General features: G+C 66.7%; 53 protein-coding genes (1 of these 53 cut by a window edge). 22 read left to right on the forward strand and 31 right to left on the reverse strand.

Annotation, left to right across the window (positions count from 1 at the left end):
- Positions 1-437: 437 nt before the first annotated feature.
- The 6 genes from rodA (A7X97_RS07975) to A7X97_RS08000 form a co-directional block, all read right to left on the reverse strand.
- Positions 438-1,532 (reverse strand): rod shape-determining protein RodA, encoded by a 1,095-nt coding sequence (gene rodA, locus A7X97_RS07975; protein WP_111007804.1) that lies wholly within the window; start codon positions 1,530-1,532, stop codon positions 438-440.
- Positions 1,533-1,662: 130 nt separating this feature from the next.
- Positions 1,663-2,775: a rod shape-determining protein RodA gene (gene rodA, locus A7X97_RS07980; protein ID WP_005419392.1), complete on the reverse strand. Its 1,113-nt coding sequence runs from the start codon at positions 2,773-2,775 to the stop codon at positions 1,663-1,665.
- Complete coding sequence (mrdA, locus tag A7X97_RS07985) at positions 2,772-4,844, reverse strand: penicillin-binding protein 2 (protein ID WP_111007805.1); 2,073 nt, start codon at positions 4,842-4,844, stop codon at positions 2,772-2,774. Before mrdA ends, rodA (A7X97_RS07980) begins: the two co-directional genes overlap by 4 nt.
- 3 nt (positions 4,845-4,847) lie before the next feature.
- Complete coding sequence (mreD, locus tag A7X97_RS07990; protein WP_005419400.1) at positions 4,848-5,333, reverse strand: rod shape-determining protein MreD; 486 nt, start codon at positions 5,331-5,333, stop codon at positions 4,848-4,850.
- Positions 5,330-6,376, reverse strand: coding sequence for a rod shape-determining protein MreC (gene mreC / locus A7X97_RS07995; protein WP_111007806.1), 1,047 nt, complete (start codon positions 6,374-6,376; stop codon positions 5,330-5,332). Before mreC ends, mreD begins: the two co-directional genes overlap by 4 nt.
- Positions 6,377-6,497: 121 nt before the next feature.
- Positions 6,498-7,544 carry a rod shape-determining protein gene (locus A7X97_RS08000; protein WP_005419402.1) on the reverse strand — a complete coding sequence of 349 codons (1,047 nt, stop codon included), beginning with the start codon at positions 7,542-7,544 and terminating at the stop codon, positions 6,498-6,500.
- A 283-nt stretch (positions 7,545-7,827) separates the two neighbouring features.
- Here A7X97_RS08000 and A7X97_RS08005 point away from each other — a divergent pair, with 283 nt between their 5' ends.
- On the forward strand, positions 7,828-8,766 hold the full coding sequence (locus A7X97_RS08005) for a carbohydrate kinase family protein (RefSeq protein ID WP_005419403.1): 939 nt from the start codon (positions 7,828-7,830) through the stop codon (positions 8,764-8,766).
- A gap of 216 nt (positions 8,767-8,982) precedes the next feature.
- On the opposite strand, the gene A7X97_RS08010 is transcribed toward A7X97_RS08005, so the two are convergent.
- The 4 genes from A7X97_RS08010 to ubiE all read right to left on the reverse strand — a co-directional run bounded on the left by A7X97_RS08010 (position 8,983) and on the right by ubiE (position 13,335).
- Entirely contained in the window at positions 8,983-9,615 is a 633-nt protein-coding gene (locus tag A7X97_RS08010) for an HAD family hydrolase (RefSeq protein ID WP_111007807.1), read from the reverse strand.
- Positions 9,603-10,334 carry a hypothetical protein gene (locus tag A7X97_RS08015; protein ID WP_072167194.1) on the reverse strand — a complete coding sequence of 244 codons (732 nt, stop codon included), beginning with the start codon at positions 10,332-10,334 and terminating at the stop codon, positions 9,603-9,605. The genes A7X97_RS08010 and A7X97_RS08015 overlap by 13 nt, the downstream gene beginning before the upstream one ends.
- Before the next feature lie 127 nt (positions 10,335-10,461).
- Entirely contained in the window at positions 10,462-12,390 is a 1,929-nt protein-coding gene (locus A7X97_RS08020; RefSeq protein ID WP_111007808.1) for a M1 family metallopeptidase, read from the reverse strand.
- Between the two features lie 183 nt (positions 12,391-12,573).
- Positions 12,574-13,335: a bifunctional demethylmenaquinone methyltransferase/2-methoxy-6-polyprenyl-1,4-benzoquinol methylase UbiE gene (gene ubiE / locus A7X97_RS08025; RefSeq protein WP_005419407.1), complete on the reverse strand. Its 762-nt coding sequence runs from the start codon at positions 13,333-13,335 to the stop codon at positions 12,574-12,576.
- Positions 13,336-13,416: 81 nt separating this feature from the next.
- Here ubiE and A7X97_RS08030 point away from each other — a divergent pair, with 81 nt between their 5' ends.
- The 4 genes from A7X97_RS08030 to A7X97_RS08045 all read left to right on the forward strand — a co-directional run bounded on the left by A7X97_RS08030 (position 13,417) and on the right by A7X97_RS08045 (position 15,232).
- Positions 13,417-13,869 (forward strand): nucleoside deaminase, encoded by a 453-nt coding sequence (locus A7X97_RS08030; protein ID WP_049399252.1) that lies wholly within the window; start codon positions 13,417-13,419, stop codon positions 13,867-13,869.
- 198 nt (positions 13,870-14,067) lie between these two features.
- A complete protein-coding gene (locus A7X97_RS08035; RefSeq protein ID WP_053497535.1) occupies positions 14,068-14,328 on the forward strand; it encodes a hypothetical protein in 261 nt (86 codons plus the stop codon).
- A gap of 75 nt (positions 14,329-14,403) precedes the next feature.
- Entirely contained in the window at positions 14,404-14,739 is a 336-nt protein-coding gene (locus A7X97_RS08040; protein ID WP_005411085.1) for a hypothetical protein, read from the forward strand.
- Between the two features lie 70 nt (positions 14,740-14,809).
- Positions 14,810-15,232 carry a low affinity iron permease family protein gene (locus A7X97_RS08045; RefSeq protein ID WP_065186225.1) on the forward strand — a complete coding sequence of 141 codons (423 nt, stop codon included), beginning with the start codon at positions 14,810-14,812 and terminating at the stop codon, positions 15,230-15,232.
- An 83-nt stretch (positions 15,233-15,315) separates the two neighbouring features.
- Here A7X97_RS08045 and smeF read toward each other — a convergent pair whose 3' ends face one another.
- From smeF to smeD, 3 genes are read right to left on the reverse strand one after another with little or no spacing between them, the layout of a single operon-like run.
- The gene (gene smeF / locus A7X97_RS08050; protein ID WP_143592510.1) at positions 15,316-16,716 is read right to left on the reverse strand and encodes a multidrug efflux RND transporter outer membrane subunit SmeF; all 1,401 of its coding nucleotides are present in this window, start codon (positions 16,714-16,716) and stop codon (positions 15,316-15,318) included.
- A 57-nt stretch (positions 16,717-16,773) separates the two neighbouring features.
- The gene (gene smeE, locus A7X97_RS08055) at positions 16,774-19,896 is read right to left on the reverse strand and encodes a multidrug efflux RND transporter permease subunit SmeE (RefSeq protein ID WP_072167197.1); all 3,123 of its coding nucleotides are present in this window, start codon (positions 19,894-19,896) and stop codon (positions 16,774-16,776) included.
- Positions 19,897-19,908: 12 nt separating this feature from the next.
- Positions 19,909-21,093, reverse strand: coding sequence for a multidrug efflux RND transporter periplasmic adaptor subunit SmeD (gene smeD / locus A7X97_RS08060; RefSeq protein ID WP_072167198.1), 1,185 nt, complete (start codon positions 21,091-21,093; stop codon positions 19,909-19,911).
- A gap of 207 nt (positions 21,094-21,300) precedes the next feature.
- On the opposite strand from smeD, the gene smeT reads away from it, so the two are divergent.
- Entirely contained in the window at positions 21,301-21,960 is a 660-nt protein-coding gene (gene smeT, locus A7X97_RS08065; protein ID WP_088496536.1) for an efflux transporter SmeDEF transcriptional repressor SmeT, read from the forward strand.
- A gap of 45 nt (positions 21,961-22,005) precedes the next feature.
- The gene (locus A7X97_RS08070; protein WP_072167200.1) at positions 22,006-22,998 is read left to right on the forward strand and encodes a Gfo/Idh/MocA family protein; all 993 of its coding nucleotides are present in this window, start codon (positions 22,006-22,008) and stop codon (positions 22,996-22,998) included.
- A gap of 96 nt (positions 22,999-23,094) precedes the next feature.
- On the opposite strand, the gene hslU is transcribed toward A7X97_RS08070, so the two are convergent.
- The 8 genes from hslU to A7X97_RS08110 form a co-directional block, all read right to left on the reverse strand.
- Complete coding sequence (hslU, locus tag A7X97_RS08075) at positions 23,095-24,468, reverse strand: ATP-dependent protease ATPase subunit HslU (RefSeq protein ID WP_088496537.1); 1,374 nt, start codon at positions 24,466-24,468, stop codon at positions 23,095-23,097.
- Between the two features lie 94 nt (positions 24,469-24,562).
- Positions 24,563-25,114: an ATP-dependent protease subunit HslV gene (hslV, locus tag A7X97_RS08080; protein ID WP_005411093.1), complete on the reverse strand. Its 552-nt coding sequence runs from the start codon at positions 25,112-25,114 to the stop codon at positions 24,563-24,565.
- Positions 25,115-25,199: 85 nt separating this feature from the next.
- Positions 25,200-26,096, reverse strand: a complete 897-nt coding sequence (gene xerC, locus A7X97_RS08085) for a tyrosine recombinase XerC (protein WP_072167202.1) — start codon at positions 26,094-26,096, stop codon at positions 25,200-25,202.
- A 16-nt stretch (positions 26,097-26,112) separates the two neighbouring features.
- On the reverse strand, positions 26,113-26,787 hold the full coding sequence (locus tag A7X97_RS08090) for a DUF484 family protein (RefSeq protein ID WP_005419445.1): 675 nt from the start codon (positions 26,785-26,787) through the stop codon (positions 26,113-26,115).
- Positions 26,784-27,635: a diaminopimelate epimerase gene (dapF, locus tag A7X97_RS08095; RefSeq protein ID WP_088496538.1), complete on the reverse strand. Its 852-nt coding sequence runs from the start codon at positions 27,633-27,635 to the stop codon at positions 26,784-26,786. Before dapF ends, A7X97_RS08090 begins: the two co-directional genes overlap by 4 nt.
- Entirely contained in the window at positions 27,628-27,900 is a 273-nt protein-coding gene (gene lptM, locus A7X97_RS08100; protein ID WP_072167204.1) for an LPS translocon maturation chaperone LptM, read from the reverse strand. The genes dapF and lptM overlap by 8 nt, the downstream gene beginning before the upstream one ends.
- An 82-nt stretch (positions 27,901-27,982) precedes the next feature.
- Entirely contained in the window at positions 27,983-28,408 is a 426-nt protein-coding gene (locus A7X97_RS08105; RefSeq protein WP_111007809.1) for a YbaN family protein, read from the reverse strand.
- 54 nt (positions 28,409-28,462) lie between these two features.
- On the reverse strand, positions 28,463-30,574 hold the full coding sequence (locus tag A7X97_RS08110) for a S9 family peptidase (protein WP_072167300.1): 2,112 nt from the start codon (positions 30,572-30,574) through the stop codon (positions 28,463-28,465).
- 143 nt (positions 30,575-30,717) lie between these two features.
- Here A7X97_RS08110 and A7X97_RS08115 point away from each other — a divergent pair, with 143 nt between their 5' ends.
- Positions 30,718-31,911 (forward strand): pyridoxal phosphate-dependent aminotransferase, encoded by a 1,194-nt coding sequence (locus A7X97_RS08115; protein ID WP_111007810.1) that lies wholly within the window; start codon positions 30,718-30,720, stop codon positions 31,909-31,911.
- A 119-nt stretch (positions 31,912-32,030) separates the two neighbouring features.
- Here the strand turns inward: A7X97_RS08115 and A7X97_RS08120 are convergent, their stop codons facing one another.
- Both A7X97_RS08120 and A7X97_RS08125 read right to left on the reverse strand, forming a co-directional pair.
- Entirely contained in the window at positions 32,031-34,127 is a 2,097-nt protein-coding gene (locus A7X97_RS08120; RefSeq protein WP_072167207.1) for a prolyl oligopeptidase family serine peptidase, read from the reverse strand.
- Positions 34,128-34,196: 69 nt separating this feature from the next.
- On the reverse strand, positions 34,197-34,496 hold the full coding sequence (locus A7X97_RS08125) for a hypothetical protein (RefSeq protein WP_072167208.1): 300 nt from the start codon (positions 34,494-34,496) through the stop codon (positions 34,197-34,199).
- A 128-nt stretch (positions 34,497-34,624) separates the two neighbouring features.
- Here A7X97_RS08125 and A7X97_RS08130 point away from each other — a divergent pair, with 128 nt between their 5' ends.
- Positions 34,625-35,224, forward strand: coding sequence for a lipocalin family protein (locus A7X97_RS08130; protein WP_049438993.1), 600 nt, complete (start codon positions 34,625-34,627; stop codon positions 35,222-35,224).
- A 93-nt stretch (positions 35,225-35,317) separates the two neighbouring features.
- Here the strand turns inward: A7X97_RS08130 and A7X97_RS08135 are convergent, their stop codons facing one another.
- From A7X97_RS08135 to A7X97_RS08145, 3 genes are all read right to left on the reverse strand, one after another.
- A complete protein-coding gene (locus A7X97_RS08135; RefSeq protein ID WP_065196496.1) occupies positions 35,318-36,007 on the reverse strand; it encodes a methionine ABC transporter permease in 690 nt (229 codons plus the stop codon).
- Entirely contained in the window at positions 36,004-37,011 is a 1,008-nt protein-coding gene (locus A7X97_RS08140) for a methionine ABC transporter ATP-binding protein (protein WP_072167209.1), read from the reverse strand. The genes A7X97_RS08135 and A7X97_RS08140 overlap by 4 nt, the downstream gene beginning before the upstream one ends.
- 179 nt (positions 37,012-37,190) lie before the next feature.
- On the reverse strand, positions 37,191-38,087 hold the full coding sequence (locus A7X97_RS08145) for a DMT family transporter (RefSeq protein ID WP_019660712.1): 897 nt from the start codon (positions 38,085-38,087) through the stop codon (positions 37,191-37,193).
- A gap of 151 nt (positions 38,088-38,238) precedes the next feature.
- On the opposite strand from A7X97_RS08145, the gene A7X97_RS08150 reads away from it, so the two are divergent.
- The 3 genes from A7X97_RS08150 to A7X97_RS08160 all read left to right on the forward strand — a co-directional run bounded on the left by A7X97_RS08150 (position 38,239) and on the right by A7X97_RS08160 (position 40,188).
- Positions 38,239-38,721, forward strand: a complete 483-nt coding sequence (locus A7X97_RS08150; protein WP_005419468.1) for a YajQ family cyclic di-GMP-binding protein — start codon at positions 38,239-38,241, stop codon at positions 38,719-38,721.
- 100 nt (positions 38,722-38,821) lie between these two features.
- Positions 38,822-39,388, forward strand: coding sequence for a DUF1415 domain-containing protein (locus A7X97_RS08155; RefSeq protein WP_111007811.1), 567 nt, complete (start codon positions 38,822-38,824; stop codon positions 39,386-39,388).
- Positions 39,385-40,188 carry an SDR family oxidoreductase gene (locus tag A7X97_RS08160; RefSeq protein WP_111007812.1) on the forward strand — a complete coding sequence of 268 codons (804 nt, stop codon included), beginning with the start codon at positions 39,385-39,387 and terminating at the stop codon, positions 40,186-40,188. The genes A7X97_RS08155 and A7X97_RS08160 overlap by 4 nt, the downstream gene beginning before the upstream one ends.
- Positions 40,189-40,291: 103 nt before the next feature.
- Here the strand turns inward: A7X97_RS08160 and A7X97_RS08165 are convergent, their stop codons facing one another.
- Positions 40,292-42,322 (reverse strand): M3 family metallopeptidase, encoded by a 2,031-nt coding sequence (locus A7X97_RS08165; RefSeq protein WP_072167211.1) that lies wholly within the window; start codon positions 42,320-42,322, stop codon positions 40,292-40,294.
- A 165-nt stretch (positions 42,323-42,487) separates the two neighbouring features.
- Between A7X97_RS08165 and A7X97_RS08170 the strand changes: the two genes are divergently transcribed.
- The gene (locus A7X97_RS08170; RefSeq protein WP_005419475.1) at positions 42,488-42,892 is read left to right on the forward strand and encodes a hypothetical protein; all 405 of its coding nucleotides are present in this window, start codon (positions 42,488-42,490) and stop codon (positions 42,890-42,892) included.
- A 47-nt stretch (positions 42,893-42,939) separates the two neighbouring features.
- Here A7X97_RS08170 and A7X97_RS08175 read toward each other — a convergent pair whose 3' ends face one another.
- Positions 42,940-44,052, reverse strand: a complete 1,113-nt coding sequence (locus tag A7X97_RS08175) for a PLP-dependent cysteine synthase family protein (protein WP_111007813.1) — start codon at positions 44,050-44,052, stop codon at positions 42,940-42,942.
- A 125-nt stretch (positions 44,053-44,177) separates the two neighbouring features.
- On the opposite strand from A7X97_RS08175, the gene gloA reads away from it, so the two are divergent.
- Positions 44,178-44,696: a lactoylglutathione lyase gene (gene gloA / locus A7X97_RS08180; protein ID WP_033834977.1), complete on the forward strand. Its 519-nt coding sequence runs from the start codon at positions 44,178-44,180 to the stop codon at positions 44,694-44,696.
- 95 nt (positions 44,697-44,791) lie between these two features.
- The gene (locus tag A7X97_RS08185; protein ID WP_019660719.1) at positions 44,792-45,220 is read left to right on the forward strand and encodes a VOC family protein; all 429 of its coding nucleotides are present in this window, start codon (positions 44,792-44,794) and stop codon (positions 45,218-45,220) included.
- 67 nt (positions 45,221-45,287) lie between these two features.
- Here the strand turns inward: A7X97_RS08185 and A7X97_RS08190 are convergent, their stop codons facing one another.
- Both A7X97_RS08190 and glmS read right to left on the reverse strand, forming a co-directional pair.
- Positions 45,288-45,719, reverse strand: a complete 432-nt coding sequence (locus tag A7X97_RS08190; protein WP_005411115.1) for a CBS domain-containing protein — start codon at positions 45,717-45,719, stop codon at positions 45,288-45,290.
- Between the two features lie 447 nt (positions 45,720-46,166).
- A complete protein-coding gene (gene glmS / locus A7X97_RS08195) occupies positions 46,167-48,005 on the reverse strand; it encodes a glutamine--fructose-6-phosphate transaminase (isomerizing) (RefSeq protein WP_111007814.1) in 1,839 nt (612 codons plus the stop codon).
- Positions 48,006-48,208: 203 nt separating this feature from the next.
- Between glmS and A7X97_RS08200 the strand changes: the two genes are divergently transcribed.
- The 7 genes from A7X97_RS08200 to A7X97_RS08230 all read left to right on the forward strand — a co-directional run bounded on the left by A7X97_RS08200 (position 48,209) and on the right by A7X97_RS08230 (position 55,991).
- The gene (locus A7X97_RS08200; RefSeq protein ID WP_072167215.1) at positions 48,209-49,486 is read left to right on the forward strand and encodes an efflux RND transporter periplasmic adaptor subunit; all 1,278 of its coding nucleotides are present in this window, start codon (positions 48,209-48,211) and stop codon (positions 49,484-49,486) included.
- Between the two features lie 28 nt (positions 49,487-49,514).
- A complete protein-coding gene (locus A7X97_RS08205; protein WP_005419487.1) occupies positions 49,515-50,237 on the forward strand; it encodes an ABC transporter ATP-binding protein in 723 nt (240 codons plus the stop codon).
- A 10-nt stretch (positions 50,238-50,247) separates the two neighbouring features.
- Positions 50,248-51,546: an ABC transporter permease gene (locus tag A7X97_RS08210; RefSeq protein ID WP_072167216.1), complete on the forward strand. Its 1,299-nt coding sequence runs from the start codon at positions 50,248-50,250 to the stop codon at positions 51,544-51,546.
- A gap of 20 nt (positions 51,547-51,566) precedes the next feature.
- Positions 51,567-52,784 (forward strand): ABC transporter permease, encoded by a 1,218-nt coding sequence (locus A7X97_RS08215; protein ID WP_072167217.1) that lies wholly within the window; start codon positions 51,567-51,569, stop codon positions 52,782-52,784.
- A 16-nt stretch (positions 52,785-52,800) separates the two neighbouring features.
- Entirely contained in the window at positions 52,801-53,172 is a 372-nt protein-coding gene (locus A7X97_RS08220; protein ID WP_172412113.1) for a PDZ domain-containing protein, read from the forward strand.
- Positions 53,173-53,295: 123 nt separating this feature from the next.
- Positions 53,296-54,642: a sigma-54-dependent transcriptional regulator gene (locus tag A7X97_RS08225; RefSeq protein WP_049411106.1), complete on the forward strand. Its 1,347-nt coding sequence runs from the start codon at positions 53,296-53,298 to the stop codon at positions 54,640-54,642.
- Positions 54,639-55,991: a sensor histidine kinase gene (locus A7X97_RS08230; protein ID WP_005419497.1), complete on the forward strand. Its 1,353-nt coding sequence runs from the start codon at positions 54,639-54,641 to the stop codon at positions 55,989-55,991. Before A7X97_RS08225 ends, A7X97_RS08230 begins: the two co-directional genes overlap by 4 nt.
- Before the next feature lie 56 nt (positions 55,992-56,047).
- On the opposite strand, the gene A7X97_RS08235 is transcribed toward A7X97_RS08230, so the two are convergent.
- Positions 56,048-56,362, reverse strand: partial view of a GNAT family N-acetyltransferase gene (locus tag A7X97_RS08235; RefSeq protein WP_088496543.1) — the 3' portion only. The gene runs 219 nt beyond the window's last position; the window shows 315 of its 534 coding nt (coding positions 220-534); the start codon falls outside the window, past its right edge; the stop codon is at positions 56,048-56,050.

A 56,362-nucleotide genomic window follows, 5' to 3' on the forward strand; every position in this document is an offset into this window, starting at 1 on the left:
GGTGTCAGCCGCATCCATGCGGCTGACACCCCCGCGAACCCACCCCGCCCGGCCTCTGACAATTTCCGTGTGCGTCCACCCACGGAAAGAAAAAAAGAAGAGCAAAAGCTGCTTGGCAGGGCGCTCTTTGTAGAGCCGAGCCCATGCTCGGCTGCTGTTCGCGATAGACCCAGCCGAGCACGGGCTCGGCTCTACATTTTTCTCCGACACCAGAAACCGCTTTTGCCTTTGCCATCTGCATCACCTCAGGTGCCTGTCGAGGCCGGGGCGGTGTGGGCTGGCAGGGGTGTCAGCCGCATGGATGCGGCTGCCAAGCCTCCAGGGATGGATTCACGGCGTCCCCCGCCAGCCCAACCCGCCCGGCCCACCCGCGGCTTCTGCTTTCCGCGACCACCCAGACACCACCCACGAGGGGGCTGCGCCGTTGGCTGGAAACGCTATCCCCCGTGCACGGGCCGATGCCCGCGTACCGCCATCACCAACCCGACGCCGGCCAGCAACGAGACAGCGGATGTCCCGCCATAACTGATCAGCGGCATCGGAATGCCCACCACCGGCAGCAGGCCGGAAATCATTCCGCCGTTCACCAGCACGTAGACGAAGAACGCCAGCCCCAGGCTACCGGCCAGCAATCGCGCGTGCGTGTCGCGCGCGTGCACCGCAATCCACAGGCAACGCCCCACCACGAACAGGTACAGCGCGAACAGCGTCGCCACGCCGATCCAGCCAAACTCTTCGGCCAGCACCGAGAACGCAAAGTCGGTGGTGTACTCGGGCAGGAAATCCAGCGTGGCCTGCGTGCCCTGCCCCCAGCCACGTCCTTGCCAGCCCCCGGAACCGATCGCGATGCGCGATTGCAGGATGTTCCAGCCGGTACCAAGCGGGTCGGCCGCCGGGTCGAGGAAGGTCAGCACACGATCCTTCTGGTATTGCCGCAGCAAGCCGAACCACGCCAGGGGTGCAGCCACTGCCAGCCCTGCCGCCCCGGTCGCCAACCAGCCCCAGTGCAAGCCCGCCAGCAACAACGCGAACACGCCACTGGCAGTGACCAACGTGGCGGTGCCGAGGTTGGGCTGCATGAGGATCAGTACCGCCGGCATGCCGATCAGCAGCGCGGCAGTCAATACCGTGCGCGGCGAGGGCGGCAGTGGTTGCCGATGCAGGTACCACGCCATCATCAGCGGCAGGCTGAGCTTGAGCAGCTCGGACGGCTGCAGGTAGAACACGCCGAGGTTCAGCCAGCGCTGCCCGTACTTGCCGGTGCCGATGACGTACACCGCCATCAGCGGCAGCATCGACAGCGCGTAGATCGCAGGGGTCCATGCACGCAATCGCAGCAGCGAAACACGCGACAGCAGCCACATCGCCAACAGCCCACCGGCAAAGCGTGCCGCCTGCCCGGCCACCGGGCCGGACACGCTGTGCAGCACCGCCAGGCCGGCGCCCATCAGGATCAACAACGCGCCCAGCAACGGCAGATCGATCGTGCGCAGCGCCTCACGGCAGCCGCCAAGCAGTCGTTTCCATTTCACGCGGGCACGGTAGCAACGGGTGCTTGCGTGAAGCTGTCATTGTGGTCCTGCGTTTGTAGAGTCGAGCCATGCTCGACTGCATTTCCGGCAGTCGAGCATGGCTCGACTCTACAGAAGCGCGCAGCCGATGTTACCCGTAACCCCCGTGCACCGGGTTGTGGCTGCGCACCGCCATTACCAGGCCGAAACCGGCCAGCAGCGACACCGCCGAAGTACCACCGTAGCTGATCAGCGGCATCGGCACGCCTACCACCGGCAGCAGGCCGGAAATCATCCCGCCATTCACCAGCACGTAGACGAAGAACGCCAGGCCGGTGGCACCCGCCAGCAGGCGCGAATAGGAATCGCGTGACTGGCTGGCGATCCACAGGCAGCGCCCGATCACCACCAGGTACAAAGCCAGCACGGTAGCCACGCCGATCCAGCCGAATTCCTCGCTCAACACCGAGAACGCGAAGTCGGTGGTCTGCTCGGGAATGAAGTTCAGGTGCGACTGCGAGCCTTCGCCCCAGCCCTTGCCATCGAAGCCGCCGGAACCGATCGCGATCTTCGACTGGATGATGTTCCAGCCGGCGCCCAGCGCGTCCATCTCCGGGTCCAGGAACATCATGATGCGGTCCTTCTGGTACGGCCGCAGCAACCAGAACCAGGCCACCGGCGCAACCGCTGCCACGCCGCCCACGCCCAGCCCAACCCACCACCACGGCAGGCCCGCCAGCAGCAGCACGAACACGCCGCTGGCGGCGATCAGCACGCCGGTACCGAAGTCCGGCTGCAGCATCACCAGGCCGGTGGGTACGCCGATGATGATCAAGGCCACGAGCACGGTATTGAAGCGCGGCGGCAGCGGCATCTTGTGCAGGTACCACGCCACCATCATCGGCAGGCTCACCTTCAGCAGTTCGGCCGGCTGCAGGTAGAAGAACTTCAGGTCCAGCCACTGCCGGCCATATTTACCGGTGCCCAGCACGAACACCGCCAGCAACGGGATCATCGAGATCGCGTAGATCATCGGCGTGGCCGAGCGGATGCGCAGGATCGGCACCCGCGAGATGCCCCACAGTGCGGCCATGCCCACCGCGAAACGCGCGCCCTGCGCCATCACCAGGCTGTCGCCACCAGCGCTCTTCAGGGTCGCCAGGCCAATCACCATCAGCGCGCCCAGGGCCAGGCACAGCACCCAGTCCAGCGTGCTGAAAAAGCGGCGCAGCATGTCGCCGGCCCAGCGCAGGAACACTCTCATCGTGCAGGCTCCGCAGGGGTCGGGCGGGGCGTGGCGGGCAGCGCGGCGGTCGGCGCACCCGGCTGCGGCGCAGGCGCCGGCTCCGGTGCGGGTGCACCGATCAGCACCGGATGCTCTCCCACCTGTGCAGCGGCGAGGTCACCGGCCTGACGTGCGCCCGCGTCTTCGTTGTCGAACGCGGTGGCGCCGATGGCGGTGGTGCCGCGCTCGCTGTCCAGCGGCTGCATGCCTTCGGGCATCTTGCCCAACAGGTAAGCGTCGAACACCTTGCGCGCGATCGGCGCCGCGGCCGAACCACCATAGCCACCACCTTCCACTGCCACCGCAATCGCGATGACCGGGCTCTCGACCGGCGCGAAGCCAACGAACAGCGCGCGGTGGCGCAGGTGCATCGGCAGGCTCTTCGGGTTCACTGCAGCAGTGCCCTTGCGGCTGATGACCTGTGCGGTACCGGTCTTGCCGGCCATCACGTACGGCGCACCGACCGCGACGCGCCAGCCGCTGCCGCCGGGCCGCATGGTCGCCATCATGCCCTCACGCACGGCCTGCACGTTGTTGGGGTTGGGGCTGATCGGCTTGCTTTCGCCGGCCGGCATTGCCGTCCAGTCGCTGTCGAAGCCGTCGCGCTGCTGGATCACCAGGTGCGGGGTGCGCAGCTGGCCGTCGGCCAGGCCGCTGACGCCGCGCGCCAGCTGCAGCGGGGTGACCTTCCAGTCACCCTGGCCGATGCTGATGTTGACCGTATCGCCGGGATACCAGGCTTCCTTGCGGGTCTTCCGTTTGTAGGCCGGCGAAGGCAGGATGCCGCCGATCTCGCCGGTGAGGTCGATGCCGGTCGGCTGGCCGAAGCCGTAGTACTCCATGTAATGGTCGAAGCGCTCGATGCCCAGGTCCAGCGCCAGCTTGTAGTAATAGGTGTTGACCGATTCGGCGATGGACTTGCGCAGATCCGTCCAGCCGTGGCCGCCACGGTGGGCGTCACCCCAGCCGCGCGAGGTGCCCGGCAGGTAGAACATGCCGGTGGACAGCACCTTGTCTTCCGGGCGGCGCACGCCGGAGTCCAGTCCCGCCAGGCCGATCAGCGGCTTCAGCGTGGAACCGGGAGCGACGCCACCGAGCACCAGGCGATTGAACTGTGGCCGCGACGGGTTTTCGTTCAAGGCCTTGAAGTCGGCATGGGAAATGCCGTTGACGAACAGGTTGGGATCGTAGGACGGCAGGCTGACCATCGCCAGCACTTCGCCAGTGCGCGGATCCATCGCCACCGCCGAACCTTCCTGGTCGCCGAACGCGGCCACCATCGCGCGCTGCAGGTCGGCGTCGATCGACAGCCGCAGGTCGGCGCCGGACTGCGCGGCGACGCGGCCGATGGTGCGGATCGCGCGGCCCTGCACGTTGGTCTCGACCTGCTCGTAGCCGACCTTGCCGCGCAGCTGCTGCTCGTAATAGCGCTCCAGGCCGGATTTGCCGATGTGGGTCAGCGCGGCATTGCCTTCGCCGAGGATCTCCAGATCCTTGTCATCAACGCGGCCGACGTAGCCGATGATGTGCGCGAACAGATCGCCGTACGGGTAGCGCCGGGTCAGGTAGGGTTCGAGCTCGACACCGGGGAAGCGCCAGCGGTCGACGGCGAAGCGCGCCATCTCCTCATCGCTCATGCGCAGCTTCAGCGTGACCGGCAGGAACTTGCGGCGCGCCTTGCGCGACCTGTTGAATGCTTCCAGCTCTTCCGGGCTGATGTTGATGATCTTCGCCAGCCCTTCCAGGGTGGCATCCATGTCCTTGACCTTGTCCGGGGTCACGTCCAGGCGGAAGGCCGGCACGTTTTCGGCCAGCAGGCGACCGTTGCGGTCGTAGATCATGCCGCGCCCCGGCACCACCGGTCGCGGCTTGATGCGGTTGGCCTCCGAGCGCGTGGCGTAGACGTCGTGGTCCAGCACCTGCAGCTTGAAGTACCAGCCGCCCAGGCCCAGCAGGCAGACCAGCACGCCCAGGAAACCCAGCGCCGCGCGGCGGCGGAACTGTTCGGCTTCGGCGTGCGGGTTCTTGACCTGGCGGCGCGGGATCATGGCTCAGCGCCCGCGCTTGCCGAAGCGCACCGCGTCCAGCAGCACGAACACCAGCGGCCACAGGCCCATGCCCAGCAGAGGCGCCCACCAGTACGACCAGGGCAGCGTTGGCTCATCCACCACGATGTGGACCAGCGCGCTGACGATGCGATCGTTGAACAGCAGGCCGCCGATGGCCAGCATCTGCTGGGACATCGGGAAGAAGCGGATGCGGGCACGGAAGCGCTGCAGGATGAAGGCCAGCATCACCAGCCGCAGTGCCTGTTCGCCCAGCACGCCGCCGTACAGCAGGTCGGCCACCACGCCGCTGGCGAAGGCGATGCCCAGGCCGACGCGTTCGGGAGCTTCGATCACCCAGTACGCCAGCACCAGCGCCAGCCAGTATGGGCGCAGCGGCTGCAGCAGCGCCGGCAGCGGCAGCAGGCCCAGCAGCAGCGCCACCACCAGGCTGGCCGGCAGCACCCACGGGTTGTCGCGCAGGCGGCTCATCGTGCGGGCTCCTGCGCGGCGGGTTGGATGGACTGGGCGGGTTGCGGTTGCCGGCCAACGGCCGGCACTACCGGGGACCCGGCGGGTGGAGAGCTCCCCTCTTGTTGAGGGGGGCGCGCCGAAGGCGGGGGGGTAAGGGAAGATGCGCGGGCCGGTTGCGCCGAAGGTGCAGTCGGCTGCGGTTCGCTGGCCGCAGGCAAGCGGATCGCCGCGCCCGGGCGCAGCAGCAGCACGTCGCGGCCGCGGTCGAGCTGGGCCGCCGGCTTCAGTTCGCCGACCAGGAAGGCGTGGGTGTCGTCCGGGCGCAGGCCGGTGATGGTGCCGACCGGGAAACCGGCCGGGAAGCGCCCGCCGAGGCCGGAGGTGACGATCTCATCGCCCACTTCCACGCCAGCGCTGAGCGGGATGTCGCGCAGTTCCAGCGTGTCGCCGCGGCCATAGACGATCAGGCGCACGCCGTTGCGGGCCACGGTGACCGGCACCGCGTGGTCGGGATCGGTCAGCAGCAGCACGGTGGAGGTGCCACCGGTGACGCTGATCACCTGCCCCATCAGGCCGCCGGCGTCGATCACCGCCTGGCCGACGTGCACGCCCTCGCGGCTGCCTGCGTCGAGCACCAGGCGCTGCTTCACCGGGTCCAGGTCGATGTCCAGGATCGGCGCCAGCTGCACGTCCAGGCCACTGCGCTCGGCCACGTTCAGCAGTTCGCGCAGCTGGGCGTTGTCCAGCGCGGCGGTCTGCAGGCGAGTCAGGCGCGCGTTGGCCAGCAGCAGCTGGTTGCGCAGTTCACGGTTTTCGGCGACCAGCTGGGTATGGCTGGCGGCGGAGTCCTTGACCTGGTTGCCGAGCTTGCCGGGCAGGCCAGCCAGTGCCCATACCGGCTGTACCAGGCTGTTGGCCTGCTCGCGCAGGCGTGCCAGCCAGCCGGCCTGGTCATCAAGCACGATCAGGGTGATGGCCAACGCGAGATAGGCCAGCAACCGCAGGGGGCTGGCGGCATCACCGGATCGGGAGGCGACGGGAGGACCGGCGTAGGGCGGCACGGCAACGATTCAACTGGCAGAAGGCGGAAGGGAAACACGCGGGCGCCCCGCCGGTGCCGGCCCGCCATCACGGCGGGCCGCACCCCGGAAGGGCGCGGCGGGCAGGAACGGCCGGGACGGCTTATTCCGGCGCAAAGAACTCGTTGCCGTGCATGTCCACCAGCTCCAGCGCACGGCCGCCACCGCGCGCCACGCAGGTCAGCGGATCGTCGGCCACCTGCACGTGCAGGCCGGTCTCCTCGGAGATCAGGCGGTCCAGGTCGCGCAGCAGGGCGCCACCACCGGTCAGCACGATGCCGCGCTCGGCGACGTCGGCGCACAGTTCCGGCGGGGTCTGCTCCAGCGCCAGCTTGACCGCGCTGACGATGCCCGACAGCGGCTCGTGCAGGGCCTCGAGCACCTCGTTGGAGCTGATCTTGATCATCTTCGGCACGCCCTCGGCGAGGTTGCGGCCGGAGATCTCCATCTCGATCACTTCCGCCTGCGGGTAGGCGCAGCCCAGCTCGACCTTGATGCGCTCGGCGGTGGCTTCACCGATCAGCATGCCGTGGTTGCGGCGCACGTAGTTGGTGATGGACTCGTCGAAGCGGTCGCCGCCGATGCGGACCGAGGCCGAATAGACGATGCCGTTGAGCGAGATGACCGCCACTTCGGTGGTGCCACCGCCGATGTCGATGACCATCGAGCCACGGGCTTCGGTGACCGGCATGCCGGCGCCGATCGCGGCGGCCATCGGTTCTTCGATCAGGAACACGTCACGGGCACCGGCTTCCTCGGCCGATTCCTTGATCGCGCGGCGCTCGACCTGGGTCGAGCCGGCCGGCACGCAGACCAGCACGCGCGGGCTCGGGCGCAGCACGCGCGACTTGTGCACCTTCTTGATGAAGTGCTTGAGCATCGCCTCGGTATAGGTGAAGTCGGCGATGACGCCATCCTTCATCGGGCGGATGGTGGTGATGTGGCCCGGGGTACGGCCCAGCATCTGCTTGGCTTCGGCGCCGACGGCTGCCACCGAGCGGGTGCCACCGATGGCACGGTCCTGGCGCACGGCCACGACCGACGGCTCGTTCAGCACGATCCCCTGCCCGCGCACGTAGATGAGGGTGTTGGCCGTGCCCAGGTCGATGGACAGGTCGTTGGAGAACATGCCACGGAGTTTCTTGAACATCTGAGGAAGGAGTCCTGAGGGGTGTCGTGCCCGCCGCGGGATGGCGAAAAAATGGGCAGAAATCGAGGCCGACAAGCCTAGCAACCCGCCTGCCGCCGAGCAAGGAAAAAACTAGCTGAACCCGCGTCTTCACAGGCTTTCGGCCTGATCGGGTCTCACCCGGTTCTGGCCCTGAGCGGCACCAGCGGGTAACCTTTGCGCCGTCGGGCGCCCAAGGGCGCCGTTTGCTTGCCCGATGAACCGGGCCGGCCCACCCCAAAATTCACCGCATAGGCTTACATCGATGTCCGCTCTGATCTGTGGTTCTCTTGCCTTCGACACCATCATGGTGTTCCCGGACCAGTTCAAGAATCACATCCTGCCGGACAAGGTGCACATCCTGAACGTGTCCTTCCTGGTGCCGCGCATGCGCCGCGAGTTCGGCGGCTGCGCAGGCAACATCGCCTACAACCTGCACCTGCTGGGCGGCCAGCCGATCCCGATGGGCACCGTGGGTTCGGACTTCGGCCCGTACCGCGAATACTTCGAAGGCCTGGGCATCGACCTGTCGCGCGTGCGCGTGATCGATGAGCTGTTCACCCCGCAGGCGTTCATCACCACCGACCACGACAACAACCAGATCACCGCCTTCCACCCGGGCGCGATGATGCGTTCCTACGAGAACCACGTGCGTGGGGTGCCGGGCGTGACCCTGGGCCTGGTCGGCCCGGATGGCCGCGAAGGCATGATCCAGAACGCGCAGGAATTCCACGAAGACGGCATCCCGTTCATCTTCGACCCGGGCCAGGCCATGCCGCTGTTCAACGGCCCGGAACTGCGCGCCTTCATCGAGCAGGCCGACTACGTGGTGGTCAACGACTACGAGTCGAACCTGCTGCAGGAGCGCACCGGCTGGGACGAAAAGGAGATCGTCAGCCGGGTCAAGGCCTACATCACCACCCGTGGCCCGAAAGGCGCGGTCATCCACACCCCGGAAAAGAGCTATGACATCCCGCCGGCGCACGAGCGCCGCGTGGTCGACCCGACCGGCTGTGGCGACGCCTTCCGCGCCGGCCTGATCTACGGCATCCAGAAAGGCTACGACTGGCTGACCATCGGCCGCATGGGCAACCTGATGGGCGCGCTGAAGGTCGAGCATCCGGGCACGCAGAACCAGCGTTTCACCTTCGATGAGTTCAACGAGCAGTTCAAGCAGCAATTTGGCTACGCGCTTGGCGCGTAACCAAATTGCTCGCGCATTCCACCTTATCCCCGCGCCTTCAGCGCGCCCCCTTGAACAACAAGGGGGCTTTCCACCCGATGCACTACTGGCAATGCTGTTGGTAGGTGTCGACCTTGGTCGACACTGCCGGCCAGCGGCCGGCACTACCGGAACTTCCGACCGACACGTTGCCTGCTCTCTGTAGAGCCGAGCCCATGCTCGGCTTGCGCGCGCCGGTCATGCGGCCTGCCAGGCAGCCAACAGCGCGCGGCAATCGGCGAAATGCCAGTCGGCGCGGCCCGGCCATGGGTTTTCCGGCAGGTTGACCAGTACGGTATGGGCGCCCGCGGCGCGGCCGCACTCCAGGTCGTAGGCGTGGTCACCCACCATCACCGCCTGCGCAGGCCCGATGCCCCATCGCCGCAGATGCTGCTGCAGGCCCTCCGGCGAGGGCTTGGGCACCGCTTCATCGCGACCAATGATGTCGGCATCGTCGAACAACGCCCCGACCCCGATCGCGTCCAACGTCAGCTTCGCCAGCGCATGATCATTGCGGGTCAGGATGCCCAGCCGGCAGCCAGCCGCCGCCAGCGCGCGCAGCAGCTTCACCGCACCCGGCGCCGGCAGCGCGTCCTCGGCCAGCGCGCGCTCGTGATCCAGCAACCACTCACGCTTGGCCTGCGCCGATGCATCCGGCAACGCCGCGATATGGTCGAGGATGTCTTCCTCCGCGGCGATCTGCAGCGTACGGCGGATCGCGGCGAAATCATGCACGGCGACGGTCAGCGTGCCATCCATGTCGAACACCCAGTGCCGGATCGCGGACAACGCGTGCACTGCGCTGCCCGCCGCCCCCGTCACTGCCACCACTGCGGCATGCGGCTGGCGTCTACACCACCCGTTTCGAACACCGCCGTGCGGGTGCCGCCGGCCTTGACCGGGAACTCGATGCTGATCGACTTGCCCTTGCGCGCCAGCTTCCACAGCGCCTTCTGGTCGGTGATGAACAGGGCGATGGCTTCATCGGTCTTCGGGCGCCACGCCGCCATCGACACCGGCTTGCCGTCGTCCACGGTCACTTTCACCGTGCACTGCGGGCAACGGAAATCGCCGGCCTGCAGCACCAGGTAGGCATGCCGCTTCCACTCCGGATGATCGCGGAACACCAGCTGCACCGTCTTCGCGCCGCTGCCATCCACGTCCACCCGTTCCTTGCTGTAGATCTGCGCCGACACCTGGTTGCCCTTGTTGCCCACCGGGATCTGGTTGTACTGCCACAGCGCCTGCATGCGGCGCAGGTCGCGCGCGGCATCGCCCTTGGCCTTGACCTCGTCGAAGCCTGCAGCGATGCGCTCGGCGGCGGCGGTGTCCTTGTACTGGTCCAGCAGCGAGGCGCCGTGCAGGCGCGCGCGCTCCCAGTCCTGCGCGGCCACGGCCATGTCGTACTGCTTGGCCAGGTCTTCGGCCTTGGCCTCCTTCTGCGCCTGCACGGCGGCCGCGGCGGCTTCCTGCGCCTTGCGTTCTTCCTCGGGGTTGCTGCAGGCGGCCAGCGCCAGGGTGCAGGCGGTGAGCAGGATCAGTCGTTTCATGGCGGAGGTCCTTTGCGAGTGCATCCCGATTCTATCGGCAGCGAAAAGCGGATACACCAACGGCGGGTTTCCCCGCCGTTGGTGGTGAAGCAGTGACCGGTTGCCGGTCAGCGACCGGCACTACCGCTTACTTGGCTTCAGCCTTGGCCAGCATGTCCTGGACCGAGGCGGTGGTGATCGGGTGGTAGCCCGGCTTGGCCTTTTCGAAGGCCTGCTTGGCCAGCTCCAGCCCCTTCGGGGTCTTCACCAGTTCGGCGTAGATCGGCATGATCAGCTTGCGACGGCCGACGCGCTCGATGAATGCAGCCGCGCCTTCATTGGCCTGCTCGTAGCCGCTGCGGATTGCCAGCGGGTACCAGCGCATGGCGATCTCGCCATTCGGGGTGCCGGTGAAGTGGAAGGCCTTGTCCAGCGTGGCCAGCTTGTCCAGCGGCTGGGTCGCGCCCAGGCCATCGATGAAGCGCACCCATTCCTGCGTGCTCCAGTCGGCGATGACCTGGCTGCTCGGCACAGTGCCGGCGCTGGCGAAGGCGATGCGCGCGGTATCGACGCTGCTGAAGTTGCGCGACTGCGCCTTGGCCGCGAACGCCGGAATGCCCGGCTCGTCCAGCCATGCCTTCAGTTCGGCCTCGGTCACTGCCGACGGATTCTTCGGCAGCAGGTTCTTCTTCATGTAGTCGACGAACTGGTCGGTGTTCGCGCTCTGGAAAGCATGGTCATCGAACCAGCCGCGCAGGAACGGATCGAAGGTCTCGCGGCCGAAGCGCTGCTCCAGGAATTCCAGGAACCACGCACCCTTGACGTAGGCCACCTGGCTGAGGGCTTCGTCGGGATCACGCTCGTTCAGCGGCGGCAGCGCCAGTGCCTGGTCGGCCGGGCTCATGTCCTTCACTTCGGCCAGCAGGTCGGTCTGGTCGATCTGCTTCTCCATCTCGGCCATTTCCTTGCCGTACAGGGCTTCGGTGATGCGGCCCTGGACGTAGGTGGTGAAGCCTTCATTGAGCCAGATGTCCTTCCAGCTGGCGTTGGTCACCAGGTTGCCCGACCAGCTGTGCGCCAGTTCGTGGGCGACCAGCGAGACCAGCGACTTGTCGCCGACGATCACGGTCGGGGTGGCGAAGGTCAGGCGCGGGTTCTCCATGCCACCGAACGGGAACGACGGCGGCAGCACCAGCATGTCGTAGCGGCCCCAGCGGTATTCGCCGTACAGCTTCTCGGCGGCACCGATCATCTTCTCGGTGTCTTCGAATTCCTTGGCGGCCTTGTTGACCATGGTCGGCTCGGCCCAGACGCCGGAGCGGCCGGAGATCGGCTCAAACACCAGGTCGCCGGCGGCGATGGCCAGCAGATAGGACGGAATCGGCTGCGGCATCTTGAAGGTGTAGTCACCATCACGCGCGGCCTTCGGATCGTTGTCGGCGCTCATCAGCACCATCACGTCCGGGCGCGAGACCACGTGCGCGCTGTAGGTGAAGCGCACGCTCGGGGTGTCCTGCAGCGGCACCCAGGAACGGGCATGGATGGCCTGCGACTGGCTGAACATGAAGGGCAGCTTCTTGCCCTCGGTCATCGACGGCGCCAGCCACTGCAGGCCCGAGGCGGTCGGTGCGGTGTGGTAGGTCACTTCCACCTTGGCCGGCTGTTCCGCAGCCTCGATGGTCAGCTTGCTGCCGAACACCTTGTCGGCCGGGGCCAGTTCGAACTTCAGCGGGCTGCGCGCGCCGTCGGCGGCAACGGCCTCGACCTTGGACACGGTCAGCTCGCGGGTGTCGAGCACCAGCTGCCTGGCGTCCTTCTGTTTCCATTCCAGGGTGTAGGTGGCGGTACCGCCGATCTGCTTCTGGTCGAAGTCCAGCTTCAGATCCAGCGCGATGTCCTTGATGACGACCTTGTCCGGCTCGGCGTACGAGCTCTCGTCGTGGCTGCGGTTCTCGGCGTTCACGGGGGCGGCAGGGGCCTTTGCGGCAGTCGGGGCGGCGGCGGGCGCGGCCGCCTCCTGGGAGCAGCCGGCGGCCAGGGCCACGGCCAGCGGAAGGAGCATCAGCGGATTACGCATGAATCGGGACCGTTACGGGGATCAAACCCCAATGGTACCTCCCTCCGGCCCGGCAGGCGTTACGCGGTGCGGGGTAATGGCAGGCACAGCGCCGGTAGTGCCGGCCGCTGGCCGGCAACCCCGTCGCCCGGTGGTTGCCCGCGCAGGTGCCGGCCAGCGGCCGGCACTACCGGAACACCGGGCTTACAGCTTGTAGCCGGAATGGATCGACACGATGCCGCCGGTCAGGTTCTTGTAGTGGCAGCGCTCGAAGCCGGCCTGCCCCATCATCGCCTTCAGTTCGTCCTGCGGCGGATGCTTGCGGATGCTCTCGGCCAGATACTGGTAGCTGTCCGAATCGTTGGCGAACAACTTGCCCAACCTGGGCAGGATCTTGAACGAGTGGAAGTCGTAGATCGGCTTGAACCAGTCCGCAGTGACCTCGGAGAACTCCAGCACGCGGGCCTGGCCGCCCACCTTCAGCACGCGGTACATCTCGCGCAGGCCGGCGTCCTTGTCGGTCACGTTGCGCAGGCCGAAGGCAATGGTGACCAGGTCGAAGCTGTTGTCCGGGAACGGCAGGGCTTCGGCGTTGCACTGCACGTAGTCCAGGCCAAGCACCAGGCCGCGGTTGGTCAGGCGGTCCCGGCCGACCGACAGCATGCCGGCGTTGATGTCGCCCAGCACCACCGAGCCCTCGGCGCCGACGCGTTCCTTCAGCAGGGCGGCGATGTCGCCGGTGCCGCCGGCCAGATCGAGCACGCGGTCGCCCGGCTTCACCTGCGCGGTCGCGACGTAGTAGCGCTTCCACGCCCGGTGCACGCCCAGGCTCATCAGGTCGTTCATCAGGTCGTAGTTGCGCGCGACCGAGGTGAACACCTGGCCGACCAGCTTCTGCTTGTCCTTGGCGGCGACGTCGCGGAACCCGAAATGGGTGGTACCGGCTTTGTAGGGGGATTCGCTCATGGCCCCGATTATCGCACCGCCGGGGGCGAGCGGCACCCCCTGCCCGTATGATGGCGGGCCACGACTGACCGGAGCCCCCGCATGATCACCACGCCCGACTACCAGGCCCTGCTGCAGACCGCCATCGCCGAAGCCCGCCAGGGCCTGGCCGAGGGCGGCGTGCCGATCGGCGCGGCGCTGTACCACAACGACGGCCGCCTGCTCGGCTGCGGCCACAACCGCCGCGTGCAGGAAGGCGACCCGTCGGTGCACGGCGAAACCGACGCCTTCCGCAAGGCCGGCCGCCAGCGCCGCTACCAGGACACCATCATGGTCACCACCCTGGCGCCGTGCTGGTACTGCTCGGGCCTGGTGCGCCAGTTCAACATCGGCACCGTGGTGGTGGGCGAATCGCGCACGTTCCAGGGCGGCATCGACTGGCTGCGCGAGAACGGCGTCAACGTGATCGACCTCGACAACCAGGAATGCGTTGACCTGCTGGGTGGCTTCATTGCGCAGCATCCGGAGATCTGGAACGAAGACATCGGTGAATAAGCACCGTGCAACGTGTCATTGAACCCGTTTAATGAACGCTTCAGCGCGGGCACGTTCTAGTGCCTGCAGCGTTTGCGGCCGATGCCGTGAACCCGTGCACAGTCAGCTGCGCTGCGTGCATACACTGCGGTAACACCCCATCCGGCCGAGGCGCCTAGGGTGGGGTTACCGGGGTCCCTTTCCCCGGCGGAGCCAGCCATGTGCGCGCACGCCGTACGTCCCCCGCCCGACCCGATCCTCGATGCCATCCGCGAGCGCCTGCAGCAGCAGTACGCGCTGCACCAGCGTGGCGCCAGGTTCTGGACCGCCTACCAGGGCCTGCAGCTGGAACTGGTGCGCGACCATCCGCTCGATCAGGAGCGCCTGTGCAATGCGATGGCCGACATGGCCGAGGACCTCGGTGCGGTCGAGCATGCGCAATTGATCGGCAATCGCCACGCCGGCTCCACATCCCGCTGACGCGGCATGCACCGCCACATACGCCACACTCCGATGAACCCCCACTCCCTTTCCACTCAACCGAACTGGATTGTCATGCACGCTGAAGTCCCCACCATTCCTCCGGTCATCAACGTAGACGCCGAGCTTGACCACTGGCGCCGCCAGCATGCCGAAGGCGCACTGCCGCACAACTCGTTCGGCTCGTACGTGCCGTGGATCAAGTTCGCCTGTGATTCGCTGATCACCCAGCCGCGCGCCAGCGAGGCCGAACGTGACGAGATGTTCCAGACCCAGTATGCCTTGCAGATCATGCCGCGGCTGAGCGAGGCCCAGGCCCGTGAGTTCGTCGACCGTTGCTGGCAACACGTCTACCAGAGCAGCCCGGTGCGCAGCCTGCAGGCGCCACGACTGCAGCGCATGCGCGCCTGACCGGCGCTGCACGGCGCCTGCACGGGTCACTGCCGATCATCCTCGTCACCTGAGTGGGCACACGACGACGATGAAAGCGCGCAACCTGTTCAATACGATCGCCAAGAAGGCCGCGACAGCCACCGGCTCACCGTGGACCTTCCTGGCTGCGGTGGCGATCGTGGTGATCTGGGGCATCACCGGCCCGGTGTTCGGTTTCAACGACACCTGGCAGCTGGTGATCAATACCGGCACCACCATCATCACCTTCCTGATGGTGTTCCTGATCCAGCACACGCAGAACGCCGACACTGCCGCGATGCAGATCAAGCTGGACGAGCTGATCCGGGCGACGGCCGAAGCCAACAACGAACTGCTGGATCTGGAAGAACTGGACGAAGCGCGCCTGGAAGAGATCCGGGCCGAGTACGAGCAGATGGCCCGCGAAGCAGGCGATGCGCTGGCGCGCGTCCGCGCCTGCCATGCGGCGCGACGCGACGATGAAGCGGTGTAGCAGGCCCCAGAATGACAATGCCGGCCAGCGGCCGGCACTGCCATCGATCATCCAGGTAGAGCCGGCCGCCGGCAGGCCTTCCCTCAGCCGCGCTCGTGCCAGCCGCCGCCCAGTACCTTGTACAGAGTGATGCGGTTGGCCTGCTGGGCCAACTGCGCCTGCAACTGGGTCTGCTGCGCGTTGTAGGCAGTACGTCGTGCGTCCAGCAGGGTCACGAAGCTGTCCAGGCCGGCGTCGTAACGTGCCTGCGACAGGCGGTTGGCCTGTTCGGCCGCTTCCACCAGGCGCTGCTGTGAACTCACCTGTTCATCCAGGCTGACATTCAACGCCAGCGCATCGGCGGTTTCGCGGAAGCCCACCTGGATCGACTTCTCGTACTGCGCCAGTGCGATATCACGATCAGCGTTGGCGACGGCCAGGTTGGCGCGCAGCTTGCCGCCCTGGAAGATCGGCAGGGTGATCTTCGGCAGGAAACTCCATACGCGAGTGCCGCTGTCGAACAGACTGGACAATTCGCTGGAGCCACTGCCAATGCTGCCGGTCAGCGAGATGCTCGGGAAGAACGCGGCACGTGCCGCGCCGATGTTGGCATTGGCGGCCAGCAGCTGGTGTTCGGCGGCCATGATGTCCGGGCGCTGCAGCAGCACATCGCTGGGCAGGCCGGCCGGCGGAGGCGCCAGTGCCAGCAACTGCGGTTCGATGCCGTCCGGCAGCAGCGCCGGATCCAACTGGCCACCGGCCAGCAGCGCCAGCGCGTTGCGGTCCTGGGCCAGCTGGCCACGCAGGCGCGCGGCATCAGTGCGCGCGGTCTCGACCAGCGTGCGGGTCTGGGTCAGTTCCAGTGCCGAACTGCCACCACGCTCGTGGCGGGCCTCGGCCAAGCGCAACGAATCCTCGTAGGTCTTCAGCGTGGCATCGGCGATCTTCAGACGCTGGGCATCGGCACCGTAGGTCAGCCACGCCGTCGCTGTCTCGGCCACCAGGCTCAGCTGCGCGTTGCGACGATTGGCAGCTACGGCAAAGTACTGCTGCAGTGCCGCTTCGCTGAGGTTGCGCACGCGGCCGAACAGGTCCAGCTCGAACTCGGCCACGCCGACACCGGCGGTGAACTGCTCGGTGACGCCAGCGTCGGTGCCCTGGCGCTGCATCTGGCCGGTGACGGCCACGCCGGGCACGCGGTCGGCACGCTGTACGCGGTACTGGCCGCGCGCGCGTTCAACGTTGAGCACGGCCACGCGCAGGTCGCGGTTGTTCTGCAGCGACTGCTCGATCACTTGCTGCAGGCGCGCATCGGTGAAGAAATCGCGCCAGCCGACGGCGGCGACATCAGCCACCTGGCCCTGTACAGCCTCGGCCGGCCACTGCGCCGGAATTGCCGGAGCGACGGCGGTGTTCTTCGGCACCAGAGTGGAGCAGCCGGCCAGCACGAGCGCGGCGGCAATGGAAAGGAACAGGGATGCACTTTTCATGGGAATGACTTCCATCGGTACTGCCGTATGGCAGGAGGCAGTGCCGGCCAGCGGCCGGCACTGCCGTTTCGATCACGTCGTGGATTTGCGCTTGAACACGCGCTGCACCACCACGAAGAACAGCGGTACGAAGAACACGCCGAGCACGGTGCCAACGATCATGCCGCCGAGCACGCCGGTGCCGATCGCCTGCTTGGCGCCGGAGCCGGCACCGGTGGAGATCGCCAGCGGTACCACGCCCATGCCGAAGGCCAGCGAGGTCATCACGATCGGGCGCAGGCGGTCGCGCACGGCGTGCATGATCGCGTCGACCAGGCTGGCGCCCTTCTCCAGGTTTTCCTTGGCGAACTCGACGATCAGGATCGCGTTCTTGCTGGTCAGGCCCACCGTGGTCAGCATCGCCACCTGGAAATAGATGTCGCGCTCCAGGCCCTTGAAGGTATTGGCCAGCACTGCGCCGAGGATACCCAGCGGGGCCGCCAGCAGCACCGCCGTCGGCACGCTCCAGCTTTCGTACATCGCGGCCAGGCACAGGAACACGATCATCAGCGACAGCGTGTACAGCAACGGCGTCTGCGAGCCCGCCTGGCGTTCCTGGTAGGACATCGCCGTCCACTCGATGCCGAAGCCCGCAGGCAGCTGCTTGGCCAGTTGCTCGATCTCGGCCATGGCATCGCCGGAGGCAACACCCGGGGCCGGTTCGCCCTGGATCTCCATCGCCGACACACCGTTGTAGCGCTCCAGGCGCGGCGAACCGTAATCCCAGTGCTTGGTGGCGAACGCGCTGAACGGCACCATCTCGCCCTTGTCGTTCTTCACGGACCAGAGGTCGAAGTCCTCCGGGACCATGCGGAACGGCTGGTCGGCCTGCACGAACACGCGCTTGACGCGGCCACGATCGACGAAGTCGTCGATGTACGAGCTGCCCCACGCAGCGGCCAGCGTGCCGTTGATCTGGTCGATCGACAGCCCCAGCGAGGTCGCCTTGGCCGCGTCGATGTCGATGCGGAACTGCGGCGTGTCCTCCTGGCCGTTCGGGCGCACGTTGGCCAGCTTCTTGCTGCCGGCGGCCAGGCCGAGCAGCTGGTTGCGTGCGGCCACCAGTGCCTCGTGGCCCTGGCCGCTGTTGTCCTTCAGGAAGAAGGTATAGCCCGAGGCGGTACCCAGTTCCGGAATGGCCGGCGGCGGGAAGGCGAAGATGAAGGCATCCTTGATCTGGCCCAGGGCTGCCATCGCACGACCGGTGATCGGCATCACGCCATTGTTGGCGTCACGCTCGCTCCAGTCCTTCAGCTTGACGAACGCCATGCCGGCGTTCTGGCCCATGCCGGCGAAGCTGAAGCCCTGCACGGAGAACACCGAATCCACCGCATCCTTCTCGTTCTGCAGGAAGTGGTTCTCCAATGCCGCGATCGATTCCAGCGTGCGCTCCTGGGTGGCGCCGACCGGGGCCTGCACCAGCGCCATCAGCACGCCCTGGTCTTCGTTGGGCAGGAACGAGCTGGGCAGGCGCACGAACAGCACGCCCATCAGCACGAACAGTGCCGCCACGATGCCCATGAAGCGCCACGGACGATGGATGATGCCGCGCACACCACGCTGGTAACTTTCGCTGGTGCGGTCGAAGCCGCGGTTGAAACCGTTGAAGAAGCGACCGGCCAGGCCGCGGTGGGCAACATGATGCTCGCCCTTCTTCAACGGCTTGAGCATGGTCGCGCACAGTGCCGGCGTCAGCACGATCGCCACCAGTACCGACAACGCCATTGCAGAGACAATCGTGGCCGAGAACTGCCGGTAGATCACGCCGGTGGATCCGCTCATGAAGGCCATCGGCACGAACACCGCCGACAGCACCAGGCCGATACCCACCAGCGCACCGGTGATCTGGCCCATCGACTTGCGGGTCGCTTCAAGCGGCGACAGTCCTTCCTCGGACATGATGCGCTCGACGTTCTCCACCACCACGATGGCGTCGTCCACCAGCAGGCCGATCGCCAGCACCATCGCGAACATGGTCAGCATGTTCACCGAAAAGCCCAGCATCGCCAGCACGCCGAAGGTACCCAGCAGCACCACCGGCACGGCGATGGTCGGGATCAGGGTGGCGCGGAAGTTCTGCAGGAACAGGTACATCACCACGAACACCAGCACGATCGCTTCGAGCAGGGTCTGCACCACGCCCTTGATCGACACGCGCACGAAGGGGGTGGTGTCGTACGGGATCTCGGCCTTCAATCCGGCCGGGAAGAAGCTCTTCATGTCGTCCAGCGCAGCATCCACGCCGGCAGCGGTATCCAGCGCATTGGCGCCGGTGGCCAGGGTGACCGCCAGGCCGCTGGCCGGCTGGCCGTTGTAGCGGGTGACGAAGTCGTAGGACTCGGCACCCAGTTCGACGCGGGCGACATCACCCAGGCGCAGCTCGGCACCGTCCTGCGCGCCGCGCACGATGATGTTGCGGAACTGTTCCGGGGTCTGCAGGCGCGACTGCGCGTTGATGGTGGCGTTGAGCTGCTGGCCCTTCACCGACGGCGCACCGCCGAGCTGGCCGATCGCCACCTGGGCATTCTGCGCCTTGATCGCCGCAGTCACTTCCGCGACGGACAGGCCATAGGTATGCAGCTTGTTCGGGTCCAGCCAGATGCGCATGGCGTACTTGCCACCGAATACCTGGATGTTGCCCACGCCCGGCACGCGGCTGAGGCGGTCGACGACATTGGAACCGACGTAGTCGGCGATGTCGTTGGCGTCCATGCTGCCGTTCTCGGACACGAACGCGATGACGTTCAGGAAGCCCGAGCTGGACTTGGCCACGTTGATGCCCTGCCGCTGCACTTCCTGCGGCAGCAGCGGCATGGCCAGCTGCAGCTTGTTCTGCACCTGCACCTGGGCGATGTCCGGGTTGGTGCCGCTCTCGAAGGTCAGGGTGATGGTGGCCTGGCCGTTGGACGAGCTGTTGGAGGAGAAGTAGATCAGGCCATCAAGGCCCTTCATGTTCTGCTCGATGATCTGCGTCACCGAGTCTTCGACCACCTTGGCCGATGCACCCGGGTAGGTGGCGCTGATTTCCACCGCCGGCGGCGCGACGTTGGGGTACATCGAGACCGGCAGCTTGAACAGGGCCAGGCCGCCGGCGAGCATGATGATGATGGCGATCACCCACGCGAAGATGGGTCGATCGATGAAAAAGCGTGCCATGGGGTTCTCCGCTTACTTCGCGTCGCCGGCCGGGGCGGCAGGCTGGGCGGCGGCCGCCGGCTTGGCCGGTACGTCGCCCTTTTCGGTGGCCTTGACCGGCATGCCGGGGCCGATCTTCTGCAGGCCTTCCACGATGACCTTGTCACCGGCCTTCAGGCCGTCCTCGACCAGCCACTTGTCGCCAACCGTGCGGCTGACCTTGACCGGGCGTACTTCGACCTTGTTGTCCTTGCCGACCACCATCGCCGTGGTATCACCCTTCGGATCGCGGGCGATGCCCTGCATCGGCACCAGCACGGCATCACTGCGCACGCCGCCGCCGATCACCGCACGCACGTACATGCCCGGCATCAGCAGGCCGTCCGGGTTGTCCACCTTCACGCGCAGGCCGAAGCTGCCGGTGGTCGGATCGACGCTGACTTCGGAGAACTCCAGCGTGCCCTTGTGCTCGAAGGTGCTGCCGTCTTCCATCAGGATGCTGACCGGCAGGGTCTGGTTGTCCTGCAGGCGGCCGGCGGCCAGTTCGCGGCGCAGCTGCAGCAGCTCGGCCGAGGACTGGGTCAGGTCGACATAGATCGGATCCAGCTGCTGCACCGTAGCCAGTGCATTGGCCTGGCCGGCGCTGACCAGCGCACCCTGGGTGACGCTGGACTTGCCGATGCGGCCGCTGATCGGCGCGGTGATGCGGGCGTAGCCCAGGGTGACGTTGGCTGCGTCCAGCGATGCCTTCGCGGCACCGACATCCGCCTCGGCCTGCTTCTGCGCGGCCACGGCATTTTCCAGGTCCTGCTGGCTGACCGCATCGACCTTGGCCAGCTCGGTGATGCGCTTGGCGCTCAGCCGGGCGGCGTTGGCGGTGGCCTCGGCGCGGGCCAGCTGGGCACGGGCACTGTTGGCCTGGGCGCGGTAGCTGGCGTCCTCGATCTGGTACAGCGCCTCGCCGGCCTTGACCATGCCACCTTCGGAGAACAGGCGCTTGGCGACGATGCCACTGACCTGCGGCCGCACTTCGGCGACCAGGAAGGCGTTGGTACGGCCCGGCAGTTCGCGGGTCAGGCCCACGGTCTCGGACTTCAGCGTGACCACAGTGACGTCACCCGGGCCCTGCTCGGGGGCCTGGGGTTGGCCGCCGCAGGCAGCCACGGTCGCGGCGATCGCCAGCGACAGCGCAAAGGGTCGGATTCGGCTCAGCAACATGACAGAAAGGCTCTTAGGGGAAGGAATCTCAAATCGCGCTGATACAGGCCGAAAGCGCCAGCAGGCAACGCTCACCAGCGGGGAGTGGAAGCCGGACCGGCCTGCCACGCACACGACGGGAATGATGGGAGCGAAATATACATACATGATTGTTTGTTTGTAAACCGGTACAATTCAGCCACGTTTCACCCGCACTCGTACCCATCCATGGCCCGCAAGACCAAAGAGGACACCCAGGCAACCCGGGAAGGCATCCTTGACGCCGCCGAAGCCTGCTTCCATGAACACGGCGTGGCCCGTACCACGCTGGAGATGATCGGTGCCCGCGCCGGCTATACCCGCGGTGCGGTCTACTGGCACTTCAAGAACAAGAGCGAGGTGCTGGCCGCGATCGTCGAGCGCGTGCATCTGCCTTTCATGCAGGAGCTGGAGCGCACCTCGACCGACCAGCGCGACACGCCGGTGCACGACCTGCGCGCGGTGATGATCCACTCGTTCATCGAACTGTCCGAGGACGAGCGCCTGCGCAAGACCATGGAGATCATGCTGCGCAGCGATGCGTCGGCTGATACCCGGGTGCTGACCGAACTGCAGCAGGCCGGTTTCCGCGATGGACTGGACCGGATGGAACGTGCCCTGCGCCGGGCAAAGGACCTGGGCCAGCTGCGCGAGGGTGCAGACCCGAAGATCGCCGCACGCATGCTGCATGCCACCGTGCTGGGCGTACTGCACGGTGCGATGGTCGAACCGGAACTGATGGACCTCAAGCGCGATGGCATGCTCGCACTGGACATGACCCTGGCCGCCTACGTGAAGGACGGCGTGTTCGTTCCCGGCACCGTGCCCGAGCCGCTGCCCGAGGCATGAGCGGGGTCGCTGCCGCCACCGCAGCCCCACTGTGAGGACAGACCCATGATCCTGGACAACGTGGTGTGGGGCTTCATCGGCTGCGGCAGCGTCACCGAGAAGAAGAGCGGCCCCGCCCTGGCCAGCACACCCGGCTCACGGGTGGCGGCGGTCATGCGCCGCAATGCCGCATTGGCCGAAGACTATGCGCGGCGCCACGCGGTGCCACGCTGGTACACGGATGCCGACGCGCTGATCGGCGATCCGGACGTGAACGCTGTATACGTTGCAACACCGCCCTCCACGCACATGCAGTACGCATTGCAGGCGATTGCGGCGGGCAAGCCGGTCTATATCGAGAAACCCATGGCCCTGGACCTCGCCGAATGCGAGCGCATCCTGGAAGCCAGTGCACGCCGTGGCGTGCCCGTGTTCGTCGCCTACTACCGCCGCGCCCTGCCCCGATTCGCGCAGGTGAAGCAGCTGCTGGACAGCGGCGCGATCGGTACACCGCGCAGCGTTCGCGCCACCCTGCATCGGCCGCATTCGGTGAATGCCGCATCGCCGGACTTCTGGCGGACCAATCCCGCGATCTCCGGCGGCGGGCTGTTCGTCGATCTGGGCTCGCACACCCTGGACCTGCTCGATCATCTACTGGGGCCGCTGAGCGATGTGCGCGGCCTGGCCAGTTCATTGGCCGGCGCTTACGCCGCCGAGGACAGCGTCTCGATGTGCTTCCGCATCGGGCCAGGCGTGCATGGCATCGCGCAATGGAGCTTCTGCGCGTTCCGCCGCCAGGATGAGATCGAGATCACCGGCGACCGCGGCCAGCTGCGTTTTGCCACCTTCGAGGATGTACCGGTGGTGCTGGAGACCGAAGCCGGTGTGCAGACGTTCGACATCCCCAACCCGTCGTCGATCCAGCAACCGTTGATCGCGCATCTGGTGGACGAGCTGCGCGGCAGCGGCCGTTCGCCCTCGACCGGCATCAGTGCTGCCCGCACCAGCGCGGTGATCGACCAGGTACTGCAGGACTACCGCGCCCGGCAATCGTGCTGAGCGCCAACGCAAAAGGCCGCCCTGCGGCGGCCTTTTCTGTTGCAGCGGATGGAGTCAGGGCCCTCGCCGTGGCGAGGGATCCGGCCGGATCGGGCGTTACAGGATGTAGCGGCTCAGGTCCGGGTCCTGCACCAGCTCACCCAGGTGTGCATCGACGTAGGCGCTGTCGATGGCCAGGGTTTCGCCATCGCGGTCCGGTGCCTCGTAGCTGAGCGAATCCAGCAGGCGCTCCAGCACCGTATGCAGGCGGCGCGCGCCGATGTTTTCCTGGCGCTCGTTCACCTGGAACGCGATCTCGGCCAGGCGCTCGATGGCATCGGCGGTGAAACTGACCTTGACGCCCTCGGTGGCCAGCAACGCTTCGTACTGCTTGGTCAGCGCAGCCTTCGGCTCGGTCAGGATACGCACGAAATCACCCTTGCTCAGCGCACCCAGTTCCACGCGGATCGGGAAACGGCCCTGCAGCTCCGGAATGAGGTCGCTGGGCTTGGCCAGGTGGAACGCGCCCGACGCAATGAACAGGATATGGTCGGTCTTGATCGTGCCGTACTTGGTGGACACGTTCGAGCCTTCCACCAGCGGCAGCAGGTCGCGCTGCACGCCTTCGCGGGAGACATCGCCACCGCCCACGTTGTCGCCGCGCTTGGCAACCTTGTCGATCTCGTCGATGAAGACGATGCCGTGCTGCTCGCAGGCCTCGATCGCCGCGGTGCGGATATCGTCTTCGTTGACCAGCTTGCCGGCTTCTTCCTCGATCAGCAGCGGGCGCGCAGCCTTGATGGTCAGCGTGCGCTTGTGCGCCTTCGCGCCGCCGCCGAGATTGGCGAACATCGACTTCAGCTGCTGGCCCATTTCCTCCATGCCCGGCGGGGTCATGATGTCCATGCTGACATTGGCGGCCAGGTCGAGCTCGATCTCACGCGCGTCCAGCTCACCGTTGCGCAGCATCTTGCGGAACTTGATGCGGGTCTCGTTGTCCTGCGCTGACGGTTCGTTGCGGGCGACTTCAGGATCGAAACCGATGCCGCCGCTACGACGCGGCAGCAGCGCATCGAGGATACGGTCTTCGGCGCGTTCTTCGGCCTGGGTACGCACGCGCACCTTGGCCTGTTCGCGGTACAGCTTGACCGCGGTATCAGCAAGGTCACGGATGATCTGCTCGACGTCCTTGCCGACGTAGCCCACTTCGGTGAAGCGCGTGGCTTCGACCTTCACGAACGGTGCGTTGGCCAGCGTGGCCAGGCGGCGCGCGATCTCGGTCTTGCCGACACCGGTCGGGCCGATCATCAGGATGTTCTTCGGCATCACTTCATTGCGAAGCTCCGGCGCCAGCTGCATGCGGCGCCAGCGGTTGCGCAGGGCAATGGCCACCGCGCGCTTGGCGTCGTGCTGGCCCACGATATGCCGGTCCAGTTCCTGCACGATCTCGCGCGGGGTCATGGTGGCGGAGGAAACTTCGATCTTCGACATGGATGTGCTCACGGATTCAGATGCATGTAGAGCCGAGCCATGCTCGGCTGACGGGCAGCCCTGCCGAGCATGGCTCGGCACTACAGAAGAGCGGTCACAACTCCTCGACCACCACGTTGCGGTTGGTGTAGATGCAGATGTCGCCGGCGATGCCGATCGCCTCGCTGGCGATGGTGCGTGCATCCAGTTCGGTGTGCGCCATCAACGCGCGCGCGGCCGACAGTGCATAGGAACCACCGGAGCCGATGGCGATGATGCCGTCCTCCGGTTCGATCACATCGCCGGTGCCGCTGATGATCAGCGAGGTTTCCTTGTCAGCCACTGCCAGCAGGGCTTCGAGCTTGCCCAGGCGGCGCTCGGTGCGCCAATCCTTGGCCAGCTCGACCGCGGCGCGCTGCAGCTGGCCGTGCTTTTCCAGCTTGGCTTCGAACAGCTCGAACAGGGTGAAGGCATCGGCGGCGGCACCGGCGAAACCGGCCAGCACCTGGCCGTCGCGGCCAAGGCGGCGCACCTTGCGCGCGTTGCCCTTCATCACGGTGTGGCCCAGCGTGACCTGGCCGTCGCCGGCAATGGCCACGTGCTCGCCGCGACGGACGCAGACGATGGTGGTGGCGTGGAAAACGTTGGGGTTCTGACTGGGGTCCATGATGCCTCCGGGGTGACAGAACCAGAGGTGGGGACTGCGCTGCGCCCTTCAAGCCACCCGCGACCGGCTGACGCAGGGGCAACGTTCAGCTTTCTCCGCTGCCCTCGTTGCTGCGTCGCCGCTTGGCGCGCGGATGCGCGGCGTCGTAGACCTTGGCCAGGTGCTGGAAATCGAGGTGGGTATAGATCTGCGTGGTGGCGATGTCGGCATGGCCCAGCAGCTCCTGCACACCACGCAGGTCGCCGGACGATTCCAGGATGTGGCTGGCGAAACTATGCCGCAGCATGTGCGGGTGCACCTGCTTGAACAGGCCCTGGCGCTGCGCCAGCTGGCGGATGCGGATCTGCACCGCACGCTGGCTGATTGGCCCGTTGCGACCGGGGAACACCGGCGATGCCGGACCACCGCCACTTTCCGCGCGCCACGCCTGCAGCGCTTCGCGTGCCGGCCGCCCGAACGGCACCCGGCGCTGGCGGTTGCCCTTGCCCAGCACGTTGACCAGCCCGCTGTCGAAATCCAGGTCGCGCCAGGTCAGCGCGCAGACTTCGCTCAGGCGCAGGCCGGAGGAATAGAACAGTTCCAGCAGCGCGCGGTCACGGCGGCCGAGCTCACCTTCCGGCTCCAGTTCGACCAGCTGCACCGCCTCATCGGCGTCAAGGACCTGCGGCAACCGGCGCGGCGCGCGCGGTGCCTTCAGCGTCGCTGCCGGACTGACCTCGATGCGCCCGTGCTTGAGCAGCCAGGCATAGAAGCTGCGGCAGGCCGACAGGCGGCGTTGCAGGCTCTTGGCCGACAGGCCGCGGCGATGCTCGTCGGCGACGAACTGGCGCAACGCATCGGCATCGAGCGCCTCCACCGCTACGCCACGCGGTTCGGCCCAGACCGCTAGCGCGTCCAGGTCGCGGCGGTAGGCGTCAAGCGTATGCGCCGACATCCGCCGCTCCACCTGCAGGTGCTGCAGGAAGGCCTGTACCGCGCTCATCGTCGTCCGGTCCTGCTCAGTCGTGGAAGCGCTTCAGGCCAGTGGCCAGGGCGTCGCCCATCATGCGCAGGAACAGCGTGCCCATGCCCGGGTAGAAGCGGTTCGGGTCGTGGCTGCCGACTGCGATCAGGCCGACGCCCGGCAACGGCAGCAGCGCGGTGGTCTGCACTTCCTCGCTGCGCACGCCGTACAGGACGGCATTCTTTTCCGGCTGCAGGCGGCCGCAGATCGGCTCGCCGTCGTTCAGGCAATCGCGGAACGGGCCCAGTTGCGGATCATCGGCAGCAATCACCTGCAGCCAGTCGGCCTGTTCCAGCCCGGCCACCGGCGCATGCACCACCAGCCGCACCAGGTCGCCGGCGAAGTCTTCCTGCAGCGATGCGGCCATCGCGCGCAGGGTATCGGCCGCGTTGTCCTGCTTCATCAGTGCCAGGGTCAGCTGGTGCGTGCGCACTGCCAGGCGTTCATTGACCTGGGCGGTGGCGCCCAGGTCGGCCAACCGTCGTGCCAGCTCGCGGTTCTTCTCGCGCAGCACTTCCAGCTGGTAGCTGGCCAGTGATGCGGTCGGGCCGTCATCGCGCGGCACCACCAGGGTCAGGGCCAGGTCCGGGAACTGCTTGAGGAAGCCGGGATGTCGCCGCAACCAGGCAGCGACTTCATGGGCCCCGAGCTTGTCGACGGTTTCGGTCATGCCATCCACTCCCCTTCGAAGACGAATGCGGTCGGGCCCGCCATCACCACCGGCTGGCCATCGCCCGGCCACTGGATGCGCAGGTCACCTCCGGGCAGGCTGATGCGCGCATCGCGCTGCAGGCGGCCGCGCTGCATCAGGGTCACGGCGGCGGCGCAGGCACCACTGCCGCAGGCCAGGGTCTCGCCGACACCGCGCTCGAACACGCGCAGGCGGGCGTGCGCCGGGCCCATCACCTGGGCGAAGCCCACGTTCACCGAGCGCGGGAACGACGCGTGCTGCTGCAGCAGCGCACCGACGCGTTCAACCGGAGCGGCATCGATCAGGCCCACTTCGATCACCGCATGCGGGTTGCCCATCGACACCGCAGCAAAGCGGACGCTCTCCCCCTGCAGCGGCAGCAGGTATTCCTCGCGCGGATGGGCGAAGCCCATCAGCGGCACGTTGGCCGGCTCGAACGCGGGCACGCCCATGGTTACCGCGAATTGCCCATCACCGAGCACCTTCACTTCATGGCTGGCCAGCGGGCTGTCGATGACGAACGCATCGCCCTGCGCACTGCCCTCGCGCACCAGCCAGGCCGCGATGCAGCGCGCGCCATTGCCGCACTGCTCGGAATTGGAACCGTCGGCGTTCCAGATGCGGTACGAGGCCACCGAGCCTTCCGCACGCGGCGCCTCGATGGTCAGGATCTGATCGCAGCCGACGCCGGTGTGGCGGTCGGCCAGGCGCGCGGCCAGTTCAGGCGTGGGCGGCGCAGTACCGTCACGCAGGTCGATCACTACGAAATCATTGCCCGCGCCATGCATCTTGCTGAAGCGCAAGGCCCTGGAACCGGCCTTACTCATTCCCGCTGCCCGCCTTCTTCGCTGGCGCGGGTGCCGGCTGGGGGGTCGTTGCAGCCGGGTCGACGGTCGTGGCCGGAGCAACGGCGCCCTGGCCCTCGGCCGGGGTCGCCTCGGTGGCGGGCTCGGCGGCCGGTTCGACGGTTTCTTCCACCGGCACCGGCTTCTGCGGCAGTACCAGCGGGCCCTTGTTGCCGCAGGCGGCGAGGAGCAGCAGCGAGGCCGCTGCCAGCGGAATCAGGATGGCGTTTCGATGGGGGATCTTCATGCCCCGAGTATAGCCATTGGCGGCTGAGCGGTTCGTGCAGGGGATCGGGTTGCCGGCCAGCGGCCGGCACTACCGCAGGCGCTCAATCCGCGGGCGGTGGCAACGGCCGCGTCCACAGCCAGATCGCCACCACGGTCATGCTGCCGATCGAGAACCACTTCACCCAGGCGACCGGCACGCACCACAGCATGATGCAGGCGCACACCGCCATGGTGATCGTGGCCATCCACTTGCCGTAGCGGCTGACCGCACCATGTGCCTGCCAGTTGGCGATGGCCGGGCCGAAGCGCGGGTGCTGCAGCAGCCAGGTGTGCAGACGTTCGGACCCACGTGATGCAGCCCACGCCGAGATCAGGATGAATACGGTGGTCGGGAGGCCCGGCACGAAGATGCCGACGATGCCGGTGCCCAGGCTGACGTAGGCCAGCAGCCACCACGCCCAGCGGAAACGCACCACGCGCGGTGGCGTGGCGGTATTGCGGGATGCGGGGGGCTCGGGCAGGCTCATGGCCGCAAGGATAACGGTTCGGGGTGCCCGGCAACGCCCGGCACCCCTTCGCCGTTACGGCTGGGCGATGCCCAGCTGCTGCAGCACGAACGCGTACGACTCGGACAGCTCGCGGTAGCGCTGGAAGCGCCCCGACTTGCCGCCGTGGCCGGCTTCCATGTTGGTGCGGAACAGGATCGGGTAGGGGCCGGTGTTGTGATCACGCAGCTTGGCCACCCACTTGGCCGGCTCCCAGTACTGCACCTGCGAATCCCACAGGCCGGTGCCCACGAACAGCGCCGGGTACGCCTGCTGCTTCACGTTGTCGTAGGGCGAGTAGGACAGCATGTAGTCGTAATACGGCTTCTGCTCCGGGTTGCCCCACTCATCGTATTCGTTGGTCGTCAGCGGAATGGTCGGGTCGAGCATGGTGGTGACCACGTCGACGAACGGGACCTGCGCCACCATCACCCGGTAATCCTGCGGGGCCTGGTTGGCCACCGCGCCCATCAGCAGGCCACCGGCGCTGCCGCCGGACGCGGCGACACGATCCTTCGCCGCCCAGCCCTGTGCGACCAGGCCGCGGGTGACGTCGATGAAGTCGTTGAAGGTGTTCTGCTTGTGCAGCAGCTTGCCGTTCTCGTACCAGTCGCGACCCATTTCCTGGCCGCCACGGATATGGGCAATGGCATACACCACGCCGCGGTCGAGCAGGCTCACCGCGGTCTGGTTGAAGTACGGATCCATCGACATGCCATAGCTGCCATAGGCGTACTGGAACAGCGCGCCCTTGCCATCCTTCTGGTAGCCCTTGCGGTAGACCAGCGACACCGGCACCTTCACCCCATCGCGCGCGGTGATCCAGACGCGGTCGGTTTCGTACTTCGAGGCGTCATAGCCGATCACCGGCTGCACCTTCAGCTGGCGACGCTCACCGGTGGCGGTGTTCAGCTCGAACACGGTGGTCGGGGTTGTCATCGAGGTGTAGACGTAGCGCAGCCACGGCGTATCGGCCTCGGTGTTGTCGCCCAGGCCCATCGAGTACGCCGGCTCATCAGCCTTCACGTAGTCGCTGCGGCCATCCTTGAACAGCAGGCGGATGCGCTCCAGGCCCTCGGAACGTTCGGCGATGGCGGTGTAGCTGTCGAACAGCTCGAAGCCTTCGATGAACACCGCATCGTCATGCGCGATCCAGTCCTTCCACTGCGCACGCGAGGTGGCATCGGTCGGTGCGGTGACCAGCTTGAAGTTCTTCGCACCGTCGTTGGTGCGGATCACCCAGCGGCCGTCGTAGTGGTCGGCGTCGTACTCGACGTCACGCTGGCGCGGGGCCAGCACGGTGAAGGTGGTCGGATCGCTGGCCGGTGCGTAGCGCTCTTCCGAGGACACAGTGCTGTGCACGCCGATGGTGATGAAGCGATCGTCGCGGGTGCGGCCGATGCCCATGTAGAAGCTGTCGTCCTTCTCTTCGTAGACGACGGTGTCGGCGCTGGCTGGAGTGCCCAGCACGTGCTTCTTCACGCGCACGGTGAGCAGCGTTTCCGGATCGTTCTCGACATACAGCACGGTGCGGTTGTCGTCGGCCCAGACCAGGTCGCCGGAGCTGCCGGTGATCACATCGGGCAGCACCTTGCCGGTGGCCAGATCCTTGAAGCGGATCGTGTACTGGCGGCGGCCGACATCATCATCGGCCCAGGCCAGCAACTGGTTGTCCTGGCTGACCTCCATCGAGCCGACGCTGAAGTAGCCCTTGCCGGCAGCCATCGTATTGACGTCCAGCAGGATTTCCTCGGCGGCCTCCATGCTGCCCTTGCGGCGCGCGTGGATGGGGTAGTCCTGGCCGGTCTCGAAACGGCTGTAGTACCAGTAGCCGCGCTCGCGCGCCGGCACGCTGGAATCGTCCTGCTTGATGCGCCCGACAATCTCCTTGTACAGGGTGTCTTCCAGTGGCTTCAGCGGTGCCAGCAGTTGGTCGGCGTAGGCATTCTCGGCCTGCAGGTAGGCCAGCATGTCCTTGTCCGCGCGCTTGTCATCGCGCAGCCAGTAATAGTCATCGTTGCGGGTCGCGCCGAATGGCGCCTTGACCACGTGCGGATGCCTGGCGGCGTCCGGCGGAACGGGCGGAGTGGCGGCGGTAGCAGTCGTGGTCATCAGGCTGGCGAGCAACAGGCAGAGGGTGGACTTCATGAAGTAGGGTTCCTGGCGCATCAATGCAATGGTCTTCGGCGGGGTCAGATCCCTTTTCCCGAAAAGGGATCTGACCCCAATCGCAGCCAAGCGGCAACCCTGCGGATCGTCATGGGCCATGCCGACCGGCGTACCATGGATCCATGAGTACCCTGCCCCACACGCCGGGCTACAGCCGGCGCAGCCATGAAATCGCCCCGTTCCATGTGATGTCCCTGCTGGCCCGCGCGCAGGCGCTGGAACAGGCCGGCCACGATGTGATCCACCTGGAAATCGGCGAACCGGACTTCACTACCGCCGAACCGGTCGTGCGGGCCGGCCAGGCCGCACTGGCCGCCGGCCATACCCGCTACACCGCCGCACGTGGCCTGCCGCCCCTGCGCCAGGCGATCAGCGGTTTCTATCGCAGCCACTACGGTCTGGACATCGATCCTGAACGCATTCTGGTCACCCCGGGTGGGTCCGGTGCGCTGCTGCTGGCCAGCAGCCTGCTGGTCGATCCCGGCCGCCACTGGCTGCTGGCCGACCCCGGCTACCCCTGCAACCGCCACTTCCTGCGCCTCGTCGAAGGCGGCGCACAGCTGGTGCCGGTCGGCCCGGACACTGCGTACCAGCTCACGCCGTCCCTGGTGGAACAGCATTGGAATGCCGACAGCGTCGGCGCGCTGGTTGCCTCGCCGGCCAACCCGACCGGCACCGTGCTCTCCGCCGACGAACTGGCTGCACTGTCGCAGACCCTGCACGCGCGGGGCGGCCACCTGGTGGTGGACGAGATCTATCACGGCCTGACCTACGGCCTGGACGCGCCCAGCGTGCTGCAGGTGGACGACAACGCATTCGTACTGAACAGTTTTTCCAAGTACTTCGGCATGACCGGGTGGCGGCTGGGCTGGCTGGTGGCGCCGCCGTCCGCAGTACCGGATCTGGAGAAGCTGGCGCAGAACCTGTACATCAGCGCCTCGAGCATCGCCCAGCACGCCGCGCTCGCCTGCTTCAGCGAGGAATCCATGGCGATCTTCGAGCAGCGCCGCGACGCGTTCCGCCAGCGTCGCGACTTCCTGCTGCCGGCACTGCGTGAGCTGGGCTTCCGTATCGAAGTCGAGCCACAGGGCGCGTTCTACCTGTACGCCGACGTCAGTGCATTCACCGACGACGCGCAGGCATTCTGCGCGCATTTCCTGGAAACCGAGCACGTGGCGTTCACCCCGGGCCTGGATTTCGGCTTCCATCGTGCCAACCAGCACGTGCGCCTGGCCTATACCCAGGAGGTACCGCGATTGCAGGAGGCGGTGGCGCGGATTGCGCGCGGATTGAAGCGTTGGCAGGGATCACGTTGACGGTAGTGCCGGCCGCTGGCCGGCGACGGCATCATCCACGCATTGCAGGTTTGCCGGCCAGCGGCCGGCACCACCGGGCAAAGAAAAACGCCGCCCTGGGGCGGCGTTTTCCGTTCTGCTTACTTGCCGCCCAACCGCTCCCACAGGAAGCTGTACGCCAGCGCCGACATGTGCGCGGCCTGCGCGTTGTTGGCGGCGCCGCCGTGCCCTCCTTCAATGTTCTCGTAGTAGGTCACGTCCTTGCCGGCGTCGATCATCTTCGCCGCCATCTTGCGGGCATGCCCCGGGTGCACGCGGTCGTCGCGGGTCGAGGTCGTGAACAGCACCGGCGGGTAGTTCTTCTTCGCGTTGAACAGGTGGTACGGCGAGAAGGTCTTGATGAACTCCCAGTCACTGGTATCCGGGTTGCCATACTCGGCCATCCATGAGGCACCCGCCAACAGGTGGCTGTAGCGCTTCATGTCCAGCAACGGCACCTGCACCACCACCGCACCGAACAGCTCCGGGTACTGGGTCAGCATGTTGCCGGTCAGCAGGCCACCGTTGCTGCCGCCCTGCACGCCCAGGTGCTTGGCGCTGGTGATCTTGCGCTTGACCAGGTCCCGCGCCACCGCGGCCATGTCTTCGTAGGCCTTATGGCGGTTCTGCTTCAGCGCCGCCTGGTGCCAGCGCGGGCCGTACTCGCCGCCGCCACGGATGTTGGCCACCACGTACACGCCGCCCTTCTCCAGCCAGGCGCGGCCCATGCCACCGGAATAGCTCGGGGTCAGCGAGATCTCGAAGCCACCGTAGCCGTACAGCAACGTCGGATTGGAGCCATCGAGCTTCATCGCCCTGTCGTGCACCACGAAGTACGGCACGCGGGTGCCGTCCTTGCTGGTGGCGAAGTGCTGCTCGATCACCTTGCCCTTGGCGTCGAAGAAGGCCGGCATGGTCTTCAGCGTTTCCGGGGCCTGGCCGATCTCGGCCAGGGCCAGCGTGGTCGGGGTCAGGTAATCGGTGGCGGTCAGCCACACCGCGTCGCTGTCATTGCTGTCCACTGCAGCCACGCCCAGCGTGCCGAAGGCCGGGGCGCCGACGAAGCGGCTGGTCTGCCAGCCATTGGCGCCCGGGGTCAGCACCGACAGGCGGTTCTTGACGTCGTCCAGCACGTTCAGCACCAGGTGGCTTTTGGTCCAGGTGGCGCTGGCCAGCGAGGTGGTCGCGGTCGGGGTGAACAGCACCTCGAAGTCGCGCTTGCCGGCAAGGAAGTCGTCCAGCTGGATCGCCAGCAGCGAACCGGACGCATAGGTCTTGCCGCCCACGGTCCACGGGTCGCGCAGCTCCAGGGTCAGCCACTGCTTGTGCAGGCCCTTCTCGGCCGAATTCGGCGCGTCGATCTTGGTCAGCGTGCCGTCGTCGCCACGCAGGTAGAGTTCGTTGTTGTAGAACGCCAGCGTACGGCTGACCAGGTTGCGCTCGAAGCCCGGGGTGTCATCGTGCATCGCCGCGATGTACATGTCTTCCGGCTTGCCTTCGTACACCACGGTGGCCGAGGCCATCGGCGTGCCGCGCTTCCACAGCTTGGCCACGCGCGGATAGCCGGACGTGGTCATCGTGCCGGCACCGAAGTCGGTGTAGACGAACACGGTGTCGCGGTCGACCCAGTTGAGGCCCCCCTTCGACTCCGGACGGAAGAAGCCGTCCTTGATCCAGGTCTTGTTGGCCAGGTCGAACTCGCGGGTGACGTCGGCGTCGGCGCCGCCGCGCGACAGCGCGATCAGGCAACGGCTGTAATCCGGGCGCAGGCAATCGGCGCCGTGCCAGACCCAGTTCTCACCCTCGGCCTTGTTCAGCGCATCCAGGTCGAGCACGGTCTCCCACTGCGGCGACGCCTTGCGGTACTCGGCCAGGGTGGTGCGCCGCCACAGGCCGCGCTCGTGCTGCTGGTCCTTCCAGAAGTTGTAGTAGTAGTCGCCGATCTTCTGCACGCCCGGAATCTTGGCATCGGAATCGAGCACCTCGCGGATGCGGGTCTCCATCTGCTTGAAGGCCGGGGTCTGCGCCAGGCGCGCCTCGGACTTGGCATTCTGTTCCTTGACCCAGGACAGCGGCTTGTCGCCGGTAACGTCCTCCAGCCAGGCGTAGCGGTCGGTATCTTCAGCGGCCACGGCGGTCCCCACCGAGGCAGCGGTCATCATGCCGGCCAACAGGCAGGCGGAAGCGAGTCGTGACATTGCAGCTCCAGGCAGTCATAAGCCGTGGAACGCTAGCACGGAATGCCGCGGCCTCCCCCGTGTCGAAGGTCAGGCCGTGGCCGCCGGGCCGCGCCGGCGACGCGCCTGTCCACCGGTACGCCGCACCTTCGGCAGCCGCGACAGGCGCGGCAGCGGGAAGCGCAACAGCGCCCACCACGCCGCGAGCGGCATGCCGATCAGCCACATCGGCAGCCAGCCCAACCACGCGCTGCTGCCACGTGCCGCTGGCCAGACCAGTACCAGCGCCAGTCCGGCCAGCGCCAGTTGCCGCACGCCACGCAGCAGACGCGGGTCGGCGCGTTCGATGATGCGTTCAGTTGCAGGGTGACGGACGGAACGTGTGTTCATGAGCCTTCTCCGGTAGACAATGCAACACAGCTTGGGCAAGCCCCTTCTCACAGATTGCGACACCATTGACGGATCGCGCACGCTCAGTCGACCATGCTCAGGCAAAGCCCTCCTGAGCCCGCTCCCGCATGACTTCGATCCGCCCGCTCTGCGCCGTGTTGCTGGCCCTGTCCCTGGCGGGCCCCGCCATGGCGGTCGGTGAGCCGCCATCACCCCGTGCCAGCGCCCCGCGCGCCGATCCGGATGCCCCGATCGACCTCAAGCGCTTCATGGGCACCTGGTACGTGATCGGCCGCGTGCCGAACTTCATCGAACGCGGGCACGTCGCCAGCGTCAACGAGTACGAGTTGCGCGACGAGCACAAGGTCGGCATCACCTACCGCTACCGCGACGGCTTCGGCGAACCCCTGCAGGAGATCCGCGCACGCGCCAGCGTCGACCCGGACAGCGGCAACCACGGCTGGCGCACCTGGTTCTACCGCGTGGTGCCGACCCACTCCCGGGTGCTGGACGTCGCCCCGGATTACTCGTGGGCGCTGATCGGTTATCCGGGCCGTGAGATGGCGTGGATCTTCTCGCGCACGCCGGACATGGACAAAGCCCTGTACAAGGAGCTGGCCGAGCGCCTGCGTGACGAGTACGGGGTGAACACCGACAAGCTCAAGCGCGTGCCGCAGCACCCGGAGCAGGTCGGCAAGCTGGGCTACGAAGTACCGAACGCGCGTTGACCGCACGTGGAATTGCCGGCCAGCGGCCGGCACTACCGTTTCCAGGCAATGGGGTAGAGCCGGCCGCTGGCCGGCTACCGGCAGGCGTAGCGGTTACTTGCGGCTGTAATGCGCGACCAGGCGGTCGCCGAGCATCTGCAGCAGCTGCACCAGGACCAGCAGCAGGACCACGGTGACCAGGGCCACGTCGGTGTGCGAACGCTGGTAGCCATCGCGGAACGCCAGGTCGCCGAGGCCGCCGGAACCGATCGCACCGCCCATCGCAGTGAAGCCGATCAGGGCCACGGTGGTGACGGTGGCACCGGCGATCAGGCCGGGGCGCGCTTCCGGCAGCAGCACGCGGGTCACCAGCTGCCAGGTGGTGGCGCCCATCGCCTGGGTCGCCTCGATGACGCCTCGATCCACTTCGCGCAGCGCGGTCTCGACCAGGCGCGCATAGAACGGCGCTGCGCCGATCACCAGCGGCACGATCGCGCCGCGCACGCCCAGCGAGGTTCCCATCAGGAACAACGTGACCGGAATCAGCACGATCATCAGGATGATGAAAGGCACCGAGCGCAGCAGGTTCACCACCAGTGCCAGCGCGCCATAGGCGAACGGCCTCCGCTTCATCTGTGGCGCGCCGAACAGGTACAGCAGCACGCCCAGCGGCAGGCCGATGGCCAGCGTCAGCGGCAGCGAACCGAGCAGCATCAGCAGCGTGTCGAGGGTGGCCTGGCCGATGTCGGCCCACTTGCCCGCATCCAGGTGACGGAAGAAGCCGCCAGCAGCAGCAATGATCATCGACGCAGCTCCTCGACGTGCACGCCGGCGGCCACGAAGGCAGCCTGCGCGGCGGACTGGTCGCCGCCCACCAGGGCGACCACCAGCTGGCCATACGGGGTGTCCTTGATCCGGTCGATACGGCCGGACAGGATGTTGTAGTCGACCCCGGTCTGCCGCGCGACGCTGCCGAGCAGGGGTTCGTAGGTGTCGCCACCGAGGAAGGTCAGGCGCACGATACGGCCGCCAACGGCATCGAAATCACGGTGCAGCGCGCCCTCGTCCACATGCTCCGACTCGCTGACGAACCGGCGCGTGGTCGGATGCTGCGGGTGCAGGAACACCCGGGTGACCGGACCGGTTTCGACCATCTGGCCGGCATCGAGCACCGCAACGCGGTCGCAGACACGGCGGATCACGTCCATCTCGTGGGTGATCAGCACGACGGTCAGGCCGAGCTCGCGATTGATCTTCGACAGCAGTGACAGCACCGAAGCAGTGGTCTGCGGGTCGAGCGCACTGGTGGCCTCGTCGCACAGCAGGATCTGCGGACGGGTCGCCAGCGCGCGGGCGATGCCGACGCGCTGCTTCTGGCCACCGGACAGCTGCGCCGGATACTTCTGCGCATGCGCTTCCAGGCCCACGGTCTGCAGCAGCTCGGCCACACGCGCGTCGATTTCCGCCTTCGGCGTGCCGGCCAGTTCCAGCGGAAAGGCGACATTGCCCGCCACCGTGCGCGACGACAGCAGATTGAAATGCTGGAAGATCATGCCGATGCGCCGGCGCAGCGCGCGCAGGCCGTCGGCGTCCAGCGCGGTGACATCCTCACCACCAATCAGCAGCCGGCCACCGCTGGGTTCTTCCAGGCGGTTGATCATGCGGATCAGGGTCGACTTGCCGGCGCCGGAATGGCCGATGATGCCGAAAACCTCACCGGCCTCGATGGTCAGGTCCAACGGTTGCAGCGCGCTGATCTCGCGGCCGGCAACGGCATAGGATTTGTGCAGGCGCTGGAACTCGATCACGGGCGTGGCTCACCGGCTGGGTGACGGAAGGGGGCGTGCAGCCTACCAGCGCAGGCGGTCGCGCGCCCGCGCCATGGGCCAGAATGTTATTCCTTTTGGTTCTAACGTACCTGCTCCGGCGCGGGTTCCGGGGTCGGATCCCCGCAGGGGCTCTGACCCCGCTTCCCGGCCAAACCGGTTCAGGGATGATCCAGCGGCTTCGGCGGCTCCTGCCTGTTCACCCGCTCGCGGTGCAGCAGGTAAAGCCCCGAAGCCACGATGATTGCCGCGCCCACCCAGGTATAGCCATCGGGCAGCTGGCCCCAGAAGGCCAGGTCCCAACCGATCACCCAGACCAGCCCGCTGTACTCCAACGGCGCGATCATCGAGGCCTCGCCCAGCTGGAAGGCCCTGGTCAGGGCGATCTGGCCCAGCGCCCCGGCCAGGCCCATGCCACCGATCAGCGGCGCATGTGCCAGCTGCAGTGGCACCCAGCCGGGAAGGGCCAGCAGCCCGGCACCGATGGCCATGATCACCAGGAACCAGACCACCATCGACTGCGAAGTATCTGTGCGGGTCAACAGGCTGACCGTGATCGCGGCTACGGCATAGGCAGTGGCCGCGGCCAGCACCATCAGCCCCGGCACCGAGATGAAGCCATCGACGCCCGGCCGCAGCACCACCAGCACACCGACCAGGCCAATCCCGATGGCGACCCAGCGCCGTGGCCCGACCCGCTCGCCCAGCAGCGGCACCGACAATGCGGCGATCAGCAGCGGGGCAACGAAATAGATGGTGTAGGCAGTGGACAGCGGCAGGTCGCGCAGGGCGAACACGAAGCAGCCGATCATCGCCATGCCCAGCGCACCACGCAGCAGGTGCAGCCCCCAGCGGCGCGGCACCAGTGAACGCGGCCCGGCGCTGGCCAGCACCCAGACCAGCACGAACGGCAACGAGGCCGCGCCGCGCAGGAAGGTTACTTCCAGGGTGGGGTAGCTGGCCGACAGCTGCTTCATGCCAGCATCCATCAGCGAGAAGCAGGCGACCGCAGCGACCATCCAGGCCACTGCGCGCGAGGGGGAGCGTTGCACGTTCATGGCCCATTATCGCCGACCGCACGGGATTGTAGAGTCGAGCCATGCTCGACTGCCTTGTGAAGAGCAGTCGAGCATGGCTCGGTTCTACAAAGGGCGGGCATGGGGCCCTCGCGATAGAATGGCGGCCACTGAATCCTGCGGAGCATCGCCCATGCCTTCCTTCGACGTCGTGTCTGAAGTCGACACCCACGAACTGACCAACGCCATCGACCAGGCCAACCGCGAACTGGCCACCCGCTTCGATTTCAAGGGCGTGGATGCCAAGTTCGAACGCGATGGCGATGTGATCAACCAGTTCGCGCCGACCGAGTTCCAGCTCAAGCAGATGAACGACATCCTGCGTGCACGCCTGGCCGCGCGCGGCATCGATGTGCTCAGCCTCGAATTCGGCGACATCGAGACCAACCTGGCCCAGGCCCGGCAGAAGATCACCGTCAAGCAGGGCATCGAGCAGAAGATCGCCAAGAAGATCGCCGCTGCGCTGAAGGAGGCCAAGCTGAAGGTTGAAAGCCAGATCAATGGCGACAAGCTGCGCGTGCAGGGCAAGAAGCGTGATGACCTGCAGGACGCCATCGCCGTGCTCAAGGCCGGCAAGTTCGAGCTGCCGCTGCAGTTCAACAATTTCCGCGATTGATCTGGCCGCCGGGCATGGCCCGGCGCCGGCACCTGCGGTAAGACGGCGCGTTGCAAGCGACGCGCCTACAATGTCCGCCCCGCCAGCCGACGTGCCCGCCATGACCGACGCCCAACTGCCCACCGAGGACCCGATCGCCGCCACCCGCCTGTGGCTGGAACGCATCGTCATCGGCCTGAACCTGTGCCCGTTCGCCAAGGCGGTCTACGTGAAGGACCAGGTCCGCATCGTGCTCAGCGATGCGACCACGACGGAAGCCCTGGTTGAGCAGCTGGCCGAGGAACTGGTCCTGCTGCGCGATACGCCGGCCGAGCAGATCGATACCACGCTGATCGTGCATCCGCAGGTGCTGACCGACTTCCTCGACTACAATGACTTCCTCGACAACGCAGACGCGGCGATCGAGGCGCTGGACCTGCAGGGCATCCTGCAGGTGGCCAGCTTCCACCCCGACTACCAGTTCGACGGCGTGGCCGCGGACGACGCCAGCAACTACACCAATCGCGCGCCCTTCCCCACCCTGCACCTGCTGCGCGAAGACAGCGTGGCGCGCGCGGTGGACGTCTATCCGGATCCGCACGTGATCGTCGAGCGCAACATCCAGACCCTGGACCGCATCGGCGTGGACGGCTGGCATCGCCGCCTGCGTGGCGAAGACCTGTCGTGAGCACGGTGCCGCCGATTGCCGCTTGGCCGGCCGCGCCGCTGTCGGGCAAGGTGGTGCTGGTCACCGGCGGCGCCAACGGCATCGGCCGTGGCATCGCGCAGGCCGTGCTCGGCGCCGGTGGCCGCGTGCTGATCGGCGACCTCGACGTGGAGGCCGGCGAGGCGTGCCTGGCGGAATGGCAGCGTGGTGAGGATGCCGTGTTCCAGCGCCTGGACATCACCGACGAAGCCAGCGTGCGCGCCCTCATCGCCGTGGCCCTGCAGCGTTTCGGCCGCATCGACGGGCTGGTCAACAACGCAGGGATTGCCAGCCCGCACGGCACGCTGCTGCAGGACATGGACTGGGACGAGTGGCAGCGCCGGCTGTCTTCGCTGCACGGCGCGTTCCTGTGCAGCAAGCATGCGTTGCCGGCGCTGACCGCCAGCGCCGCCGGTGCGATCATCAACATCGCCTCGACCCGCGCCTGGCAATCCGAAGCACACAGCGAAGCCTATGCCGCAGCCAAGGGCGGACTGGTGGCGTTCACCCATGCGCTGGCGATCAGCAGCGGCCCGGCGGTGCGGGTGAACAGCATCAGTCCCGGCTGGATCGGCACCTGCGAGTGGCAGGCACCCTCACGCCGACACGCACCGGAGTATTCGGCCACCGACCATGCGCAACACCCGGTCGGCCGCGTCGGCCAGCCGGAGGACATCGGTGCGTTGGCCGTGTACCTGCTGTCATCACTGTCCGGTTTCAGCACCGGCCAGGATTTCATCGTCGACGGCGGCATGACCCGGAAGATGATCTACGCCGAATGACCCACCACCGGTAGTGCCGGCCGCTGGCCGGCATTCCGGTAGATCCACGCCATGCGTGGATGGCGGTGAAGTGCCAACCAAGGTTGGCACCCACCACCATGGATTACGCCATGCCCGAGTGGCGCAGCAGCGCATCGATCTGCGGAGCACGGCCGCGGAAGGCCTTGAAGTTGTCCGCCGCCGGGCGGCTGCCACCGCGCGACAGGATCTCATCACGGAAGCGTGCGCCGGTTTCAGCCAGTGCCTGCGGCGCTTCCTCGAAGGCGGCATAGGCGTCGGCGCTGAGTACCTCGGCCCACTTGTAGCTGTAGTAACCCGCGGCGTAACCGCCCGCAAAGATGTGGCTGAACTGGTGCGGGAAGCGGTTCCAGGCCGGCGGGTGGTTCACCGCCACTTCCGCGCGCACGCGGTCGAGCAGCGCCAGCACGCTGTCCTGCGCTGGTTCGAACTGGCTGTGCAGCAGCATGTCGAACAGGCCGAACTCCAGCTGGCGGACGGTGGCCATGCCGCTGTGGAAGTTGCGCGCGGCCAGCATGCGCTCGTACAGCGCGCGCGGCAGCGGCTCGCCACTGTCCACATGCGCGGTCATCGCCTGCAGGTGGTCCCATTCCCAGCAGAAGTTCTCCATGAACTGGCTGGGCAGCTCCACCGCATCCCATTCCACGCCGTTGATGCCAGCCACGCCCAGTTCGCTGATGCGGGTCAGCAGCTGGTGCAGGCCGTGGCCCATCTCATGGAACAGCGTGGTCACTTCGTTGTGGCTGAAGGTGGCCGGCTTGCCGTTGGCACCGCGGCCGAAGTTGCACACCAGGTAGACCAGCGGCGTCTGCACGCTGCCGTCGGTGCGCACGCGACGGTTGCGGCAATCATCCATCCACGCCCCGCCGCGCTTGCCCTCGCGGGCGTACAGGTCCAGGTAGAACTGGCCAACCAGCGCGCCCTGCGCATCGACCAACCGGAAGAAGCGCACATCCTCGTGCCACACCGGCGCGCTGTCCTCCTGCACGCGCAGGCCGTACAGCTGCTCGATCACTGAGAACAGGCCACCCAGTACCTTCGGCTCGGTGAAATACTGCTTCACCTCCTGCTCGGAATAGCTGTAACGCGCCTGCTTCAGGCGGTCGGCGGCGAAGGCCAGGTCCCAGGCCTGCAGGCTGTCGATGCCGAGCTGTTCGCGCGCGAACTGCTCCAGCTCGGCGCGGTCCCTGGCAGCGAACGGCTTGGCACGCGCGGCCAGGTCACGCAGGAAACCGAGCACTTCGGCCGGGTCCTGCGCCATCTTGGTCGCCACCGAGTAATGGCCGTACGAATCGAAGCCGAGCAACGCAGCCAGTTCGGCGCGCAGGGCAAGGATGCGGTCGATGTTGCCGCTGTTGTCCAGTGCGTCATCGCCGAATTCGGACGCACGCTGGGCGCTGGCGCGGTACAGGATCTCGCGCAGGTCGCGGTCCTCGCCCCAGGTCTGCACCGGCAGGTAGCACGGCATCTGCAGGGTCAGTTTCCAGCCGGCCTTGCCGTCCTTCTGTGCTGCGGCATGCGCGGCGGCCTTCACGTCTTCCGGCAGGCCCTTCAGCCGCGCTTCGTCTTCGATGAACAGCGACCAGGCATCGGTAGCGTCGAGCACGTTCTGCGAGAACTTCGCCGACAGCGCCGACAGTTCTTCCTTGATCGCAGCAAAACGCTGCTGCGCCTCGGGCGCCAGCTCGGCGCCGCCCAGGCGGAAGTCGCGCAGGGTGTTGTCCAGCACCTTGCGCTGGGCTTCATCGAAATGCGCCGCCTCCGGGCTGGCGGCCAGCGCCTGGTACTGGCGGTAAAGCGCCAGGTTCTGCCCCAGCGCACTGGCGAAGCGGGTCACCCGCGGCAGGTTGCTGTTGTAGGCCTCGCGCAGCTCCGGGGTGTTGACCACGCCCTGCAGGTGGCCGACCAGGCCCCAGGCGCGCCACAGGCGCTCGGTGGCATCGTCCAGCGGGGTCACGAAGGTCTGCCAGGTGACCGGCTGCACCTGCTCGGCTGCGCTGACGGCGGCTGCGGCCTCGGCCAGCAGCACATCCAGCGCCGGCGCCACGTGCTCGGGGCGGATCGCCTCGAAGCGCGGCAGGCCGGAAAAATCGAGCAGGGGGTTGGCAACGGTCACGGCAGGTCTCCAGGGTACGGGCCCGGCAGGCGGGCAGCCCGGTAGATATGGCGCTGCCAGGCATCGCTGACAAGGGGGCACGGCATTCACATCGGCCTTACGCATGCCCCCCGAAGCTCTGGGTGCGGGGGAGTCCGCAGCGGCACGTACCGAACGAGGCCCAACATGGAAGGTCTGGCTGCAGTTGCATCCGCCTCACCGGCGCGGTCGCTGGCACTGTCTGCCAGCGCGGCCGAACTGGCCTGGATCGCCGCGCTGTGCGATGCCGGCGACGACGCCCCGCGCCACCTGCAGCAGTTGCAGGCGGTGCTGCAGCAGGGCGGCACGTTCAATGAAAGCCAGGAGTGGTACCCGTTCGAAGTGGTCGAGCGCGGCGCCAGCCAGCTGCAGCTGGGCCATGAGCGCGAGTTCGTGATCTGCGTGCTGCTGTGGTTGCAGGCATTGGCCCAGGGCCGCGCCAGCATCCTGGATCCCACCCTGCACCTGGATGACCGTGCGATGGACATCGAGGCGTTGCCTGATGCGCTTCGCGACGCGGTGCTAGACGCCTTCACCGCAGCGGGGTACTGAGACACCGTCGCGGACGCCAGCATGGCCCGGCGCGAGCTTCGTCCGTGCTACAGCGCTTCCAGGCTGCACCATGGCAGCTCGGGCAAGCCCTGCCCGGCCACCGCAGCGGCCAGCTGTGCATCGGCGCCATCGACATCGATGCCCTGGCGCGAGTACCACGCCGGGTCGTAATAGCTCTGCGCATAGCGCTCGCCGCTGTCGCACAGGATGCTGACGATGCTGCCCTGGTGGCCCGCCTCGCGCATCCATTGCGCGGCCTGCAGCACGCCGATGAAGTTGGTGCCGGTCGAGCCACCGACACGGCGGCCGAGCTGGCGGCTGACATGGCGCATCGCGGCCAGGCTCAGTGCGTCGGGTACCTTGACCATCGCATCGACGCTGGTCGGGATGAAGCTCGGTTCCACCCGTGGCCGGCCGATGCCTTCCACGCGCGAACCACCACTGCAGGTCAGGTCGCGCCAGTCCTGTTCACCGGCCACGGCGGCCCGGTAACCGTCGAAGAACACCGACACTTCCGGGTCCGCGCACAGGATGCGGGTGTCGTGGCGGCGGTAGCTGACATAGCGGCCCAGGGTGGCGGCGGTACCGCCGGTGCCGGGGCTGCACACGATCCATTCCGGAACCGGGCTGGGCTCTTCGGCCATCTGCTTGAAGATGGACTCGGCGATGTTGTTGTTGGCACGCCAGTCGGTCGCGCGCTCAGCGTAGGTGAACTGGTCCATGAAGTGGCCACCGGTTTCACGGGCCAGCTTTTCCGAATCACAGTTGAGGTCGCAGGCGCGTTCGACAAGATGGCAGCGGCCGCCTTGGAACTCGATCGCGGCGATCTTTTCAGGCGAGGTGGTGGCCGGGATCACTGCAATGAACGGCAGGCCGAGCAGGCGCGCGAAATAGGCTTCGGACACCGCCGTCGAGCCGCTGGACGCCTCGATCACCGGTCGCCCTTCGCGCAGCCAGCCATTGGCCAGCGCATACAGGAACAGCGAGCGCGCCAGCCGGTGCTTGAGGCTGCCGGTGGGATGGCTCGACTCATCCTTCAGGTACACATCGATGCCATCGAACCCGGGCAGCGCCAGCGGGATCAGGTGGGTATCGGCGGAGCGGTTGAAATCGGCTTCAATCTTGCGGATGGCGGCGGCCACCCATTCACGCTGCGACATGGCGGGCAATCGTTGTCAGGACGGAACGGTGCGATCCGGCCATTGTACGTCGCGGTACCGTCAGGTGCTGGCCGGTAGAATGCCCCCATCCGGCCGGCAACGGCCCTGTCTGAAGGACCTCCCCCATGACCATTCCCGCCCTGCGCGATGTCCCCGGCGTCGCCGCCCAGGCCCCGGCCGAAACCACCGGCTTCGTGTTCAACCACACCATGCTGCGGGTGAAGGACATCACCGCCTCGCTGGACTTCTACACCCGCGTGCTCGGCTACCAGCTGATCGACAAGCGCGACTTTCCCGAAGCCCAGTTCAGCCTGTACTTCCTGGCCTACGTCCCAGCTGGCGTGGCGGTTCCGGAAGATGACAGCCAGCGCCGCCTGTGGATGGCCGGCCTGCCGGGCGTGCTGGAACTGACCCACAACCACGGCACCGAGAGCCAGGACGGCGCGGTCTACCACGACGGCAACAGCGACCCGCGCGGCTTCGGCCACATCTGCGTGTCGGTGCCGGACATCGAGGCGGCCTGCCAGCGCTTCGAGGACCTCGGGGTAACCTTCCAGAAGCGCCTGACCGACGGCCGCATGAAGAACCTGGCCTTCATCAAGGACCCGGACGGCTACTGGGTCGAGATCATCGCCAACGTCTGACCCCGAAAAGGGGACGGAGGGGATTAAGCCGTTTCTGGCACTATTGTGCTGGAAGCGACTTAATCCCCTCCGTCCCCTTTTTCTGTGAGGTTCGTATGGAAACGATGGAACTGCACCGTGGCCGCCTGATCGACCACATCCAGCTGGTGGTGCGTGACCTGGCCGCCAGCCGCCGCTTCTACCAGGCAGTGTTCGATACGATCGGCATCCCACTGGGCGGCGAAGGGCCAGACTTCTTCTGGGCCGACGAGCTGTTCATTTCCAGCGCCAGCAGCCGTGCCGCCGCCGGCCAGTTGACCGGCCGCCACCATCTCGCCTTCCAGGCCCGCGACAGCGCAACTGTTGATGCCTTCCACACTGCCGCGATCGCCGCCGGCGGTACCGACAATGGCGCGCCAGGCGAACGCCCCTACCACCCGGGCTACTACGGCGCCTTCGTGCTCGACCCCGATGGCAACAACATCGAAGTGGTCTATCACGGGCCGGCGAACTACAGCGCCGATTCGGTGAAGGTCACTTTCTGATATCACCGGCGCGGTGAATGAAGAAGCCGGGCAATGCCCGGCTTCTCTGCTTCCAGCGCTGCGGCCCTCAGTGGGCGGCCATGTAGATGTCCTGCAGCACGGCCTTTTCCAGTTCCAGCTCGCCCAGCAGGTTCTTCACGATATCGCCCAGGCTGAGGATGCCGACCAGGCGGGTGCCTTCGGTGACCATCAGGTGACGGCGCCGCGAGTACGTCATCAACGACATGGCCTGTTTCAGCGTGGCTTCCGGCGCAATGCCCTCCAGACCGGTGGACGGCAGGCTGGAAATCACCCGGCGGCCGGCCTGCGGGCCGTCGTCGGCCAGGGTGCGCACGATGTCCTTCTCGGAAATGATGCCGACCGGGGCATCGTCCTTCATCACCACCAGCGCAGCGATCCTGTTCGCGCTCATCTTGTGGGCGGCGGCACCGATCGTGTCTTCGGCATCGATGGTGATGACAGCTTCTTTCTTGGATTGCAGGAGTTCGCGGACGTTCATTCTTGTTTCCTGGTGCAGGTCACTGAAGTCAAAAAAGTGTGCTCTTCCGATACGCCCCCTCCCCGGGAACAGACCTTTCAGCGCACGTCTGGCGCACCCGTCTGCCGCTTGGAATCACTCGGCAGACGATGTGCTGCAACGCGAACGAGGCGGGTTCAATCGCTCAACCCTAACCTCGGCCAGATCGATTCTACGACTGCGACCCTCGGTCACTACCGGCATCGATAGGACAGTTCGTCGTGGGAACCAACTGACGATCCAGAGAATGGCACCGCGGCTGAAACCGCCGCTGAATACAGGCGGCTTCGCGCATTAAAGAATGATTGCCTGCTGCCGACGACGGACAGAACGCCCGGCAGCTGTCCCACTTCGCACTGCGTCCGGCACAAACGAAAGGGGCCTCGCAGGCCCCTTTCGCATGCAGCATCCCACAACTCCGGGAATGCCTTACTCCACCGTCACGCTCTTGGCCAGGTTGCGCGGCTTGTCCACGTCGGTGCCGCGTGCCAGCGCGGTGTGGTAGGCCAGCAGCTGCACCGGGATGGTGTGCACGATCGGGCTGAGCACGCCGGCATGGCGCGGCGTGCGGATCACATGTACGCCTTCGGACTCATTGAAGTTGCTGTCCTGGTCGGCGAACACGAACAGCTCGCCACCACGCGCACGCACTTCCTGCATGTTCGACTTCACCTTCTCCAGCAGGCTGTCGTTCGGCGCGATCACCACCACCGGCATGTCCTCGTCCACCAGCGCCAGCGGACCATGCTTCAGCTCACCGGCCGGGTAGGCCTCGGCGTGGATGTAGGAGATTTCCTTGAGCTTGAGCGCGCCTTCCAGCGCGATCGGGTAATGCAGGCCGCGGCCCAGGAACAATGCGCTGCTCTTGCGCGCGAAACGCTCGGCCCAGGCGGCGATCTGTGGCTCCATGTTCAGGGCGTGCTGCACGCTGCCCGGCAGGAAGCGCAGCTGCTCCAGGTAGTCCGCTTCCTGCGCCGCGTCGATGCGGCCATGCAGCTTGCCCAGCACCACGGTCAGCTGGAACAGTGCGGCCAGCTGGGTGGTGAAGGCCTTGGTCGAGGCCACGCCGATCTCGGCGCCGGCGCGGGTGTAGCAGACCAGTTCGCTGGCGCGCGGGATCGCACTTTCCGGCACGTTGCAGATCGACAGCGTGTGCTGGTGGCCCAACGATTTGGCGTACTTCAGCGCTTCCATCGTATCCAGCGTTTCGCCGGACTGCGAGATGGTCACGATCAGATGCTTGGGGTTCGCGTAGGCAGCGCGATAGCGGTACTCGCTGGCGATCTCCACGCTGCACGGCAGGCCGGCGATGGCTTCGATCCAGTAGCGCGCGGTCAGGCCGGCGTAGTAGCTGGTTCCGCAGGCAATGATCTGCACGCCTTCGATGCCCGACAGCACCGCTTCGGCGTTCTTGCCGAACAGCCCGGCCGGGAAACCACCGGCATCGATCGCCGCCTCGATGGTGTCGCCCAGCGCGCGCGGCTGCTCGTGGATTTCCTTCTGCATGAAGTGGCGGTACGGGCCCAGCTCCAGCGATGCCAGCGATACGTCGGACAGATGCACGTCGCGCTCGACCGGCTGGTCGTGCTCGTCGAAGACGCGCACGCCATCGCGGCGGATCTCGGCGGTGTCGCCCTCTTCCAGGAAGATCACCTTGCGGGTGGCCGAGATCACCGCCGAGACATCCGAAGCGACGAAGTTCTCGCCCTCGCCCAGGCCGACCAGCAGCGGGCAGCCCATGCGCGCGCAGACGAAGCGCTCCGGCTCGGCGCGGCTGACCACGGCCAGCGCATAGGCACCGGTCAGTTCCTTCACCGTGTGCTGCAGTGCCACCAGCAGATCGTCGCCATCCTTCAGATGATGATGGATCAGGTGCGCGATGACTTCGGTATCGGTCTGCGATTCAAACGTGTAGCCCAGCGCGCGCAGCTTCTCGCGCTGCTCTTCGTGGTTCTCGATGATGCCGTTGTGCACCAGGGCCACACCGTGGCTGATGTGCGGATGTGCATTGGCCTCGGTGACACCGCCGTGGGTGGCCCAGCGGGTGTGGCCGATGCCCAGCACCGCATTGAAGCCCTCGGCCTCGGCCGCCGTAGCCATTTCCGACACTCGACCGGTACGACGGACACGACGGACTTCGGGGCGCTCGGCCTGGTCGATCACCGCGATGCCCGAGGAATCGTAGCCACGGTATTCAAGGCGCTTCAGACCCTCGATCAGTACCGGTACTACGTCGCGATCGGCGATTGCACCCACGATTCCACACATGTCACGCGTTTCCTTGAAGACGATTGCCGCATTCTAGCCTGCGTGTCCGGCTTCCCCCTCCTGTCCGCTTAATGAAAGTGTCCGGAAAGGTGTCCGCGGACACCCGGACACTTCCCCGAAAACCCCAACCCCTTGACCTGAAAGGAAATAAAGTTGGCACGCTACGTGCTTGGTATTGGCTACCACCGTCAGGCACGCACCCGATGATCCGCGACACTTCCGCACAGGACCAGATCGTTTCCTCCGCCCCGGCCGGCACCACCCGCGCAAGCTGGCATCGCTACCGCTGGCCGGCGCTGGGCGCCATCGCGCTGCTCGCCGGCATCGGCTGGGCGGTCCATGCCTGGTCCAATGCCAGCCGCTCCTTCGACAGCAGCCGCGTGCGCATCGCCGAGGTGAAGCGGGGCGACCTGGTCCGTGACATCGCTGCCGACGGCCGCGTGATCGCCGCCAACAGCCCGATCCTGTACGCGATCTCGGCCGGTACCGTGGACCTGAAGGTCGTCGCCGGTGACGTGGTCAAGAAGGGCCAGGAGCTGGCGATCATCGACAGCCCGGAACTGCGCAGCAAGCTGGCCCAGGAACAGGCAACGCTGGCCGGCCTGGAAGCCGAGGCCAGCCGCGCCGCGCTGGACGCGACCCTGGCCCGTGCCAAGTCACGCAAGGAAACCGACCAGGCCACCATCGAACGTCAGGCCGCCGACCGCGACCTGCAGCGCTACCAGCGCGGCTACGACGGCGGCGCGGTACCGCAGATCGACCTGGCCAAGGCCAAGGATTCGCTGAAGAAAGCCGACATCGCCCTGGCCAATGCCACCACCGATGCGCGCCTGCAGAGCCAGGGCGCCGACCTGGATGCCCGCAACAAGCGCCTGCTGGCCGACCGCCAGAAAGCGGTGGTGGCCGAAGTGCAGCGCCAGGTCGATGCGCTGACCCTGCGCGCGCCGTTCGATGGCCAGGTCGGCCAGGTGCAGGCCGTGCAGTCCACCAACCTGGCCGCCAACGCGCCGGTGCTGGGCGTTGTCGATCTGTCCAAGTTCGAGGTCGAGATCAAGGTGCCGGAAAGCTTCGCCCGCGACCTGGCGATCGGCATGCCGGCGCAGCTGACCGGCGGCAACGGCCAACCGTTCCCGGGCGAGATCAGCGCGGTGTCGCCGGAAGTGGTCAACGGCGAGGTCAACGCCCGCGTGCGCTTTGCCAGCGCGCAGCCGGAAGGCCTGCGCCAGAGCCAGCGGATGTCGGTGCGCGTGCTGCTCGATACCCGCAAGAACGTGCTGAAGGTCGAGCGCGGCCCGTTCGTCGAACAGGGCAACGGCATGGCCTACGTGATGGATGGCCGCACCGCCGTGCGCCGCCCGGTGGAACTGGGCGTCAGCAGCCTGGGCGAAGTGGAAATCAAGTCGGGTGTGCAGCCGGGCGACCGCATCGTGGTCTCCGGCAGCGACCTGTTCAAGGACGCCGAACGCGTCTCCGTCAACTGATACCTGAATCCTGGAGAGAGGACACCCCATGTACATGCTCGAAATGCGTTCGGTCGCCAAGGTCTTCCGTACCGAACAGGTGGAGACCCACGCGTTGCGCTCACTGGAACTGCAGGTCAAGGAAGGCGAGTTCGTCGCCGTCACCGGCCCGTCCGGTTCCGGCAAGACCACTTTCCTCAACATTGCCGGCCTGCTGGAAACCTTCACCAGCGGTACCTACATGCTGGACGGGCAGGATGTGAGCACGCTGGGCGACGACGCCCGCAGCCGCCTGCGCAACCAGAAGATCGGCTTCATCTTCCAGGGCTTCAACCTGATCCCCGACCTGAACCTGTTCGACAACGTCGACGTGCCGCTGCGCTATCGGAAGATGAGCGCCAACGAGCGCCGAGAGCGCATCGAGAAGGCGCTGACCCAGGTCGGCCTCGGTTCGCGCATGAAGCACTACCCGAACGAGCTGTCCGGCGGCCAGCAGCAGCGCGCGGCCATCGCACGCGCCCTGGCCGGCAGCCCGCGCCTGCTGCTGGCCGACGAACCGACCGGCAACCTGGACACGCAGATGGCGCGCGGCGTGATGGAACTGCTGGAGGAGATCAATGCCGCCGGCACCACCATCGTGATGGTCACCCACGACCCGGAACTGGCCGCGCGTGCGCAGCGCAACGTGCATATCGTCGACGGCCAGGTCACCGACCTTGTGCGCGAGCCGGTACTGGCCACGCCACGCCATATCGTCGCCGTCAACGAGTGAGGGCATTCCCATGTTCGCCTACTACGCCCGATTGGCGGTACGCAGTTTCCGCCGCAACAAGGTCCTGACTGCGCTGATGGTGGTGGCCATCGCCCTTGGCATCGGTGCCTCGATGACCACCCTGACCGTGTTCCACGTGCTGTCCGGCGACCCGATCCCCGGCAAGAGTGACCGGCTGTTCTATGTGCAGCTCGATGCCGCGACCGGCGCCTATGTCGCGGGCGAGGAGCCGGAAACCCAGTTGACCCGCTTCGACGGGGAAGCCCTGCTGCGCGAAGCCAGGGGCGAGCGCCAGGCGCTGATGAGCGGCGGTGGCGGCACCATCGAACCGGACAACAGCACCCTCAAGCCCTTCAGCATCGACACCCGCTGGACCTCGGCCGATTTCTTCCCGATGTTCGAGGTGCCCATGCAGTACGGCCGCCCGTGGACGCGCGAGGACGACGAAGGCCGAGCACGCGTGGTGGTCATCTCCAAGGCGCTCAACGACAAGCTTTACCAGGGCGCCAACAGCGTAGGCCGCGACCTGCGCATGGAAGGCCAGAGCTACCGCATCGTCGGCGTGATGAAGGAGTGGAGCCCGGAGCCGCACTTCTACGACCTGACCACCGGCAGCTACGGCAAGAACGAGGACCTGCTGCTGCCGATTTCCACGTCCTTCGACCTGAAACTGGGCAGCAACGGCAACATGAACTGCTTCGGCGAAAATCCCGACGGCAACAGCTACTCGCTCAATGCGCCGTGCGCGTGGCTGCAGTACTGGGTGGAGATGGACCCGGCCAAGGCCGCCGACTACCGCCGCTACCTGGAGAACTATTCGAGCCAGCAGCGCCAGGCCGGCCGCTTCAAGCACCCGCCGAACGTGCGCCTGCGCACCGTGATGGAATGGCTGGACTTCAACGGCGCGGTGCCCAGCGACGTGCGCCTGCAGCTGTGGCTGGCACTGGGATTCCTGGGGGTCTGCCTGGTCAACACGGTGGGCCTGCTGCTGGCCAAGTTCCTGCGCCGCAGTGGTGAGATCGGCGTGCGCCGCGCACTCGGTGCCAGCCGCGGCCAGATCTTCCTGCAGTGCCTGGTGGAAGCCGGCGCAGTCGGCGTGGTCGGGGGCGTGCTGGGCATCGGCCTGGCCCTGCTGGGCCTGTTCGCGGTGCGCCAGCAACCGGTGGAGTACGCAAAGCTGGCCCACCTGGACGGCAACATGCTGCTGCTCGCGCTGGGCTTGACCCTGTTCGCCAGCCTTGCCGCCGGTTTCCTGCCTGCCTGGCGCGCCATGCAGGTCACTCCGGCCATCCAGCTCAAGTCGCAGTAAGCACCCGAACGAGGACTCCCATGGACATCCGCCCCATCCTCAGCACGCTGCGCCGGCACAAGACTGCCGCTGCCCTGATCGTGCTGGAAGTCGCACTGACCTGCGCCATCGTCTGCAACGCGCTGTTCCTGGTCAGCCAGCGCGTGGAGAAGATCAGCATGCCCAGCGGCATCGCCGAGAACGAACTGGTGATGCTCCGCGTCAGCGGCATCGGCAAGCAGACCGATGCCATGGCCCGCACCCGTGAGGACCTGGCGTCATTGCGTGCGCTTCCCGGCGTCAGCAACGTCACCATCATCAACCAGGTGCCTTTCCGCAACGGCTCGTCCAGCAGCAGCATCTCGCGCGAGGTCGACCAGGAACGGCCGACCACCAACGCTTCGATGTACACCCTCTCGGAGAACGGGTTGGCCACGTTGGGCATCAACTTGATCGCCGGCCGTGACTTCCTGCCCGGCGAGTACCAGAACTTCGAAGACGTCAGCAAGGGCGGCGCCAAGGAAAAGGCCATCCCGGTGATCTTCACCCAGTCCACTGCCGCCAAGATGGAACCCAACGGCAGCGCGCTGGGCAAGACCTACTACATGGGCAAGCAGCCGCTGCACGTGGTCGGCATCGTCGACACGCTCAGCACGCCCAATGGCTGGAATGACAACTGGACCAACTCGATGCTGCTGCCGGTGCGGCGCACCTTCGACGACGGTGGCACCTACATGCTGCGCACCTCGCCGGAACGCCGCCAGGAAGTGCTCGACGCCGGTGCAGTCGCGCTGGAGCGCAACGACCCCAACCGGCTGATGCGCGACAAGCTGACCTATGAAGACCAGCGCAAGGACTTCTTCAAGAACGACCGCGCGATGGTTGGCCTGCTGATCACCGTCAGCATCTCGCTGCTGGTGGTCACCGCATTGGGCATCATCGGCCTGGCCAGCTTCTGGGTGCAGCAGCGCAGCAAGCAGATCGGCATCCGCCGCGCGCTCGGTGCCACCCGCGGGCAGATCCTGCGCTACTTCCAGACCGAGAACTTCCTGCTGGCCTCGCTGGGGATCGTGCTGGGCATGCTGGCGGCCTACGCGATCAATCTGGCACTGATGAACCTGTACGAGCTGCCACGCATGCCCCTGTACTACCTGCCGCTGGGCGCGCTGCTGCTGTGGGTGCTGGGCCAGGTCGCGGTGTTCGGGCCGGCCAGGCGCGCAGCAGCGGTCCCGCCCGCAGTTGCAACGCGGGGCGCGTGAGATGCGTGCCTGCCGGATGCTGTTGATGGCACTGCTGCCACTGCCGGCGCTGGCCGGCGGTGGCAGCTCGCAGACGCTGGAATGGCGCCAGGATGATGCCCGCCTGGCGCTCCGCTCGACCGAGGGCCAGGTACGGGTGGAAGCCGCGCGTCCGGAAGCCCGCTTCGGCGTGCGCAGCGGCGACCGCATCCTGCGCCTGGACGATACGGCTGTGCGGCGGATCGAGCATCTTGCCGATGCACTGCGGCATTCCAGTGCCCCGACTGCGTACCTGTTGCTGCGCCGCGACAAACGCGAGCTCACCGTGCCGGTGGACGCCGCCTCGTGGCGGCTGGCGCTGGTCGCTCCGCCACCGCCGGCACCACCGCCTCCACCAGCGCGGCGCTGAAACCAGCCCGCCCTCGTCGCCACGGCTTTGGCTATGCTTGATGGGTGGCGCCGGGCTCTCCCGGCGTATGGATACGAACACGGCTCCATCGGCGCCGCCCATCCCTTTCTGCAGAACTGCTTGATGCCTTCGATCCTGATCATCGACGACAACGCCAGCGTGGGCACCGCGCTGGACGTGCTGTTCTCCCTGCATGACATCGACACCCTGCAGGCGCAGAGCCCGGCCGAAGGGCTGGCCCTGCTCGAGTCGCAGCCGGTCGACCTGGTGATCCAGGACATGAATTTCAGCGAGGACACCACCTCCGGCGAAGAAGGCGAAGACCTGTTCGCACAGATCCGCGCGCGCCACCCGGACCTGCCGGTGATCCTGCTCACCGCCTGGACCCACCTGAGCAGTGCGGTGGACCTGGTCAAGGCCGGTGCCGCCGACTACCTGGCCAAGCCCTGGGACGACCGCAAGCTGCTGACCACGGTCAACAACCTGCTCGAGCTGTCCGAGGCGCGGCGCGAGCTGGACCGCCGCCGCAGCCGTGAGCTGCGCCAGCGCAATGCGCTGGAAGAAAAGTACGAGCTGTGTGGTGCGGTCTTCGCCGATCCGGCCAGCGAGCGCATCATCGCGCTGGCCTGCCAGGTCGCGCGCTCCGAACTGCCGGTGCTGATCACCGGCCCCAATGGTGCCGGCAAGGAGAAGATCGCGCAGATCATCCAGGCCAACTCGCTGGTGGCCAAGGGCCCGTTCATCACAGTCAACTGCGGCGCCCTGCCCTCGGAACTGATCGAGGCCGAACTGTTCGGTGCCGAGGCCGGCGCATATACCGGCGCCAACAAGGCACGCGAGGGCAAGTTCGAAGCCGCCGACGGCGGAACGCTGTTCCTGGACGAGATCGGCAACCTGTCGCTGGGCGGCCAGATGAAGCTCCTGCGTGTGCTGGAAACAGGGCGCTTCGAGCGTCTTGGCTCCAATCGCGAGCGCCAGGTCAAAGTCCGTGTGGTCAGCGCGACCAATGCCGACCTGCCGGCGATGATCCGCGACGGCACCTTCCGCGAAGACCTGTACTACCGCCTCAACACGGTGGAACTGGTACTGCCACCATTGGCCGAGCGCCCGGGCGACATCGTGCCCCTGGCCGAGCGCTTCCTGACCGCCGGCAAGCCACTTTCCAGCGCCGCCACCGCGGCCTTGCAACGGCACCCCTGGCCCGGCAACGTGCGCGAACTGCGCAACGTGATCCAGCGGGCCGAGCTGCTGGCGACCGGCAACCGCATCGAAGTGGCCGACCTGAACCTGCCGCGTGCCGCACCTGCGCCGCGACCGGCACCCAGTGCCGGCAATGATCCCGACCGTGCGCGCATCGAGGATGTGCTGGCGCGCAACCACGGCGTCATCGCCCAGGCCGCCGCCGAACTCGGCCTGAGCCGCCAGGCACTGTACCGGCGCATGGACCGGCACGGCATCCCACGCGAATGAAACGGCGCTCGTTCACCTTCCGCCTGTTCCTGCGCCTGCTGCCGGTGCTGGCGCTGGCCGCCGCGTTGCCGTGGCTGCTGGCCTACTGGATGGACCATGGCTGGGTGGTGACCACGGTGTCGGCGCTGATCCTGCTGTCGCTGATGTGGTGGACCCTGCGCCGTGCCACCGCGCCGGTACGTTCATTGATGCGCGCCTTGGCCGGCACCACCAGCAGCTACCGCGACGGTGAGTACAACTTCGGTGTGTACTGGCCGGGCAACGACGAACTGGGTGACCTGGTGCAGGCGCACCGCGAACTGGGCGACGTGCTGCGCGAGCAGCGGCAGGGCCTGGTGCAGCGCGAACTGCTGCTGGACACCATGGTACAGAACACCCCGGTGGCGATGCTGCTGATTGCTTCCGGCGGCGATGGCATCGCCCGCGTGGTGTTCTCCAACCTGGCCGCGCGCAAGCTGCTGCATGGCGGCTGGAAGCTGGAAGGCCAGCGCCTGGAAGAGGTGCTGGAACAGGTGCCGGTGGAGCTGCGCGATGCCATCGCCCGTGGCGGCGACAGCCTGTTTGCGGTGCATGCGGAAGGCGAAGACGGCGATGAGGACGACGAACAGGTCTATCACCTTTCACGCCGATCTTTCCAGCTCAACGGCCGCCCGCACGACCTGCTGCTGGTACGCCTGCTCACCGCCGAACTGCGCCGCCAGGAAGTGCAGACGTGGAAGAAGGTGATCCGGGTGATCAGCCACGAGCTCAACAACTCACTGGCACCGATCGCCTCGCTGGCCCACTCCGGTGGCGTGCTGGTGCAGCGCGAGCGCTTCGATCGGCTGCCGGAGATCTTCACCACCATCGAAGACCGCGCGCGCCACCTGGAAGGATTCATCCGTGGCTATGCGCGCTTCGCCAAGCTGCCGCAACCGCAACTGCAGACCGTGCACTGGGCGCCCTTCCTGTCCAGCCTGCGCCAGCAGATTCCGTTCAGCATGGAACGTGAACCGGACGAGGAACTGAGCAGCCGGATCGACATCGCGCAGTTCGGGCAGGCGCTGTTGAACCTGCTGAAGAACGCGCATGAAGCCTGTGCCGAAGCCGATCCGCCCAATGATGACGTGCAGGTGCAGCTGACGCGGTTGCCGCAATGGCTGCGCCTGGATGTGCTGGACCGTGGCAAGGGCATGAACGAGCAGGTGCTTCAGAACGCGCTGATGCCGTTCTATTCGACCAAGCGCAACGGTACCGGGTTGGGACTGGCACTGACCCGCGAGATCGTGGAGGCGCACGGTGGGCGGGTGTCGCTGCAGAACCGCGGTGATGGCGGGCTGTGCGTGTCGATCCTGTTGCCGGTGGGGTGAGCGGGCCAATCGGGTAGATCCACGCCATGCGTGGATGTGCCGACCAGGGTCGGCACCTACCAGACCCGCCGCATCGCCACCCGCAGGTGCATCGGAAACCCGAGCGCAGCCTCTTCGGCCATGACGGCGCGCAGGCCATCGTTCCACTCCGCCTCCGGCACTTCAACGAATCCTTCGCTGGCATAGAAGGCTGCATTCCACGGTACATCGCTCAACGTGGTCAGCACCGCTGCAGCAAAGCCGGTGGCCCTGGCCTGCGCCAAGGCATGCCGCAGCAATGCACGGCCATGGCCACGACGCGCGCGCGCTGGATCCACATCCATCTGCAGGACATGGAACTCGCCTGCCAGGTCGCCGGCCAGCAGGTAGCC

Source organism: Stenotrophomonas sepilia (assembly GCF_003244875.1).
Taxonomy (GTDB): Bacteria; Pseudomonadota; Gammaproteobacteria; order Xanthomonadales; family Xanthomonadaceae; genus Stenotrophomonas; species Stenotrophomonas sepilia.

Coding starts and splice junctions, on each gene's coding strand:
- rodA (WP_005419392.1), bottom strand. CDS start 2,775: ATGAGAGTGTTCCTGCGCTGGGCCGGCGACATGCTGCGCCGCTTTTTC.
- mrdA (WP_111007805.1), bottom strand. CDS start 4,844: ATGATCCCGCGCCGCCAGGTCAAGAACCCGCACGCCGAAGCCGAACAG.
- mreD (WP_005419400.1), bottom strand. CDS start 5,333: ATGAGCCGCCTGCGCGACAACCCGTGGGTGCTGCCGGCCAGCCTGGTG.
- A7X97_RS08000 (WP_005419402.1), bottom strand. CDS start 7,544: ATGTTCAAGAAACTCCGTGGCATGTTCTCCAACGACCTGTCCATCGAC.
- A7X97_RS08005 (WP_005419403.1), top strand. CDS start 7,828: ATGTCCGCTCTGATCTGTGGTTCTCTTGCCTTCGACACCATCATGGTG.
- A7X97_RS08015 (WP_072167194.1), bottom strand. CDS start 10,334: ATGAAACGACTGATCCTGCTCACCGCCTGCACCCTGGCGCTGGCCGCC.
- A7X97_RS08020 (WP_111007808.1), bottom strand. CDS start 12,390: ATGCGTAATCCGCTGATGCTCCTTCCGCTGGCCGTGGCCCTGGCCGCC.
- ubiE (WP_005419407.1), bottom strand. CDS start 13,335: ATGAGCGAATCCCCCTACAAAGCCGGTACCACCCATTTCGGGTTCCGC.
- A7X97_RS08030 (WP_049399252.1), top strand. CDS start 13,417: ATGATCACCACGCCCGACTACCAGGCCCTGCTGCAGACCGCCATCGCC.
- A7X97_RS08035 (WP_053497535.1), top strand. CDS start 14,068: ATGTGCGCGCACGCCGTACGTCCCCCGCCCGACCCGATCCTCGATGCC.
- A7X97_RS08040 (WP_005411085.1), top strand. CDS start 14,404: ATGCACGCTGAAGTCCCCACCATTCCTCCGGTCATCAACGTAGACGCC.
- A7X97_RS08045 (WP_065186225.1), top strand. CDS start 14,810: ATGAAAGCGCGCAACCTGTTCAATACGATCGCCAAGAAGGCCGCGACA.
- smeF (WP_143592510.1), bottom strand. CDS start 16,716: ATGGAAGTCATTCCCATGAAAAGTGCATCCCTGTTCCTTTCCATTGCC.
- smeE (WP_072167197.1), bottom strand. CDS start 19,896: ATGGCACGCTTTTTCATCGATCGACCCATCTTCGCGTGGGTGATCGCC.
- smeD (WP_072167198.1), bottom strand. CDS start 21,093: ATGTTGCTGAGCCGAATCCGACCCTTTGCGCTGTCGCTGGCGATCGCC.
- smeT (WP_088496536.1), top strand. CDS start 21,301: ATGGCCCGCAAGACCAAAGAGGACACCCAGGCAACCCGGGAAGGCATC.
- A7X97_RS08070 (WP_072167200.1), top strand. CDS start 22,006: ATGATCCTGGACAACGTGGTGTGGGGCTTCATCGGCTGCGGCAGCGTC.
- hslU (WP_088496537.1), bottom strand. CDS start 24,468: ATGTCGAAGATCGAAGTTTCCTCCGCCACCATGACCCCGCGCGAGATC.
- hslV (WP_005411093.1), bottom strand. CDS start 25,114: ATGGACCCCAGTCAGAACCCCAACGTTTTCCACGCCACCACCATCGTC.
- xerC (WP_072167202.1), bottom strand. CDS start 26,096: ATGAGCGCGGTACAGGCCTTCCTGCAGCACCTGCAGGTGGAGCGGCGG.
- A7X97_RS08090 (WP_005419445.1), bottom strand. CDS start 26,787: ATGACCGAAACCGTCGACAAGCTCGGGGCCCATGAAGTCGCTGCCTGG.
- dapF (WP_088496538.1), bottom strand. CDS start 27,635: ATGAGTAAGGCCGGTTCCAGGGCCTTGCGCTTCAGCAAGATGCATGGC.
- lptM (WP_072167204.1), bottom strand. CDS start 27,900: ATGAAGATCCCCCATCGAAACGCCATCCTGATTCCGCTGGCAGCGGCC.
- A7X97_RS08105 (WP_111007809.1), bottom strand. CDS start 28,408: ATGAGCCTGCCCGAGCCCCCCGCATCCCGCAATACCGCCACGCCACCG.
- A7X97_RS08110 (WP_072167300.1), bottom strand. CDS start 30,574: ATGAAGTCCACCCTCTGCCTGTTGCTCGCCAGCCTGATGACCACGACT.
- A7X97_RS08115 (WP_111007810.1), top strand. CDS start 30,718: ATGAGTACCCTGCCCCACACGCCGGGCTACAGCCGGCGCAGCCATGAA.
- A7X97_RS08120 (WP_072167207.1), bottom strand. CDS start 34,127: ATGTCACGACTCGCTTCCGCCTGCCTGTTGGCCGGCATGATGACCGCT.
- A7X97_RS08125 (WP_072167208.1), bottom strand. CDS start 34,496: ATGAACACACGTTCCGTCCGTCACCCTGCAACTGAACGCATCATCGAA.
- A7X97_RS08130 (WP_049438993.1), top strand. CDS start 34,625: ATGACTTCGATCCGCCCGCTCTGCGCCGTGTTGCTGGCCCTGTCCCTG.
- A7X97_RS08135 (WP_065196496.1), bottom strand. CDS start 36,007: ATGATCATTGCTGCTGCTGGCGGCTTCTTCCGTCACCTGGATGCGGGC.
- A7X97_RS08145 (WP_019660712.1), bottom strand. CDS start 38,087: ATGAACGTGCAACGCTCCCCCTCGCGCGCAGTGGCCTGGATGGTCGCT.
- A7X97_RS08150 (WP_005419468.1), top strand. CDS start 38,239: ATGCCTTCCTTCGACGTCGTGTCTGAAGTCGACACCCACGAACTGACC.
- A7X97_RS08155 (WP_111007811.1), top strand. CDS start 38,822: ATGACCGACGCCCAACTGCCCACCGAGGACCCGATCGCCGCCACCCGC.
- A7X97_RS08170 (WP_005419475.1), top strand. CDS start 42,488: ATGGAAGGTCTGGCTGCAGTTGCATCCGCCTCACCGGCGCGGTCGCTG.
- A7X97_RS08175 (WP_111007813.1), bottom strand. CDS start 44,052: ATGTCGCAGCGTGAATGGGTGGCCGCCGCCATCCGCAAGATTGAAGCC.
- gloA (WP_033834977.1), top strand. CDS start 44,178: ATGACCATTCCCGCCCTGCGCGATGTCCCCGGCGTCGCCGCCCAGGCC.
- A7X97_RS08185 (WP_019660719.1), top strand. CDS start 44,792: ATGGAAACGATGGAACTGCACCGTGGCCGCCTGATCGACCACATCCAG.
- A7X97_RS08190 (WP_005411115.1), bottom strand. CDS start 45,719: ATGAACGTCCGCGAACTCCTGCAATCCAAGAAAGAAGCTGTCATCACC.
- glmS (WP_111007814.1), bottom strand. CDS start 48,005: ATGTGTGGAATCGTGGGTGCAATCGCCGATCGCGACGTAGTACCGGTA.
- A7X97_RS08200 (WP_072167215.1), top strand. CDS start 48,209: ATGATCCGCGACACTTCCGCACAGGACCAGATCGTTTCCTCCGCCCCG.
- A7X97_RS08205 (WP_005419487.1), top strand. CDS start 49,515: ATGTACATGCTCGAAATGCGTTCGGTCGCCAAGGTCTTCCGTACCGAA.
- A7X97_RS08210 (WP_072167216.1), top strand. CDS start 50,248: ATGTTCGCCTACTACGCCCGATTGGCGGTACGCAGTTTCCGCCGCAAC.
- A7X97_RS08215 (WP_072167217.1), top strand. CDS start 51,567: ATGGACATCCGCCCCATCCTCAGCACGCTGCGCCGGCACAAGACTGCC.
- A7X97_RS08220 (WP_172412113.1), top strand. CDS start 52,801: ATGCTGTTGATGGCACTGCTGCCACTGCCGGCGCTGGCCGGCGGTGGC.
- A7X97_RS08225 (WP_049411106.1), top strand. CDS start 53,296: ATGCCTTCGATCCTGATCATCGACGACAACGCCAGCGTGGGCACCGCG.
- A7X97_RS08230 (WP_005419497.1), top strand. CDS start 54,639: ATGAAACGGCGCTCGTTCACCTTCCGCCTGTTCCTGCGCCTGCTGCCG.